The organism is Janibacter sp. GXQ6167 (assembly GCF_041365945.1).
GTDB lineage: Bacteria > Actinomycetota > Actinomycetes > Actinomycetales > Dermatophilaceae > JBGFSK01.
Map to the genome: position 1 here is coordinate 230,098 of NZ_JBGFSK010000002.1, position 56,462 is coordinate 286,559.

General features: G+C 69.3%; 53 protein-coding genes and 1 riboswitch (2 of these 54 only partly in view). Of the genes, 30 read left to right on the forward strand and 23 right to left on the reverse strand.

What is annotated here, in order from left to right:
• The 3 genes from AB8K43_RS03935 to AB8K43_RS03945 form a co-directional block, all read right to left on the reverse strand.
• Nucleotides 1–527, reverse strand: partial view of a DUF2252 domain-containing protein gene (locus AB8K43_RS03935; RefSeq protein ID WP_370891702.1) — the 5' end (the start) only. Its footprint begins 835 nt before the window's first position; the window shows 527 of its 1,362 coding nt (coding positions 1–527); it begins with the start codon at nt 525–527; the stop codon falls past the left edge of the window.
• A gap of 156 nt (nt 528–683) precedes the next feature.
• Entirely contained in the window at nt 684–977 is a 294-nt protein-coding gene (locus AB8K43_RS03940; RefSeq protein WP_370891703.1) for a transcriptional regulator, read from the reverse strand.
• A gap of 3 nt (nt 978–980) precedes the next feature.
• Nucleotides 981–1,649 carry a hypothetical protein gene (locus AB8K43_RS03945; RefSeq protein WP_370891705.1) on the reverse strand — a complete coding sequence of 223 codons (669 nt, stop codon included), beginning with the start codon at nt 1,647–1,649 and terminating at the stop codon, nt 981–983.
• A gap of 262 nt (nt 1,650–1,911) precedes the next feature.
• Between AB8K43_RS03945 and AB8K43_RS03950 the strand changes: the two genes are divergently transcribed.
• Nucleotides 1,912–2,169 (forward strand): hypothetical protein, encoded by a 258-nt coding sequence (locus tag AB8K43_RS03950; protein WP_370891707.1) that lies wholly within the window; start codon nt 1,912–1,914, stop codon nt 2,167–2,169.
• A gap of 49 nt (nt 2,170–2,218) precedes the next feature.
• The gene (gene glmS, locus AB8K43_RS03955) at nt 2,219–4,039 is read left to right on the forward strand and encodes a glutamine--fructose-6-phosphate transaminase (isomerizing) (RefSeq protein ID WP_370891709.1); all 1,821 of its coding nucleotides are present in this window, start codon (nt 2,219–2,221) and stop codon (nt 4,037–4,039) included.
• Here the strand turns inward: glmS and AB8K43_RS03960 are convergent.
• On the reverse strand, nt 4,026–6,263 hold the full coding sequence (locus AB8K43_RS03960; RefSeq protein ID WP_370891711.1) for a DUF4185 domain-containing protein: 2,238 nt from the start codon (nt 6,261–6,263) through the stop codon (nt 4,026–4,028). The genes glmS and AB8K43_RS03960 overlap by 14 nt on opposite strands.
• A 183-nt stretch (nt 6,264–6,446) precedes the next feature.
• Here AB8K43_RS03960 and AB8K43_RS03965 point away from each other — a divergent pair, with 183 nt between their 5' ends.
• On the forward strand, nt 6,447–8,072 hold the full coding sequence (locus tag AB8K43_RS03965) for an inorganic phosphate transporter (RefSeq protein WP_370891713.1): 1,626 nt from the start codon (nt 6,447–6,449) through the stop codon (nt 8,070–8,072).
• A gap of 89 nt (nt 8,073–8,161) precedes the next feature.
• The gene (locus AB8K43_RS03970) at nt 8,162–9,856 is read left to right on the forward strand and encodes an alpha/beta hydrolase (RefSeq protein ID WP_370892091.1); all 1,695 of its coding nucleotides are present in this window, start codon (nt 8,162–8,164) and stop codon (nt 9,854–9,856) included.
• 107 nt (nt 9,857–9,963) lie between these two features.
• On the opposite strand, the gene AB8K43_RS03975 is transcribed toward AB8K43_RS03970, so the two are convergent.
• The 4 genes from AB8K43_RS03975 to AB8K43_RS03990 form a co-directional block, all read right to left on the reverse strand.
• Nucleotides 9,964–10,632 carry a Wadjet anti-phage system protein JetD domain-containing protein gene (locus AB8K43_RS03975; RefSeq protein WP_370891715.1) on the reverse strand — a complete coding sequence of 223 codons (669 nt, stop codon included), beginning with the start codon at nt 10,630–10,632 and terminating at the stop codon, nt 9,964–9,966.
• Between the two features lie 202 nt (nt 10,633–10,834).
• A complete protein-coding gene (locus AB8K43_RS03980; RefSeq protein ID WP_370891717.1) occupies nt 10,835–11,836 on the reverse strand; it encodes a YdcF family protein in 1,002 nt (333 codons plus the stop codon).
• Nucleotides 11,833–12,324, reverse strand: coding sequence for an acyl-CoA thioesterase (locus AB8K43_RS03985; protein WP_370891719.1), 492 nt, complete (start codon nt 12,322–12,324; stop codon nt 11,833–11,835). Before AB8K43_RS03985 ends, AB8K43_RS03980 begins: the two co-directional genes overlap by 4 nt.
• A gap of 76 nt (nt 12,325–12,400) precedes the next feature.
• Entirely contained in the window at nt 12,401–14,056 is a 1,656-nt protein-coding gene (locus AB8K43_RS03990; protein WP_370891721.1) for a cation:proton antiporter, read from the reverse strand.
• 145 nt (nt 14,057–14,201) lie between these two features.
• Here AB8K43_RS03990 and AB8K43_RS03995 point away from each other — a divergent pair, with 145 nt between their 5' ends.
• Genes AB8K43_RS03995 through AB8K43_RS04020 form a run of 6 tightly spaced genes read left to right on the forward strand, consistent with a single transcriptional unit; the run spans nt 14,202 to nt 20,085 of the window.
• Nucleotides 14,202–14,840 carry a helix-turn-helix domain-containing protein gene (locus AB8K43_RS03995; RefSeq protein WP_370891723.1) on the forward strand — a complete coding sequence of 213 codons (639 nt, stop codon included), beginning with the start codon at nt 14,202–14,204 and terminating at the stop codon, nt 14,838–14,840.
• Nucleotides 14,837–15,568 carry an ABC transporter ATP-binding protein gene (locus tag AB8K43_RS04000; RefSeq protein WP_370891725.1) on the forward strand — a complete coding sequence of 244 codons (732 nt, stop codon included), beginning with the start codon at nt 14,837–14,839 and terminating at the stop codon, nt 15,566–15,568. Before AB8K43_RS03995 ends, AB8K43_RS04000 begins: the two co-directional genes overlap by 4 nt.
• A complete protein-coding gene (locus AB8K43_RS04005) occupies nt 15,565–17,205 on the forward strand; it encodes an ABC transporter permease (RefSeq protein WP_370891726.1) in 1,641 nt (546 codons plus the stop codon). The genes AB8K43_RS04000 and AB8K43_RS04005 overlap by 4 nt, the downstream gene beginning before the upstream one ends.
• A 56-nt stretch (nt 17,206–17,261) precedes the next feature.
• A complete protein-coding gene (locus AB8K43_RS04010) occupies nt 17,262–18,200 on the forward strand; it encodes a lysophospholipase (protein ID WP_370891728.1) in 939 nt (312 codons plus the stop codon).
• A 27-nt stretch (nt 18,201–18,227) separates the two neighbouring features.
• Nucleotides 18,228–18,596, forward strand: a complete 369-nt coding sequence (locus AB8K43_RS04015; RefSeq protein WP_370891730.1) for a VOC family protein — start codon at nt 18,228–18,230, stop codon at nt 18,594–18,596.
• A gap of 46 nt (nt 18,597–18,642) precedes the next feature.
• Entirely contained in the window at nt 18,643–20,085 is a 1,443-nt protein-coding gene (locus AB8K43_RS04020; RefSeq protein ID WP_370891732.1) for an aminotransferase class I/II-fold pyridoxal phosphate-dependent enzyme, read from the forward strand.
• Here AB8K43_RS04020 and AB8K43_RS04025 read toward each other — a convergent pair whose 3' ends face one another.
• Genes AB8K43_RS04025 through AB8K43_RS04035 form a run of 3 tightly spaced genes read right to left on the reverse strand, consistent with a single transcriptional unit; the run spans nt 20,086 to nt 22,873 of the window.
• Nucleotides 20,086–21,126 carry an MFS transporter gene (locus AB8K43_RS04025; RefSeq protein WP_370891734.1) on the reverse strand — a complete coding sequence of 347 codons (1,041 nt, stop codon included), beginning with the start codon at nt 21,124–21,126 and terminating at the stop codon, nt 20,086–20,088.
• Entirely contained in the window at nt 21,036–21,536 is a 501-nt protein-coding gene (locus AB8K43_RS04030) for an MFS transporter (RefSeq protein WP_370891735.1), read from the reverse strand. The genes AB8K43_RS04025 and AB8K43_RS04030 overlap by 91 nt, the downstream gene beginning before the upstream one ends.
• Nucleotides 21,533–22,873, reverse strand: a complete 1,341-nt coding sequence (locus AB8K43_RS04035) for a M20/M25/M40 family metallo-hydrolase (RefSeq protein WP_370891737.1) — start codon at nt 22,871–22,873, stop codon at nt 21,533–21,535. Before AB8K43_RS04035 ends, AB8K43_RS04030 begins: the two co-directional genes overlap by 4 nt.
• Nucleotides 22,874–23,109: 236 nt before the next feature.
• On the opposite strand from AB8K43_RS04035, the gene AB8K43_RS04040 reads away from it, so the two are divergent.
• Nucleotides 23,110–23,439 carry a DUF952 domain-containing protein gene (locus tag AB8K43_RS04040; RefSeq protein ID WP_370891740.1) on the forward strand — a complete coding sequence of 110 codons (330 nt, stop codon included), beginning with the start codon at nt 23,110–23,112 and terminating at the stop codon, nt 23,437–23,439.
• On the opposite strand, the gene ybaK is transcribed toward AB8K43_RS04040, so the two are convergent.
• Nucleotides 23,436–23,954, reverse strand: coding sequence for a Cys-tRNA(Pro) deacylase (ybaK, locus tag AB8K43_RS04045; RefSeq protein WP_370891742.1), 519 nt, complete (start codon nt 23,952–23,954; stop codon nt 23,436–23,438). The two genes, AB8K43_RS04040 and ybaK, sit on opposite strands and share 4 nt — an antisense overlap.
• A 110-nt stretch (nt 23,955–24,064) precedes the next feature.
• Here ybaK and AB8K43_RS04050 point away from each other — a divergent pair, with 110 nt between their 5' ends.
• From AB8K43_RS04050 to AB8K43_RS04080, 7 genes are all read left to right on the forward strand, one after another.
• Nucleotides 24,065–24,448, forward strand: coding sequence for an antitoxin (locus AB8K43_RS04050; protein WP_370891744.1), 384 nt, complete (start codon nt 24,065–24,067; stop codon nt 24,446–24,448).
• A gap of 146 nt (nt 24,449–24,594) precedes the next feature.
• On the forward strand, nt 24,595–25,593 hold the full coding sequence (locus tag AB8K43_RS04055) for an NAD(P)H-dependent glycerol-3-phosphate dehydrogenase (protein ID WP_370891746.1): 999 nt from the start codon (nt 24,595–24,597) through the stop codon (nt 25,591–25,593).
• A gap of 243 nt (nt 25,594–25,836) precedes the next feature.
• Nucleotides 25,837–26,646, forward strand: a complete 810-nt coding sequence (locus AB8K43_RS04060; RefSeq protein ID WP_370891748.1) for a crotonase/enoyl-CoA hydratase family protein — start codon at nt 25,837–25,839, stop codon at nt 26,644–26,646.
• Nucleotides 26,643–27,332 carry a histidine phosphatase family protein gene (locus tag AB8K43_RS04065; protein WP_370891751.1) on the forward strand — a complete coding sequence of 230 codons (690 nt, stop codon included), beginning with the start codon at nt 26,643–26,645 and terminating at the stop codon, nt 27,330–27,332. Before AB8K43_RS04060 ends, AB8K43_RS04065 begins: the two co-directional genes overlap by 4 nt.
• 241 nt (nt 27,333–27,573) lie before the next feature.
• Nucleotides 27,574–29,070 carry a hypothetical protein gene (locus AB8K43_RS04070; RefSeq protein WP_370891753.1) on the forward strand — a complete coding sequence of 499 codons (1,497 nt, stop codon included), beginning with the start codon at nt 27,574–27,576 and terminating at the stop codon, nt 29,068–29,070.
• A 77-nt stretch (nt 29,071–29,147) separates the two neighbouring features.
• Nucleotides 29,148–30,434, forward strand: coding sequence for an acyl-CoA dehydrogenase family protein (locus AB8K43_RS04075; protein ID WP_370891755.1), 1,287 nt, complete (start codon nt 29,148–29,150; stop codon nt 30,432–30,434).
• Nucleotides 30,431–31,522, forward strand: a complete 1,092-nt coding sequence (locus AB8K43_RS04080; RefSeq protein WP_370891757.1) for a phosphotransferase family protein — start codon at nt 30,431–30,433, stop codon at nt 31,520–31,522. The genes AB8K43_RS04075 and AB8K43_RS04080 overlap by 4 nt, the downstream gene beginning before the upstream one ends.
• A gap of 33 nt (nt 31,523–31,555) precedes the next feature.
• On the opposite strand, the gene AB8K43_RS04085 is transcribed toward AB8K43_RS04080, so the two are convergent.
• Nucleotides 31,556–32,002, reverse strand: a complete 447-nt coding sequence (locus AB8K43_RS04085) for a hypothetical protein (RefSeq protein WP_370891759.1) — start codon at nt 32,000–32,002, stop codon at nt 31,556–31,558.
• 126 nt (nt 32,003–32,128) lie between these two features.
• On the opposite strand from AB8K43_RS04085, the gene AB8K43_RS04090 reads away from it, so the two are divergent.
• Nucleotides 32,129–33,283, forward strand: a complete 1,155-nt coding sequence (locus tag AB8K43_RS04090; RefSeq protein WP_370891761.1) for a GNAT family N-acetyltransferase — start codon at nt 32,129–32,131, stop codon at nt 33,281–33,283.
• Between the two features lie 106 nt (nt 33,284–33,389).
• Here AB8K43_RS04090 and AB8K43_RS04095 read toward each other — a convergent pair whose 3' ends face one another.
• The gene (locus tag AB8K43_RS04095) at nt 33,390–34,658 is read right to left on the reverse strand and encodes a trans-acting enoyl reductase family protein (RefSeq protein WP_370891763.1); all 1,269 of its coding nucleotides are present in this window, start codon (nt 34,656–34,658) and stop codon (nt 33,390–33,392) included.
• A 229-nt stretch (nt 34,659–34,887) separates the two neighbouring features.
• On the opposite strand from AB8K43_RS04095, the gene AB8K43_RS04100 reads away from it, so the two are divergent.
• The 3 genes from AB8K43_RS04100 (at nt 34,888) to AB8K43_RS04110 (ending at nt 37,332) form a co-directional block, all read left to right on the forward strand.
• Nucleotides 34,888–35,130 (forward strand): hypothetical protein, encoded by a 243-nt coding sequence (locus tag AB8K43_RS04100; protein WP_370891765.1) that lies wholly within the window; start codon nt 34,888–34,890, stop codon nt 35,128–35,130.
• 17 nt (nt 35,131–35,147) lie between these two features.
• Nucleotides 35,148–36,347 (forward strand): cupin domain-containing protein, encoded by a 1,200-nt coding sequence (locus AB8K43_RS04105; RefSeq protein ID WP_370891767.1) that lies wholly within the window; start codon nt 35,148–35,150, stop codon nt 36,345–36,347.
• A gap of 67 nt (nt 36,348–36,414) precedes the next feature.
• A complete protein-coding gene (locus AB8K43_RS04110) occupies nt 36,415–37,332 on the forward strand; it encodes a sucrase ferredoxin (RefSeq protein ID WP_370891769.1) in 918 nt (305 codons plus the stop codon).
• Between the two features lie 178 nt (nt 37,333–37,510).
• Here AB8K43_RS04110 and AB8K43_RS04115 read toward each other — a convergent pair whose 3' ends face one another.
• A complete protein-coding gene (locus AB8K43_RS04115; protein ID WP_370891770.1) occupies nt 37,511–39,040 on the reverse strand; it encodes a metallophosphoesterase in 1,530 nt (509 codons plus the stop codon).
• Between the two features lie 173 nt (nt 39,041–39,213).
• Between AB8K43_RS04115 and AB8K43_RS04120 the strand changes: the two genes are divergently transcribed.
• The gene (locus AB8K43_RS04120) at nt 39,214–40,872 is read left to right on the forward strand and encodes an FAD-binding dehydrogenase (protein WP_370891772.1); all 1,659 of its coding nucleotides are present in this window, start codon (nt 39,214–39,216) and stop codon (nt 40,870–40,872) included.
• Between the two features lie 196 nt (nt 40,873–41,068).
• Here the strand turns inward: AB8K43_RS04120 and AB8K43_RS04125 are convergent, their stop codons facing one another.
• From AB8K43_RS04125 to AB8K43_RS04150, 6 genes are all read right to left on the reverse strand, one after another.
• A complete protein-coding gene (locus AB8K43_RS04125; RefSeq protein ID WP_370891774.1) occupies nt 41,069–41,644 on the reverse strand; it encodes a hypothetical protein in 576 nt (191 codons plus the stop codon).
• A gap of 150 nt (nt 41,645–41,794) precedes the next feature.
• Nucleotides 41,795–44,695 carry an FtsX-like permease family protein gene (locus AB8K43_RS04130; protein WP_370891775.1) on the reverse strand — a complete coding sequence of 967 codons (2,901 nt, stop codon included), beginning with the start codon at nt 44,693–44,695 and terminating at the stop codon, nt 41,795–41,797.
• A complete protein-coding gene (locus AB8K43_RS04135) occupies nt 44,692–45,420 on the reverse strand; it encodes an ABC transporter ATP-binding protein (RefSeq protein ID WP_370891777.1) in 729 nt (242 codons plus the stop codon). The genes AB8K43_RS04130 and AB8K43_RS04135 overlap by 4 nt, the downstream gene beginning before the upstream one ends.
• Entirely contained in the window at nt 45,417–46,025 is a 609-nt protein-coding gene (locus AB8K43_RS04140; protein WP_370891779.1) for a PadR family transcriptional regulator, read from the reverse strand. Before AB8K43_RS04140 ends, AB8K43_RS04135 begins: the two co-directional genes overlap by 4 nt.
• Nucleotides 46,026–46,132: 107 nt before the next feature.
• Nucleotides 46,133–47,101, reverse strand: a complete 969-nt coding sequence (locus tag AB8K43_RS04145; RefSeq protein ID WP_370891781.1) for an NAD(P)H-quinone oxidoreductase — start codon at nt 47,099–47,101, stop codon at nt 46,133–46,135.
• A gap of 138 nt (nt 47,102–47,239) precedes the next feature.
• Nucleotides 47,240–47,521 carry a DUF4235 domain-containing protein gene (locus AB8K43_RS04150; protein ID WP_370891783.1) on the reverse strand — a complete coding sequence of 94 codons (282 nt, stop codon included), beginning with the start codon at nt 47,519–47,521 and terminating at the stop codon, nt 47,240–47,242.
• Nucleotides 47,522–47,679: 158 nt separating this feature from the next.
• A riboswitch (TPP riboswitch) is annotated at nt 47,680–47,784 on the forward strand.
• Nucleotides 47,785–47,864: 80 nt separating this feature from the next.
• Here AB8K43_RS04150 and AB8K43_RS04155 point away from each other — a divergent pair.
• The 6 genes from AB8K43_RS04155 to AB8K43_RS04180 all read left to right on the forward strand — a co-directional run bounded on the left by AB8K43_RS04155 (nt 47,865) and on the right by AB8K43_RS04180 (nt 53,470).
• Nucleotides 47,865–48,962 (forward strand): thiamine ABC transporter substrate binding subunit, encoded by a 1,098-nt coding sequence (locus AB8K43_RS04155; protein ID WP_370891784.1) that lies wholly within the window; start codon nt 47,865–47,867, stop codon nt 48,960–48,962.
• Entirely contained in the window at nt 48,929–50,632 is a 1,704-nt protein-coding gene (locus tag AB8K43_RS04160; RefSeq protein ID WP_370891786.1) for an ABC transporter permease, read from the forward strand. The genes AB8K43_RS04155 and AB8K43_RS04160 overlap by 34 nt, the downstream gene beginning before the upstream one ends.
• A gap of 15 nt (nt 50,633–50,647) precedes the next feature.
• Nucleotides 50,648–51,361: an ABC transporter ATP-binding protein gene (locus AB8K43_RS04165; RefSeq protein ID WP_370891788.1), complete on the forward strand. Its 714-nt coding sequence runs from the start codon at nt 50,648–50,650 to the stop codon at nt 51,359–51,361.
• Between the two features lie 127 nt (nt 51,362–51,488).
• Nucleotides 51,489–51,950: an NAD(P)H-dependent oxidoreductase gene (locus AB8K43_RS04170; protein WP_370891790.1), complete on the forward strand. Its 462-nt coding sequence runs from the start codon at nt 51,489–51,491 to the stop codon at nt 51,948–51,950.
• An 83-nt stretch (nt 51,951–52,033) separates the two neighbouring features.
• Complete coding sequence (locus AB8K43_RS04175; RefSeq protein WP_370892093.1) at nt 52,034–53,275, forward strand: MFS transporter; 1,242 nt, start codon at nt 52,034–52,036, stop codon at nt 53,273–53,275.
• A 45-nt stretch (nt 53,276–53,320) separates the two neighbouring features.
• Nucleotides 53,321–53,470 carry a hypothetical protein gene (locus tag AB8K43_RS04180; RefSeq protein WP_370891792.1) on the forward strand — a complete coding sequence of 50 codons (150 nt, stop codon included), beginning with the start codon at nt 53,321–53,323 and terminating at the stop codon, nt 53,468–53,470.
• Between the two features lie 82 nt (nt 53,471–53,552).
• Here the strand turns inward: AB8K43_RS04180 and AB8K43_RS04185 are convergent, their stop codons facing one another.
• Nucleotides 53,553–55,205 carry a VWA domain-containing protein gene (locus tag AB8K43_RS04185; RefSeq protein WP_370891794.1) on the reverse strand — a complete coding sequence of 551 codons (1,653 nt, stop codon included), beginning with the start codon at nt 55,203–55,205 and terminating at the stop codon, nt 53,553–53,555.
• Nucleotides 55,206–55,321: 116 nt separating this feature from the next.
• Here AB8K43_RS04185 and deoD point away from each other — a divergent pair, with 116 nt between their 5' ends.
• Nucleotides 55,322–56,038: a purine-nucleoside phosphorylase gene (gene deoD / locus AB8K43_RS04190; RefSeq protein ID WP_370891796.1), complete on the forward strand. Its 717-nt coding sequence runs from the start codon at nt 55,322–55,324 to the stop codon at nt 56,036–56,038.
• Nucleotides 56,039–56,165: 127 nt separating this feature from the next.
• Here the strand turns inward: deoD and AB8K43_RS04195 are convergent, their stop codons facing one another.
• Nucleotides 56,166–56,462: the 3' end of an oleate hydratase gene (locus AB8K43_RS04195; protein ID WP_370891798.1), read on the reverse strand. It continues 1,461 nt past the right edge of the window; only the last 297 of its 1,758 coding nucleotides appear in the window; the start codon falls outside the window, past its right edge; the stop codon is at nt 56,166–56,168.

Genomic DNA, 56,462 nt, shown 5'->3' on the forward strand with positions numbered 1-56,462 from the left:
TCGATCATCGTCGCGTCGACCCGGGAGTAGTAGCGCTCGAGCGCGGTCATGCCCTGCATGCGGCCGAGGACCTCGCGGTAGCGCGCCGCGGCCGTGCGAGCCGCCTCGTAGCACGCGTCCTCGCTCATCGAGTTCTCGCGCGCGCCGATGTAGATGCTGGCGACGAGGCGCTTGACGTCCCACTCCCAGGGCGCGATCCCGGCCTCGTCGAAGTCGTTGAGGTCAAACAACAGGGTGCGCTCGGGAGAGGCGAAGAAGCCGAAGTTGGAGATGTGCGCATCCCCGCAGGAGACGACCGGCACGTTGGTCGAACCGCCAGCGGCGAGGTCGGTCGCCATCAGGGCCGCTGCGCCCCGGTAGAAGGCGAAGGGGGATTGCAGCATCCGCCCGAAGCGCACGGGGACGAGCTCTTGGAGGCGGGTGGCGTTTTGGGAGTCGAGGATCGCGACCGGGTCTCGGTCCGTCGGGGGGAGTTCGGCCTGGCGGCTTCTCGGGAAGGCGGTGCGCAGGTCCTTGGCGGTGGCCATATTGGCTCCCTCGGGCGAGACGGTGGGAGACCACCTTAAAGGGTGGGCGTTCATCCCGGGATGCGCCGGGCGTCCCCGGAAACTCCGGATGTCTCGTGGAGTTCCACGGGATTTCGGGAGTTTCCCAAAGACGCCGGGTGCGCGGAGGGAAGGGGGTCAGGCGTCGCCGAGGATCTCGGCGAGCGCTCGGCGATACCTGGTGAGCGCGAGGCGCCCTTCGTCGGTGGCGGCGGCATGCGACCGGGACCCGCGGCCGGCCCCGGTGCGGGTCACCTCGACGTACCCGGCTTCTTCGAGTTTGCGCAGATGGGTCGTGAGGTTGCCCCCGGTGAGGTCGAGGAGCTGTAGCAGTCGCGGGAAACTCAGGCCATCTCCGCGGTCGAGGGCAGTGAGCGCGGCCATGATCTTCAGCCGGACGGTCGCGTGGATCACCGGATCGAGATCGTCCATCGATCAGCGCTCCGAGCGGCCGATGATCGCGCCGACGGCGAACCCGAGACCGCCCAGCACTCCCATGACGAGCGTGAGGGTCCGCACGTCGAACTGCGCGGCGATCGCCACCGTTACCGCGAGCCAGGCGCCGACGACAAACATCGACCGGCCGAGCTGCGCCGCCGAGGCGCAGTAGATCGTCGCGACGAGCAGGGCGGGGATGATCGCCGAGAAGAAGCCCAGCATGGTGTCGGACGCCCCGAGCCGCACAGCACCACTCATGATCGCGAACCACGCGATGAACACAAGTGGCCAGGTCGCTGCGTAGTACTTGCCGGCCGTCGCGCTCATCCCTTCGATGCCGTGGACGGCCTTAGAGATCACCACGATGGTGACCACCAGCGCCGCCGCGAGGGCGAGGCCCATCGTGATGCTCGCCCACGCCGGTGGCCCCGTGTAGACCACCTGGTCCTTGGTCGAGTACCAGATCGTGACGTAGCCAATCGTCCAGGAGATGGCCCAGGCCGCGAAGAGGATGGAGGTGGACGGGTCGGTCGCCCGGCGTACCGAGGTGCTGGTGCGCTCGAGGAGGGCCGCGGCCTCTTCGGGGCTCATCGCGCCCTCGTCGCCTCGGCCCTTGGCGCCCTCCATCGGCACCGCGCCCTTCGGGGTGTGCTTGGCGTCGTTCATGGCTCTCGCTCTCCTTAGTTTTGCGGTGCAAACCATTTAAAGGTTTGCACTCCAAACCAATCTGCGTCAACCCCTTCGACCGGGATCCCGGGAAACTCCCGATATCTCGCGGAGTTCCACGGGAATGTCGGAGGTTCTAGGGATGGTTCCGCCGCGCACGGGCGTCCGGGGTGACGCAGCGCGCAGAGGTGTTGGGGCGGGAATCTGCCCGAAATCGGGCAGATTCTTTGCATTTGGCGCGAAGGGGGCGCACCATGGGGCGGTGGATGACGAGATCGTCGAGCGCGTCGCGGCCACGACCGGGCTGACCCCGGCCGAGGCGGAGCGGGTCGTCGGCGATGTCATCGCCTGGTATCGAGAGCCCGCCGAGACCTATGTCCGGCGTCGGCACCAGACCCTTAAAACCCACGGGGTTCGCAACGACGCGGCCTTCGCCCGGATCGGCGCGGAACTCGCCGAGCGCGTCGTCGCCCCACCGGAGCTGAGCGCACGCCAGTTGCGCCGCATCGTCTACGGCTAGCCGGGGCGTCCCTCAGGCCTTCATTGAACAAGATCGCTAGGAGTTCATCATGTGCGGAATCGTCGGTTATGTCGGGAGCGAAGCGGCTTCCCCCTTCCTCATCGAAGGGCTGAGCCGGCTCGAGTACCGCGGCTACGACTCGGCGGGCATCGCCGTGCTCGGCAAGCGCGGCACCAGCCGGATCCGCACGGTCGGCCGGGTCCGTGATCTCGAGGCCGCTCTGCCGAAGAGGCTCACCGGCTCGGTCGGGATCGGCCACACCCGATGGGCCACCCACGGTCCGGCCGTCGAGCACAACGCGCACCCCCACGCGAGTGAAGACGGCCGGATCTCGGTCGTGCACAACGGGATCATCGACAACGCCCCGGCCCTGCGCGCGCAGCTCGAAGCCGAAGGGGTCACCCTCTCGAGCGACACCGACACCGAGGTGATCGCCCACCTGATTGCTCGCAGCGACGCCCCGACGCTCGAAGACGCCGTGGTGGAGACGACCGAGCGGATCAGTGGGACTTACGCGCTCGCCGTGACCGATGAGGACAACCCGGACCGGATCGTGGTCGCCCGCCTCGGCTCGCCGCTCATCCTGGGCGTCGGCGACGGGGAGATGTTTGTCTCCTCCGATGCCTCGGCGCTGGTGCGGCACACCACCTCCGTGGTCCACCTCGAGGACGGCGAGCTGGCGTCGGTGAGCGCCAAGGGTTTCCGGACGTTTACCAAGGACTCGACCGACACCGGGCGCACCCCCGAGGAGATCGGCGTCGACGTCGAATCCCTCGAGCTCGGTGGGTACGAGCACTACATGCGCAAGGAGATTAGCGAGCAGCCAGATGTCGCGACCGCGGTCCTGCGCGGGCGGCTCGACGAGCGCTTCGGCACGACCCGTCTCGGTGGGCTGAACCTCACCCCGCGCGAGCTGAGGTCCTTCCGCCGGATCAAGATCCTCGGGTGCGGATCGGCCTACTACGCCGGTCAGATGGGTGCCCAGATGATCGAAGACCTCGCCCGGATCCCGGCCGACGCCGAGCCGGCGAGCGAGTTCCGCTACCGCAACGCGATCATCGAGCCCGACACGCTCTACGTCGCGGTGTCGCAGAGCGGAGAGACCGCCGATACCGCCTTCGCCGTCCAAGAGGTCCAGCGCAAGGGCGGGTACGTCCTCGGGGTCGTCAACGTCGTCGGCTCGACGATCGCTCGCGCCGTCGATGGTGGCGTGTACATCCACGCCGGTCCGGAGGTCTCGGTGGCCTCGACCAAGGCCCTCACCAACATGGCCCTCGCCTTCGCCATGCTCGCCGTCCAACTCGGTCGCGTCCACGACCTCTCGGTCGCCGATGGTCAGCGAATCGTCGCGGGCCTGAAGCGGATTCCCGAGCAGATCGAGCAGATCCTGTCGGATGAGTCGGCCGCGAAGGGGGTGGCCGCTGCCCTGATCGAGGGGACCGGCGCCTTCTACATCGGCCGCACCCGCGGCTTCCCGGTGGCCCGTGAGGGGGCGCAGAAGCTGAAGGAGATCTCCTACGTCCACGCCGAGGCGTACCAGACGAGCGAACTCAAGCACGGCCCGCTCGCCCTGATCGACGAGAAGATGCCGACCGTCGCGGTGATCCCCGACGACGAACTCGCCGAGCGCAATCTCGCTGCAGCAGAGCAGATCCTCGCGCGAAGCGGCCCGCTCACCCTGATCACTCACCCCGGCGTCGACACCTCGAGCCTGAAGGTCCCGACGATCGTCGTGCCGAAGAACGAGCCGGAGCTGGACCCGATCCTGCTCACCATCCCGACGCAACTCATCGCCTACCAGGCGGCGGTGCTCCTCGGCCACGACGTCGACAAGCCCCGCAACCTCGCCAAGTCGGTCACGGTCGAGTAGGCCCCTCGGGGAGGGCGATGCGCAGGAACTTCGGGCGATATCGAAGGGGGTCGTCGATCACCCGATCGAGGTCGGCGTCGTTGTTGCTGTAGGAGACGACCACCGTGCCCTTCTTGGGGAAGAGCTCGGGGTGGGCAAGTGGCATGTACCGCAGCTGTCCGGTCTTGGACTCGATCGGCGCGACCGCCGTCCCCGACGACCAGGGGCCGGTCGGGGCGGGCGCGGTCCAGACCGTGACATCCGAGCCGATGAAGTCGTTGCGCTTGCTGACGGCGTACCACCCGCCGTCCTGCTCGAAGACCGACAGGGTTTGCGAGACCCCCTCGCGCGCGGGGATCAGGATCTGCGCGCGGGATTCCCGGGTGACCCAGGCCGAGCCGTCCCAGTACCGCCACCGCTGCTGGTTCGTGATGTCCTTCGGGCGCATCCGAGCGACCTGAAGCGACCACCCGAAGGCCTGGTCCGTGCCCGGATTCGCGGTGCCGAAGAGGTACACCCAGTCGCCGTCGTCGCCGCCCACGCTCGCGGCGGCGGCGCCCCACGTCGGCGCCTCCCGTCCGGGCTGATCGGGTCCGATGTCCTGTTGGTCGATCCGTTGCGGCACACCGCCCTTCGGGACCAGGAAGGTCGCGACGGCCAAGCCGAGGTTGTCGAAATCGAAGGCTCCATCCCCCTTCCCCTGGACCCGCTGCGTCGTCACGTACACGAGGTCGTAGCCGTCGTGCCGGTCGACGACGACCGACATCGGCCAATAGCCGACCGTGCTGCGCGGCCGGCCCGGGATGATCGCCCCGTCGGAAGGGGGGAACACGCCTTGGATGCAATCCGGCGCGAGGATCAACATCGAGTTGCGGACCATCCGAGGGCCGGTCCCCGCGTCCCGCAGGGTGTCCCCGAACATCCACAGGGTCCGCCCATCCTGAAGGGGGGCGCTGGCGCCGACGTCGGCGCCCCGGAAGAGGGGAGCGCCGCGCAACGACGCGAGCCGGTTGAGGTCGGCGACGTCCTTCACCGGTCCGGTCGAGATGCACTCGCTCGTGTAGACGTGGGAGGCGATCTCGGCGGGTTCGGCGAGGCGTTGTTGGGGGACGACGGCGGCCGCGGCGAGCAGAGCCACGGTGAGCGGCGCGACGACCGCGATCACGCGGACGCGCCACCGGTTCGCGCGGGCGTGGGCGCGCGACTGCGAGCGGGTGGCGGGCTCCGCCCCGGTGGCGTGGACCCGCGCCGCGCGCGTGCGGGCCGACCGCGCGTATCCGAGAAGGAGCAGCGCCGCGGCGAGCCAGGCGCCGAGGATCAGGATCGGGCCGCCGTCGAGCGTCCCGCGAAGGCTCGCCTGCGCGATGGTCTGCAAGCCCGCCACCGGGATCCCCGCGCCGGTCACGACATTCCACGGGGGCGGGATGAGGTGCTGATCGGTACGGGTGAGGACCGGCAAGGCGGTCGCGAAGAAGGCGAGGACGGCAAGGCCGAGGCCAGCCCAGCCAGCGACCGATTCCAGTGCAGCAGTGACGGCGCCCGAGCACAGCGCGACGAGCGCGGCGGCGAGGCCGACGGAGAGCTTGGTCGCGAAGGCCCCCGGCGTCAGGGCGATCCCGAGGATCAACCCAGCGACGGCCGAACCAGCGGTCATCCCGCCGAGTCGGGCGAGGCCGCGACGGAAGCTGCGGGCGACCGGCCCCCACTTCAGAGAGGAGCCGACGGTGATGAGGAAGCCGAGGAGGCACGCGAGAAGGGTGACCAGGTGCGCCCGCGCGAGGCGCTTCTCCCCATCCGGCGGCCCGACCCGCTCGAGCGCCGCGCTTCGCCCCCAGGCGTCCTCGGACTCTTGGACCTGGGAGACCACTGCGTCGACCATTTGCGGGTCGAGCGCGGTGCTGACGAGCAGCCGGTCCTTGCGGCTGCGGAGGTCGACGACGAGGGCCGCATAGATCCGCCCCTGTTCGACATCGGAGCGAGCGCCCCCTTCATCCTCGGTCGCGGTGAGATCGAAGGGGGTGCCGGGCAGGCCATTGAGTTCGGCGGCGAGCGGCTCGGACATCACCGAGGGCGCGACGACCGTCGCCGGCACGTTGTGCGGACGCAGATCGGCGCCCGAGCGCAAGACGGCGAAGGCGAGGATGACCTCGGCGAGGACCCCGACGAGGCACGCGATCGCGAGCGGGCGTGGGAAGGCGGCGCGCAGGACTTCGCGCCAGTCGCGAGCGTCCTGTCGTAAGTTCACGGGGACCAGTCTCTAAGACGCGTGGCCGCCGGAGGCCATGAGGGGCTCCCCGAGTTCTCATGGCTCGATCGGACCCCCGGGTGTCTACCTCATTGCCGCCCAGTGTTCACCGGGCGCTGGGACCCTCCCCTTGCTGAGTGCGGTCGCCACCGACCGATCCACCTGCCACAAGGGGGTAGTCGCGTGTCGACCGGAACCACCACACCGAAGAAGTCACCGGCACCGCTCGGCGGGCCGTCGCAGTTCCTCGGTCCCGACCGCAACTGGCACCTGACCTTCGGCATCCTGCTCTTTGTCACCCTGGGGCTTTTCCTCCGCTGGGCGCTGGAGTACACCGGGCACGACTCGAGCACGCCGCTGCTCATCCTCGCGGTCTGCTTCGGCGTCTTCATGGCGTTCACGATCGGCGGCAATGACGTCGCGAACTCCTTCGGGACCAGCGTCGGCGCCGGGACCCTCACGATCAAACAGGCGCTGCTCGTCGCCGCCGTCTTCGAGGTGAGCGGCGCGGTGATCGCCGGCGGCGAGGTCACCGACACGATTCGGGGCGGCATCGTCGATCTGTCGGTCGTTGAGGTCTCCCCGCAGGACTTCATCTTCATCATGATGGCCGCCCTCGCCGCGGCGGCCTTTTGGCTGCTCTTCGCGACCAACCGGGGATACCCAGTCTCGACGACCCACTCGATCATCGGTGGCATCGTGGGGGCATCGCTCACCCTCGGCTTCGTCACCGCCCAGGCGTCGCCCTTCGCGATGGTCCAGTGGGATCAGATCGGTCAGATCGCGATCTCATGGGTGCTCTCGCCGGTCCTCGGTGGCCTCGTGAGTTACCTGCTCTACCGCACGATCAAACAGAACGTCCTCGACTACAACGCGCGGGCCGATGAAGCCCTCAGGGCGATCAAGGCCGAGCGTCGCCAGCACCGTGATCAGCACAAGGCGGCCTTCGAGCGGCTGAGCGAAATCCAGCAGATTTCATACACGAGCGCCCTCGCCCGGGACGCCGCCGTCTTACGGCGCGGCGATCACGAACCGGATGAACTCGAGTCGGACTACTTCCGCGAGTTGGAGCAGATCGAGGCCAAGGCCGACGATGTCGGCGCACACAAGGCGCTCGAATCGTGGGTGCCGATCCTCGCCGCGCTCGGCGCGATGATCATCTCGGCGATGCTCCTCTTCAAAGGCCTGAAGAATATGGACCTGGGCCTGACCACCATGAACAACTACCTGATCATGGGCATGGTCGGCGCCTCGGTGTGGATGGCGACCTTCATCTTCGCCAAGACCCTCAAGAGGGAATCGCTCTCGCGCTCGACCTTCCTGCTCTTTTCGTGGATGCAGGTCTTCACCGCGTCCGGGTTTGCCTTCAGCCATGGCAGCAATGACATCGCGAACGCGATCGGTCCCTTCGCGGCCATCCTCGATGTGCTTCGGACCGGGGCGATCGATAGTGAGGCGGCGATCCCGCCAGCGGCCCTGCTGACCTTCGGCGTCGCGCTCATCTGCGGCCTGTGGTTCATCGGCCGGAAGGTGATCGCGACCGTCGGACACAACCTCACCACCATGCACCCGGCGTCGGGTTTTTCGGCTGAACTCTCAGCCGCCGGTGTGGTGATGGGGGCGTCGGTGCTGGGGCTGCCGGTCTCGAGCACCCACATCCTGATCGGCGCCGTCCTCGGCATTGGCCTTGTCAACCGTCAGACGAACTGGGGCCTGATGCGCCCGATCGCCCTCGCCTGGGTGATCACCCTGCCCGCCGCCGCCACCCTCGGCGCGGTCGGCATGATCGTGCTCCGCTCGATCTTCTAGCCCCGACCCCCGCCCGAGATCGGCCCCCGAGCGCCCTTCTGGTCAGGAGCGGAGCGAAAGGGGCGGGCTCGCCTATCCTGACCGGCGTGATGAGGGTGGACCGAGTGCGCTTCGTGCGGTGGATGAAGGGCGTGCCCCACGCGTGGCTTCAACGGGTCCCTCTCGCGGCGACGATCTTCGGCGCCCTGGGGTTCGTCGGGTCGCTCAGCCCCTCCCTCCTTCCGCGCACCGGGCTCTTCCAAGGCGTCGTAACGGGCATCAGCACCGCTGCCTGGTACGGATTCGGCACGCTCGTCGACCGCGGTGGCCTGCGCCTTGCTCGAGCGCTGGGCGTGCGGGTCGAGGTGAAACCGGCCGTGCGGGTGTGGTCGCTTCGGCTGCTCCTCATCGCCATCGTGGCGATGGTGACGCTCACCCCCTTCATCGCCTTGAACCAGCAGCAGGACCTCGCCCGCGCGTTCGCTCAACCCGAGCCGGGCTTCACCCACGGGCTCATCAGCGGGACCGTCGCGATCGCCACCTTCGCCCTGGTGGTGGGGATCCGCCAGGCGCTCGCGGCGCTGTTCCGGGTGATCTTGCGCCGGCTCCATCGGCTGCCGAACATGCTCGCCGGGTTCCTCGCGAGCGCCACCGTGGTGATCGTCGTGCTCGGGGTCGTCCAGTGGGTGCTCCTCGGCGGGGTCATGCGGGTCGTCGGGGGCCAGCAGGCCGAGGCCAACGCCGGGACGCCGAAGGGGGTCACTCAGCCGACGCTCGCGACCCTCTCCGGGAGCCCAGCCTCGAACGAGTCATGGGAGTCGCTCGGGTACGAAGGGCGCCACTTCGTCGGGATCACGCCGACCGCGGCCCGGATCCGAGAGGTGACGGGCCGGCCCGCGAAGCAGCCGATCCGCGCCTACGCCGGGATCGGCGAGGACGGTGGGATCGATGACGCGGTGGAGCGGGCGCTCGCCGAGCTCGACCGCACGGACGCCTGGTCGCGCGGATCGCTCGTCATCTTCACCACGACCGGGCTCGGCTGGGTCAACCGCTGGAGCGTGCAGTCCGCGGAGTACCTGACCGGCGGGGACGTCGCCTCGGTCGCCGTCCAACACTCCACCCTCCCGTCGGCCCTGGCGCTGCTCGACGCGCCCGCCAAGCCGCGGGAGGCGGGCGAGAAGCTGACCGATGCCGTCTTGAAGCGGGTCGAAGAGCTGCCGGCCAGTCGCCGGCCCGCGGTGTACGTGAGCGGCGAGTCCCTCGGCGCCTTCGGTGGCGAGGCCGCCTTCACCTCGATGAGCGACATGCTCCGGCGGGTCGATGGGGCGGTGTGGACCGGGCCGCCGGCCTTTACCGAGATCCACGCCGAGGTCACCCGCGATCGGCAGGGGGGCTCGACCGAGGTCAATCCCGTCATCGACAACGGGCGTCATGTGCGTTTTGCCGACACCGTCTCCGAGTTGACGGCCGACCAATACGGGCGCGCGCTCGGACCGTGGGATGCCCCGCGCGTGGTCTATCTCCAGCACCGCTCGGACCCGGTGGTGTGGTTCCATCCGGCGTTGATCTTCAGCGAGCCGGATTGGTTGCGCGAGGACCACTCGGGGACGACCACGGCGGGGATGACCTGGTTGCCGGTCATCACCTTCTGGCAGGTGACGGCCGACCTCGCTAAGGCGACGACGGTCCCGACGGGGTACGGCCACAACTATCGAGACGAAGTGGTGCCCGCCTGGGCGGGGGTGCTGGGCGAGGACCCGACGGCCGATTACCAGGCGATCATCGACGCGATCCGGTACGGCTGACCCCCTTCGGGGGGGTGGGCCGGGCGCGAGAGTCTCGGGAAACTCCCGAAATCGCGCGGAACTCCAGGGGATTCACGGCGTTTCCGGGGACGAACGGCCCGGCGGGGTCAGCGCAGGGCTCGAGCGAGCTCGCGCAGGACCGTCGACTCGTCGATGCTCTCCTGGCGCAGGCGGACCGAGGGCGCGAGGGTGTCGCTCACGAGATCGGCGTAGACGACCGATTCGGCCACCGTGAGGTGCGGCAGCACATGGCGGCTCGGCATCAGCTCCCGGGTCCACTGCTCGCGGTGGCTCCACAGGGTCCAGGCGTCCATCAGGACCGAGGCGGTTTGTGGCAGGGAGGCGCGCAGCTGGTCCAACTGGGAGAAGCCGGCGGTGTCGATATCGGCCCAGTAGTGGATGCGCCGACCGGTGAGCCAGGGCAGCTCCCGCAGGGCGGCGAGTTGGCTGCTGGAGCCAAGGAAGGCGATGGCGCGGGGCAACTCGGGAAGGGCGTCGAAGACGGCCTCGTTGCTGAGGATAAGGATGCCGCGGGCACTGACGCCGTGGCGAGCGAGCTCGTCGATGCGCACGGTCGCATCGGAAATCCCTGACGCAGGGAAGAGGTCGCCGCCGTCGAGGCGCCGGACCCGGATCCGCGCCGGTCGGGAGCGTGGGGCCTGGGCCGCGGAGAGATCGGTCCTACCGGCGGTCATCTCGGTGGTCGCCGATTGCGAATCGCCGAAGGCAAGGGCCTGATCATGCGCTGCGGGCGCGCCCCCTCGACTGGAATCCACCGACCGAAATGTACTCCCTTCGCCCAGCCCGTGGGACCCCGGTTACCGGATGGTCACCAGGTGGGTCCAGGGCAGGGCGCATAGCCCGCGGATTCGACCCGGATCGTGGCGTGAGCGAGCCCGAAGTGGCGGCTGAGCAGGGTCGCAGCGTTGGCCCGGGGCTCGTGCGGAACCGGGAAGGGGGAGAACCGGTCGCGCGGGGTTAAGGCAAGCCGAGTGCGACCACTAAGGCCGCGGTCAAGGCGCCGAGCGGGATCAGCAGGAGCGCGTGGAGACGGCGGTTGCTCACGACGACGGCCGCGAACTCGCGCACCATGGCGGCGGGAAGGGCGGGCAGTGCGGTGGGCGCGCCGATCGCGTCGGCGTCCAGGCCGACGCGACGGGAGAGTAGGGCCGCGCGCGGAGCGTGGAAGTTGCTGGTGACGACCAGGACGTGGCCGCGCACCCCTTCGTGCCGAAGGATGTCGGCAGAGCACCGCAGGTTCTCCTCGGTCGTGGTCGAGACCGTCTCCGGTCGGATCGCGCGCGCGGGAACGCCGTGGGCGATGAGGTACTCGGCCATCGCCTCACCTTCGGGGCGCGGTTCGTCGGCGCCCTGACCGCCGGAGGGGATGAGCAGGGCGGTCGGCGCGAGCGTGGTCCACGCGAGGCGCGCGGCATCGAGACGGTTGGCGAGGAGAGGTCCGATCTCCCCGGCGATCAGGCCCGCCCCGAGGACGATCACCGCTGCGGGAGCGGGCCGGGCAGGACGGCGGAGCCACCACCAGCTGTAGGTGCCGAAGACGAGGAACCATCCCCCGAGGGTCGAGCACAGGGCAAGCAGCCCACCGGCCAGCACCATCGCCGCAGGGTGGTGCGTGGTGGTGAGCGCGAGGGCGACGAAAGGCCCCACGCCGAGGCCGACTCCAAGGAGGACGATCGCGGCGGTCGTGAGTGACCCGCGTTTGCGTCGGCGCGGCCCGAGGCCCGCGAGGATGAGCAGCCCGGCGGGGACCACCACGCTGAAGGGGGCGACCGACAGCACGACGAGGAGGGTCGGCCTGACGTGCGCAGGCGCGAGATATCCGATGACCTCGACGACCGCTACGGCCGTCCACCAGATCGCGGCGACGAACCAGGCCGCGATCCCAAAGTCTCGAGGTTCACGACGAGCGAGCACGCGGCCCCGCCAGGCGCAGAGGCCGGCCAGGGCGAGGGAGATCATGACCCGGCGGCGCGCTCCCGGAGCGGGAGAGGGTCCTCGAGATAGGGGCTCAGGATCGAGCGCACCGCGTCGGTGATCGACCAGGGACGTGAGGTGGCCGCATCCATCAACACCGCGCTCGTCTCCCCGACGACCTGCGCCGGTGCGTCATCCGGCACGCCGATCCGCAGTGCGAAATCCATCGCGATCGAGCTGCGGCCGATGTGAGCCAGCCACACCTCGACGCGGAAGGGGGTGCCCGGCTCGACGTACATCTCCTGGCGGTACTCGACCCGCTGCCCGACGACGAGCAAGTTGACGCCAGGGGCGGCGCCCGCGAGCCCCTCGGCAGCGCGCGCCGGGTCGACGGATTCCCCCTTCACCCGCGTCAGCTCGGAGAGGAAGAGGACCCTCGCCTCGTCGAGGATCCGCATGACCGCGATGTTGTCGACATGACCGCTCGTGTTGAGATCGCGGACTCGGGCCTGGACTTCGCACTGGTACCTCACGAGCGTTGACGCTATCGGGCGATGCCCGCGAAGGGCGTCTCGGGCACCCCAGATCGATCGGAAAGCGTGCGGATGATCAAGGGGTGGCGGGCTCGGCTTCGTCGCTCGGGGCGAGTAGGGCGACGCGATCGTCATCTTCGACAGGGGCCGCGAGGTCGAGCCCAGCGGCGAGCGCGGCGCGGTCGGCGAGGGCGGTCCCCGATCCGGAGTAGAGGTGTAGGGCAGCGTCCACCCCGGCGCGCTCGATCTCGCGCATCTCGTCGTCGTAGTAGGCCACGGCCGCGACGACCCCTTCGAAGCCGTTGCGCTTCAGTTGCTCGAGCGCGGCCATGTTGGACCCGTGGAAGGGCATCGCCATCACGACGACCGCCACGCGGCCCACATGGCTCACCCGCTCCCAGAAGTCCTCGTCGGTCGCATCGCCTTCGATGACCTCGTAACCGCGGTCGCGCAGGCCCTCGATCCGCTGGTCGTTGTGCTCGACGCCGACCACCTCAAGACCGTAGGCCGACTCGAGCTGGCGGTAGGCGGCCTTGCCGACCCGGCCCATCCCGAGCACGACGGCCTCGGCGCCGCCCACGTCGATCGGTCGGTCGTGCGCGTTCAACCGGTCGGGGTCCTGGGCGGGGAGGCGCTCGGCGATCCGCTCGATATAGGTGGGGATCCGGCGGTTCAGCAACGACGAGACGACGAAGCTCGCGGCGACGGCGACAGAGAGGACCACGAGCCAGTCGGGGTTGAGCATCCCGCTGGACGCGCCGACCGCGACCACGATCAGGCCAAACTCGGAGTAGTTCGTCAGGGACGCCGCGGCGAGCAGGGAGGTGCGGTGCCGCAGCCGCATCAGGTCTAGGAGGAAGGCCCAGGCGATGCCCTGGATCGGCAGCATCACGAGCAGAAGCAGCCCGAGCCCGACCGTGGCGACGCTCGGGTGTCCTTGCAGGCCGATGCTGACGAAGAAGGCGACGAGGAGGAGTTCCTTGAGGGTGAACAGCGCGCGCGACAGTTCGCCCGAGCGGGCGTGGGAGGCGAGCAGCACGCCCATGATCAGGGCGCCGAGATCCCCCTTCAGGCCGACGGTTTCGAAGAGGGCGTAGCCGGGCACGAGGGCCATGACGACGCCGAAGAGGGCCTGCAACTCACCGTGGCCGATCCGGTCCCAGATCCGTTTCATCGCCGCGGTGAAGGGCAGGAGCAGCACGAGCGCGATGGCCCAGGGGCTCGGCCAGGCCCCCTTGCTCGCCGTGATGAAGACGACCGCGGCGATGTCCTGGATGATCAAGATCCCGACGGCGATCCGGCCGTAGAGCGCCGAGCTGTCGCTGCGTTCGTCGAGCATCTTCACCACGACGACGGTGCTCGAGAAGGACAGCGCGAAGCCGAGGAGCGCGAGCTGGCCCCACCCCTGCCCATCGAGCATCCCGAAGCCGATGACGCCGAGCAGCCCGAGGAATCCTGCGCCGAGGGCGGTCGCGAAGGCCATATGCGCGCCGGCGGTCGCCCACACCTCGCGGCGCAGGAGGAGCCTCGGGTCCAGCTTGAGGCCGACGGCGAAGAGGAGGAGGGTCACCCCGAGATCGGCGAGGACCTCGATGCCTTCGAGATAGGGCACGCCAGCGGCGGCGAGGACAAAACCGGCCGCGAGGAAGCCGACGAGTGGCGGCAAGCGCATCGCCATTGCGAGCAGCCCGAGCCCCAACGTGACGAGCAGGTAGGTCGAGACGGTGTCCACGTCGGCTTCTTCTTCGTCGGCGGGCTGGGGCGGAATGTTTGAAGGGTTCGTGCCCCATCCTCCCACCGGTCGAGAGTGACGACCGAGAGCAGGGGCTATACGATCGGATAGTCGGCTATCTGGTGATATAGCAGGGGATGGTGTGATGCGGATCGAGGACGATCTCACGGCCCGGGCGCGCCTGCGCGAGGCGGCGATCGAACTCTTCGCCGAGCGGGGCTACGCCGCGACCTCGGTCGGGATGATCGCCGAACGGGCGGGTGTCACCGCGGGTCTGATCCGTCACCACTTCGGCTCCAAGGATGGACTGCGGCAGGCCTGCGACCAGCAGGTCCTGACCGAAGCGCTCACCCTCAAGGGCCGGGCGCTCGCCGCGATGGAGCAGCGTCCCGAGATCATCCCGGAGGTCGAGCCGCGGTCGGTGCTCATCCGGCGCTATCTCGGGCGGTCGATGATCGACGGCGGCGAAGGGGGGAGCGCCTCCTTCCACGCGCTGCTCAACCTCACCGAGCGGTTCTTTGCCGACAACCCCGTCGCTGGGATCGATGACCCGCGCGCTACCGCGGCCGCGACGGTCGGAATGCAGGTCGGCCTGATGGTGATGCAGGACCAACTCGCCAACGCCCTCGGCGACGACGGCCCCATCGCCGAACGGCATCGCCGGGTCCTCGCCGGGGCGGCCCACCTCTTCCACCCCGACTTGCTCGATACCGCCGCCTTCGCCGACTTCCGGCGCTGGATCGACCACCACAGCCCTGCGTCACCTCCCAAGGAGTCACGATGAGCACGATCGAGATCAGCGGCCTCGTGAAGACCTTCGGCCGCACCCGCGCGCTGGACGGGCTCGACCTGGTCGTCGAACCGGGACAGGTGCATGGCTTCCTCGGGCCCAACGGCTCGGGCAAGTCGACGACGATCCGGGTGCTGCTCGGGCTGCTGCGCGCCGACGAGGGGACCGCCCGACTGCTCGGCGGGGACCCGTGGCGGGACGCGGTGGACCTCCATCGCAGGCTCGCCTACGTCCCGGGCGATGTCACCTTGTGGCCATCGCTCACCGGCGGCGAGGCCATCGACCTGCTCACTCGGCTGCGCGGCCCGGTCGACCAGGCTCGACGGAGCGAGCTGCTGGACCGGCTCGACCTCGATCCGACGAAGAAGACCCGCACCTACTCCAAGGGGAACCGTCAAAAGGTCGCCCTCGTCGCCGCCTTCGCTGCGGACGTGGAGCTCTACATCCTCGACGAGCCGACCTCGGGGCTCGACCCGCTGATGGAGAAGGTCTTCCAAGAGTTGGTGGCCGACGCGGCTGCGCAGGGCCGTTCCGTGCTGCTGTCGAGCCACATCCTCGCCGAGGTCGAAGCCGTCTGCGACGCGGTCACGATCATCCGAGAAGGTCGCACGGTCCGCGCCGGCACGCTCGATGAGCTCCGCCAGGACGTCGCGGTCGACGACGGTGGCACGCTGCCCACCTTGGAAGAGCTCTTCCTGCGCGAATACGAGGGGTCGCGATGACCGCTCTCGCGGCGAGCCCCGTATCGCCGGCCGAAGGGGGCAGATCCCCCTTCGCCGGGACGTCGACGCTGGTGCGGTTCTACCTGCGCCTGGCACGGGTCCGGATCCTCATCTGGGTGCTCGCCGTGGTGGCGCTCGTGGGCTTCGGAGCGAGCGAACTCGGAGAGATCTATGCGACCCCGGCGGAGCGGGCGTCGCGGGCCGCGCTGATGTCCAACCCGTCCGCGATCCTGCTCGGGGGTCCGGGCTACGGGCTCGACAACTACACGCTGCCAGTCATGCTCGCCAACGAGTACACGCTGCTCACGAGCGTCCTCGTCGCGGTCATGGCGATCCAGCTCGTGACGGCTCGACTGCGCGGCGACGAAGAGGCCGGCCGTTACGAGGTGCTGCGCGCGGGAGTCGTGGGTCGGGCCGCTCCGACGATGGCCGCGCTCTCGACGGCCGCCATCGCCTGCGCGCTCCTGGCCGGGGCTCTCTTCGTCATCCTGCTCGCGACCTCGATCCCGAGGCCGGCCGATGCCCTCGCCTTCTCGGTGGGGATTGGGATCACCGGCCTCGTCTTCGGCGTCCTCGCCGCCACGACGAGCCAACTCGTCGAGCATGCGCGGGCCGCGAGTGGGATCGCGTATGCCGCGCTCGCGGGCGCCTTCGTCCTGCGCGGGGTGGGCGACATCCAAGAACGCCACGGATCGTGGGTCTCGTGGACCTCACCGCTGGCGTGGCCACAGCAGACCCGGGCGTGGGTGGACCTCCGGTGGTGGCCCCTGCTGCTCTCGCTCGCGGTCATCGCGATCGGGACCGCCGTCGCGCTCGCCGGCACCCGCCGCGATGTCGGAGCGGGGGTCTTGCCGACGAGACCCGGTCGGGCCACGGCTCGGGCCTGGCTGGCGTCCCCCTTCGCGCTCGCCTGGCGGCTGCAGCGCACGGGGATCGCCTGGTGGGCGCTAGCGCTCGCCCTGTACTCCGCGCTCTGCGGGTCGCTCGTTCGCTCCGTCCTTGATCAGGTGGCGACCAACCCGGCGATCCAGGTGTACCTGCGCGGCAGTGGGACATCGCTCACCGACACCTTCGTCGCGCTGATGCTCGCGATCACGGTGTGCGCCGTTGGCGGTTGGGCCGTGGCGTCGGTGCTGCGACTGCGCTCCTCAGAGAGGGATGGCCATAGCGAGGTGGTCCTTGCGAGCGCGGTTTCGCGCACCCGCTGGCTCCTGCAGCACCTCGCCGTGACCCTGCTCGGGAGCACCCTTCTGCTCGCCGCCTGCGGGCTCGCCCTCGGAGCGAGCGCGGCAGCCGTGATCGGAGAACCGGCGCTCACCTGGCGGACCCTCGGTGGGGCGCTTGCTTACCTCCCGGCGGTGATGGCGATGGGCGGCCTCGCGGCCCTGCTCTACGGGTTGGCGCCGAGCCTGACCCCCTTCGCCTGGCTGCCAGTGGCGTGGTCGGTCATCGTCCTCTCCTTCGGCGGTCTCCTGCAGCTGCCGGGCTGGGTCATCGACACCTCCCCGATTGGGTGGAGTCCGGCGCTCCCGGGCGACGCGATGGTCTGGACACCGGTCGTGGTCCTCACGGTGGCCGCCCTCGCCCTCGTCGCTACCGCGACGCTCTGCTTCCGGCGGCGGGATCTGCCCGCTTAGCGGGATCACGGAGGGCTAGGCTGCGTGGGTAATCCGGGCCCGGCGAGAGGAATTTGATGAGCACCGCCTACCGCACCTCGATCACCACGGCTCCCGACGGGACCGAGCTCTTTACCTATACGTGGGAGCCGACGGGGCAGCCGCGGGCGATCGTGCAGATCGCGCACGGGATGGCCGAACACGCGGCTCGCTACGACCAGGTCGCGCAACGCCTCACGGGCGAGGGCTATGTCGTCTACGCCCACGACCATCGGGGCCACGGCGGGACCGCAAAAGACCCGGAGGACCACGGCTACTTCGCCGACGAGGACGGCTGGTGGACGGTCGTCGACGACATCCGCGCGGTGGGCGCGCGAGCCGAAGATGAGCACCCCGGCCTCCCACGAGTCCTGCTCGGACACTCGATGGGGTCTTTCCTATCGCGTTCCTACGCGATGAAGTACGGCGATGACATCGACGGGCTGGTCCTCTCCGGGACCGGGGCCGGGCCGGGGATCCTCGGGAAGGTCGGGGCCGTCATCGCGACGATCGAATCCAAGGTGCGGGGCCGTCGGGCCAAGAGCACGCTGATGAACACCCTCTCGTTCGGTGAGTACAACAAGGCCTTCAAGCCCAACCGCACCGACTTCGACTGGCTGACGCGTGACCACGATGAGGTCGACGCCTACATCGCCGACCCGCTCTGCGGCGAGGTCTTCACGACGGGCTTTTACATCGACATGCTCGGCGGGCTCGACCTCGTCAATGACGACAAGAACGTCGCCCGGGTGCGCAGCGACCTGCCGATCTACCTCTTCTCCGGCTCGATGGACCCGGTCGGCGACGCGGGGAAGGGCGTGAAGGCCGTGCGGGCCCAGTACGAGCGCGCCGGCGTGCGGGACGTGACGATGCGCCTCTACCCGGACGGTCGTCACGAGATGTTCAACGAGATTAACCGTGACGAAGTGACCGACGATCTGATCGACTGGCTGGACGCCCACATCCCGTCGGCGTAGACCCTCTCCGTCACCGAAGGAGCAGCCATGGCGCATGGCGACATCACCCACATCGACATCCCGGTCTCGGACACCGGGCGTGCTCGGGAGTTCTATGGCGCGCTCTTCGGGTGGCAATTCGGCGAACCGCCGGGCTTCGAGGGGTACCCGATGTGGCAGGCCCCGAACCAGATCAGCGGGGGTGGGCTCGCCCCACGAAGCGATGGCTTTACCCAGCCGCGCAGCTATGTCGAGGTCGACTCGATCGACGACGTGCTCGCGCAGGTCGAGGCCTCCGGTGGCACGATCGTGGCCCCGAAGAGCGAGATCACCGAGACGAGTTGGTACGCGTTCTTCAACGATCCGGACGGCAACACGATCGGCGTCTATGAGGGCACGACCGACACGAGCGCCTAGCCCGCCCCGGTGACCGGGTCGCTTCGGGTCGGGTGAGGATGGGCCGGTGACTCCTGCGCAGACCACCCCCGATCCGCTCGACCCGGCGGGGCTTCGCGGCGACGCGCCGCTTTTCGACGCCTACCTCCGCGCGATCAGCGAGCGGCGAACCCCCTTCATCATCCCGGGGCATAAGGGCCGCCGGGACCTGATCGGGGACCTTGCCGCGTGGGACAGCCCGCTCTACGGCGGCGTCGTTGATGTGAAGCAACGCGGTGGTTATCTCGATGAGGCGGAGCGAAGGGCGGCGCGCGCCTGGGGCGCGGATCTCGCCCGGTTTTCGGTCGGCGGGTCGACCCACGGCAACCAGGCCGTCGCGCTCGCGGTCTGCGGTCCGGGGGACCGGGTCATTGTGCCCCGGACCCTCCACCGCAGCCTTCTGAGCGCGCTCGTGCTGACCGGTGCCGAACCGGTCTGGGTGCAGCCCCGGATCGATACCGCGACCGGCCTGCCGAAGGGGGTTGCCGCGGATCAGATCGAAGCGGCCTTCGCCGAAGCTCCCGGCGCGGTCGCGGTCTTTACTGCCGACCCCGGGTACATCGGGACGATGGGCGAGACCGCCGCGATCGCCGAGGTCGCGCACGGGCGAGGGGCGCCGCTCATCGTGGACGCGGCGTGGGCCGGGCATTTCGGTTTCAGCAGCGCGTTGCCGCCCCATGCGCTGGCGCTCGGAGCCGACGCGATGGTGACGAGCGTGCATAAGGCGCTGCCGGGCGCCGGGCAGGCCGCCCTGATCCTCGCCCGCACCGAACGCATCGACCCGGCGCGCTTCGCGGCGGCGGTCGAGTCGACGATGACGACGAGCCCCTCCGGCGCGATCATGGCGAGCATCGATGCGGCCCGGGCATTGCTCGAACGCGACGGAGAGCGGCTCGGCCGTGAGTTGGTGGCTCTCGTGGACTCGGCACGTCGCCGGTTGTCCGCGATCGAGGGGCTCGTGGTCCTCGATGGGCCCGATGTCGACCCCGCGAAGCTCGTCCTCGTGCTCGCCGGGACCGGCGCCGACGGGATCGCCATCGAGCGAGACCTGCTCGATCGGGGCATGGCGCTCGAGATGGCCGACCGCGACACGCTCATCGCGATGATCACCCACGCCGATACCGAGGCGGAGGTCGACGCGCTCGTCACGGCAGTCAGCGAGTCGGTCCAGGAGCGAAGGGGGACGAGCCGTCCCGTCGTCGGTGCCGCGTCGTGGACGGTCGACCCGCAGATGGTGGCGCCACCTCGCGAGGCCTTCTTCGCCCCGCACGAGGTCGTCGCCGCGGATCGGGCGATCGGTCGGGTGTCCGCCGAGTTGATCGCGCCATACCCGCCGGGCGTGCCGGTCCTCGCGCCGGGGGAGCGGATCACCGCGGAGGCCCTTGACTCCCTTCGGGCAGCTCGCGCTGCCGGGACGCGGATCGCCTACGCCTCCAACCCGCAGCTTCACTCCCTTCGCGTGCTGCGGTGATCAGGAGCGTCGGGTTCGCAGCAGGAGGAGTAGCGGAGCGATGAGCGCCGTCACGCCGCAGATCGCCCAGACCACCATGTAGCCCGCGAGCGGAGGGTGGACGTCCTCGACTCCGCCGATCGAGCCACCCTGAGCGAGCGCCAGCGCGAAGACGCTGCTCGCGATCGCCCCGCCGATCGTCTTGGTCGTGTTGGTCATCCCGGTGACGAGGCCGGTATGGGTGGGCGGGGCGTTTTCGGCGGCGATGGCGGGCAGCCCCGCGACGAGCATGCCCGAGCCGATGCCCGCGATCCCCATGTTGGTGAGCAGTTGGGCCATCGAGGCGTGGAAGGGGAGGAAGAGGAGGTACCCGATCGCGACGAGTACCGACCCGACGGCGAGCGCGCGGACCGGTCCGACGGCGCGCGCCACGAGGGGGAGGAGCAGGGCGCCGAGCGCGAGGCAGAGGACGTAGACGCCGATCAGGATCGACACTGCCGCGGCACTCACCCCGAGGCCGTACCCGGTGATCGCGGGATCGGTGCGAGCGAAGGTCGATAGCGGCACCTGCGCGCCGAGGACCGAGACACCGAAGAGGAAGGCCGTCACCTGGATCGGCCACTGCGCTCGGGCGCCCATGACCCGCAGGTCGACAAGCGGATCGCGGTGGGCGAGCTCATACCGCGCGAAGAGGAAGAGGGCCACGAGCCCGGCGCCGAGCAGCATCAGGGTCCGGATGCCGAGTGGCCCGTCGAGCCGCATCACCATCAGGCCCGCCATGATCAGTACGAGAGCGGCCGTCACGAGAGCAAACCCCGCCCAGTCCATCCGCCCTTCGGCCGTCACCGGTTGGTGGGGGACGCCGAACCAGATGGCCGGGATGACCGCCGTCACGACGATGGCTGGGAGGCAGAGCAGGACCGTCATGGACAGGGAGGTCGCGAGGGCTCCGGCGGTCAGTGCGCTCACGATCACCGCGAACTCCAGCGCGAAGACGAGGATCCCGGCGGCGAGGCGGGTGCGGGCGGCGTCCCCGTGGGTGCGGCGGTGGATGATCGCCACCTCGAGGGGCAGCCACACGACATAGAACCGGCGAGGGCCCAGGCCACCAGGAAGGTCCAAAACGTCGGGGCGAAGGCGACGCCCCAGGTCGCTGCGGCCGTGAGGACCGTGGACCAGAGCAGCACCGTGCGGTGCCCGACGAGATCGCCGAGCCGGGAGAGCACCGGCACGATGAGAGCGGCCACCATGAGCTGCGCGGCCTCGAACCAGTTCAGGTCCGCGTCGTGGATCTGAAGATGCCGCGCGATATCGCTGAAGATCGGCGTGTAGTAGCCCTGGATGGCGCCGCTCGCGATCTCCACACAGACGAGGAAGCCGACGATCTGGATCAGGCCGACGCGGCTGATCGGCTGACCCGGCAGGCTCGCCGAGGTCGAAGGGGGCGAAGGGGGCGATGTCGGCGTGCTCACAGGTGCTCCAGCAGGTCGCGATACCAACGGATGCCCTCGAGGAAGGAGTCTCGTGCCAGGCGTTCATCGACGCTGTGGATGCTGTCGCGTTGGGCGGAGGTCATCCGGAAGGGAGTGAAGCGGTAGCAGCGAGGCCACGCTCGTTGGAAGTGGCGCGCGTCGGTCGCGGCCATCACGATGTAGGGCGCGGTGAAGGCATCGGGCAGGACGCGCGCAGTGGTGGCCTCGATGAGCGCGAAGGCCTCGTCATCGATCGGTGCGATAGCGCTCGGCTCGTCGCAATGCACCGCTCGGATCTCGATGTCGTCATCGTTGATCGTCTGCCGGACGCGAGCGATGGCCTGCTCGACGCTCTCCCCGACGAGGACTCGCATATTGACGCTCGCGGTGGCGCTCGTCGCGAGGACATTGCGCGCGGGCGCCGCGCGAAGACGGGTGACGGCCACCGTCGTGCGGGTCATCGCCGCCGTTTCGGGACCGATCCGCGCGAGGATCCGCGCGAGAACCGGCTCGGTCTTAAGGGCTTGGGTGAGCGCGAAGCGTGCGGGTTGGGTGAGCCGCGGCGCGATGCGCGCCAGCATGTCGCGGGCGGGTTGCGGCAGGCTCGAAGGGGCTGGATGGTCCTCGAGGCGCGTGATCGCGCGGGCCAGCCGCGCCGTCGCACCGCCCTTCGGTGGCATGGACGCGTGCCCGCCCGCACCGGTCGCGATGAGGTCCAGGTCGACGAGCCCCTTCTCGGTGACACCGACGAGCGCGACCGGTTCACGCAGGCCGGGGATCGCCTCGGTGACGACGGCACCCCCTTCGTCGAACACGAACCACGGCTCGACGCCGCGCTCCTGCAGCACTGCCACGGCTCGCGGCGCGGTATCGCCACTCACCTCCTCGTCGCTGCCGAAGGAGAGCCACACATCCCGGCGCGGCTGCACCCCCTGGCGGATCAGCTCATCGACCGCGGTGCAGATCGCGACCAGTGAGCCCTTGCAATCGAGCGTTCCGCGGCCGTAGAGCATCCCGTCGACATCGGTGAGAGCGAAGGGCGGGTGGGTCCAATCCTGCTGCGCGCCAGGGGGAACGACGTCGATGTGGGCCATCAGCACGAGCGGAGGATCGTCGCTGACACCCGGCCAGCGGATCAGGAAGGCATCGTCGATCCGGGTCGTCTTGCAGGTCGCAAAGAGCGCGGGGAAGAGGTCCGTCAGGTCCTTCGCGAAGGCGGCGAAGGGGGCCGGGTCATGCCCCTCGCCGGCGATCGTCGGGTGGGAGACCAGTGTGCGCAGGGCCTCTACGGCCCGGTCGCGGTGGGACGCCTCGGCCCCGGCATCGTCGCTCGGCATGAGCGCACCGTATCGAGGGAGCGCCCGCGGGGGGTGCGGTTCGGCCAGGTCACCCCTTCGGTTCGCTGGGGTGCTGGGGGTGCGGTGCTAGGCACCCTTGGCACCCCGGGCCATTTGGGTGGGGTGCTGGAGGCGCGGCGGTGAGCACCCTTGGCACCCCGGGCCATTTGGGTGGGGTGCTGGGGGTGCGGTGGTAAGCACCCTTCGCACCCCAGCGACTCGATTACGGTGAGCGCATGCTGATGCATCTCGCGCGCCGCGCCGATTGGGAAGAGGCGCAAGCCGCAGGTGTGTACCCCTGGTCGACCTTGGGGCTCACGGCCGACGAGGTCGGGTATGTCCACGCGAGCGATGGACCCGAGCAGACGGCCGGGGTGTATGAGCGCTTTTACGCTCACCTCGGCGAACCCGTGATCCTGCTTCGGATCGACGAGGCCGCGCTCGCGGAGCACGGCATCGAGGTGATCCGCGAGCCCGCGACCGATGCCGGCGGTGACCTCTTCCCGCACCTTTACGGCGGCACGATCCCCCTTCGGGCCGTGACCGAGGTGACGGCCTACCCCTAAGGGCGCCCGATGGGCGCCGTGATCGCGCCGGTGACAGCGATGAGGTCGGCCGGGGCGAGCTCCAGATCGAGCCCGCGTCGTCCCCCGCTCACCAAGACGGTGTCGTGGTCCAAGGCGGAGTGGTCGAGCACGGTCGAGAGGGCGCGCTTTTGGCCGATGGGGCTGATCCCACCGACGACGTACCCGGTCGTGCGTTCGGCGAGGGCCGGGTCGGCCATCGCGGCCTTCTTGGTCCCGATCGCCGCCGCGAGGGCCTTCAGATCGAGGTGCCCGCTCACCGGGACGATCGCGACGATCAGGCCGTGCTGCTCGGTCCGGTCGGTCTGCGCCAGGAGGGTCTTAAAGACCCGCGCAGGATCAACGCCGAGGACCTCGGCGGCTTCACCCCCGTAGGACTCGGCGGCCGGATCGTGCTCGTACGGGTGCTCGGTGTACGCGACGCCCGCGCGCTTCAAGGCAACGATCGCCGGGGTTCCGGCGCCCTTCGCCCCCTTCGATCGTGTGCGCGAGGCCACACCTACTCCCTTCGCCCTGGTGGGAACACCGTAACCACCTCGGTCGGTTGAAGAGGAGTAGCACCTGGTGGCAACCGCCGCCCGGGCCGATCACGAAGGGATCATGAGCGATGACCCAGCCGACCGGTAACAAGTCCTTCAGCGAGCGGATCGACGACCTCGATCTGCCGCGACGCTTCAACGAACTCGCCGACGTGGCGACCAAGACCTTCCACTCGGCGCGCGGGGTCGCGGGCGACCTCGCCCACGAAAACCGCGACAAGGTCGACGGCCTGCTCGCCAAGGCCGAGAGCGCCATCGACCAGCGTACCGACGGCAAGTACCACGACACCGTGGCGAAGGTGCGTTCGGGCCTCGCGACCGGGGTCGACAAGCTCGCCGCCCAGCGCCCGGGCGCCCCGGGCACCGAGCACGCCGCGGGTGACCCGGCCGACTCGCCCCGCCCCGCCGACCCGAGCGGGCCAAGCGCGGGAGGCTTCCCGACCACGCCGTAACGGGCGCGCCGCGTCACCTCACACAGAGTCTGGATCCGATGGTGGGGTCCAGACTCTGTGTCGTCTCCCCGCGAGCGTGACGCACCGGTAGCATCGGGCCACCCTGCGCGCGGCCGCGACGGGGATCGGGCGCGAAGGGAGTCGGCATGCGAGCTACGGTGATTGGCGCGGGATCGTGGGGGACGGCCCTCGGGAGCGTCCTCGCGAGCAAGGGCGATGAGGTCACGATGTGGGACATCGACGCCGAGACCCTCGCGACGATCAACGACCAGCACGAGAACTCTCGCTACCTGCCCGACATCCCCCTTCCAGAAACCCTGCGCGCTGACGCCGACCTCGGCTCGGCGATCGAGGGCAGCGAACTCGTCGTCCTCGCCGTGCCGTCGCAGGCGATGCGTCAGGTCGCCGAGCAGGCCCGTGACTTCGTCGAACCCGGCACGTACATCTGCTCGGTCACCAAGGGCGTCGAGATCGACACGCTGATGATGATGAGCGAGGTACTCGAGGACGTCTTCCCGGTCTCGCACCACCCGTACCTCGCTTTCCTCTCGGGCCCCTCCTTCGCGGTCGAAGTGGCGCAGGGTCACCCGACCGCCGTCACCATTGCCGCGCAATGGAATCGGGTCGCCAAGGCGGTCCAGCAGGCCTTCCACACCTCCTTCTTCCGCCCATACACGAGCAATGACGTCGTCGGCGTCGAGATCGGTGGCTGCACCAAAAACGTCGTCGCGATCGCGACCGGCCTCGCCGACGGGATCGGCTTCGACGCCAACGCCCGCGCGGCCCTCGTCACGCGTGGGCTCGCCGAGATCACCCGGCTCGGGATCGCGAAGGGGGCCAATCCGCTCACCCTCTCCGGGCTCGCCGGCATCGGGGACCTGATGCTCACCTGCACCTCGGTGAAGTCGCGCAACTACCGGGTCGGGTACGGGCTCGGTCAGGGCAAGGAGCTCGATGAGATCCAAGCCGAGCTCGGGCAGGTCGCCGAGGGCGTCCTCAACGCCAAGAGCGTGCGCGGGCTCGCGGCGCAGGTAGGCGTCGAGATGCCGATCAGTGACGCCGTGCACGCCCTTCTCTACGAAGGGATGTCCGCCCCCGATGTGTTGCAGGCCCTGATGGGCCGCGACCTGAAGTCCGAGATCTAGAGCCGTCCCCGGAAGTTCCGGGATTCTCGTGGAACTCCACGGGAATCTCGGAGTTTCCCGAGACTCGGCCGGGCACGCTCCCAAACCGGGCGGCCACCCCTTCGTCGAGCCGTCCCCGGAAGTTCCGGGATTCTCGCGGAACTCCACGGGATTCTCGGAGTTTCCGGGGGTCCGGGCTCGACCGGCCCAACGTGCGCGGGGACACGGTGACCGGTGAGTATGCGGGCGCTTACCCTTGGACCCATGTCCGCTCACATCACCTGCACCGTCGCCGACGGCGTCGCCCATGTCCGCCTGAATCGCCCGGAGAAGCTGAACGGGCTCACCTTGGACATGCTCGATGATCTCGTTGGGACGGCGCGGGCGCTGCGCTCGGATCGCTCCCTGCGCGCCGTGCTGATCTCGGGGGAGGGCGAGTCCTTCACGGCGGGTCTCGACTTCGCGACGGTGACCAAGGACCAGTGGGGGATCGTCAAGGCCTTCACCCCCCGGCCGTGGCGCGGGACCAATACCTTCCAGGAGGCGTGCTGGGCCTTCCGCCGCCTCCCGGTACCCGTGATCGCCGTCGTGCAGGGCCACTGCTTCGGCGGTGGGGTCCAGATCGCGCTCGGCGCCGACTACCGGATCACCACGCCCGACGCCCAGTGGTCGGTCCTCGAGGGCAAGTGGGGGCTGATCCCCGACATGAGCGGGATCCAGAGCCTCTCCCAGCAGGTCGGGATGGACGTCGCGAAGCGCCTCACCATGACCGGCGAGGTGATCAGCGGTGAGAAGGCGGTCGAGCTCGGCTTGGCCAGCGAGGTCGCCGATGACCCGATGGCGGCCGCCGAAGCGCTGGTGGACATCCTGAAGACCCGCTCGCCCGATGCCCTCGGGGCGGCCAAGCGCCTCTTCGAGAACACCTGGAACTCCTCGGCGCGCTACACCTTCTTCCGTGAGCGGATCGAGCAGGCCAACCTCCTCGTCGCGGCGAACACCGCCAAGGCGCGCACGGCGGCCTTCAAGCGGCAGGTGGCGAGCTACGGCCAACGCGGCCGACGGTGGTTGCCGTGAGCACGATCCTGCTCGTGCGCCACGGCCAGGCGTCCTGGGGCAAGCGGGACTACGACAAGCTCTCCCCGCTCGGTAAGCGCCAGTCGACGGCGCTCGGCGAGGCGCTCGCGGCCCGGGGCTATCACCCCGACGTGATCGTGACCGGTGGGATGAATCGCCACGCGCAGACGGCCGAAGGGGTAGCGCGCGCGGCTGGATGGGAGACCGAGGCCGTCGTCGATGAGGGCTGGGCCGAGTACGACCACATGGCGATCATCGCGGCCCACAAGCCGGCGTACCGCTCGATGACGATCATGCAGGCCGACCTGATGCGCACCTTGCAGCCGCGCAAGGCCTTCCAGACGATGTTTGAGGCGGCCCTCGACCGATGGACCTCCGGCGAGTTCGACGAGGAGTACCCGGAGACCTTCACCGACTTCCAATCGCGGGTCGAAGCGGCGCTCGAGCGGCTGGTCGCGCGCTTAGAGGCCGGTCAGACCGCGGCGGTCTTCACGAGCGGAGGCTCGATGTCGTGGGCGACCACCTTCCTTCTGCGCGCCGACGCCCCGACGTGGTCGGTGCTCAACCACGTCACGGTCAACACCGGCATCACCAAGATCGTCCACGGAGCCCACGGGACGTCCGTCGTGACGATCAATGGTCACGCTCACGTCGATCACGAGCGCGACCTGCTTTCGGTCCGGTGAGTCGCTGACGCGCCGTGCGGCGTCATCGGGCGATGATGGACGCCGTGACGTACCAACGGTTTTCGGGAGCAAACAGGTGGTGATCGACCTACCGTCCAAGGATCGCGCCGACGCTCCGGCGGACGATATGGCCGAGGGCACGAAAGGCCCGGCCCGTCCTCCGGCCAGAGCCATCGCTTCCTGGTGGCGGGGCCTTGCGGCACTTCTTCTTAGTGGCACGCTCATCCTGGCTCTGAAGCCGGTGCTGCTCGCCCCCGTCATGACCGATGCGCGCTACCACTACATGAACGCCATTGGCGATCGCTGGAACATCTTCCAGATCCTCAACTGGGCGTTCGTCGACGACGTCCCGTGGCGCCTGCGGTCCGGTCGGTTTGCGCCTGTGGGCAGCCTTGTCCAGCGGATCTTCTATGACGCGGGCGCCCGTCTGTCGATGGCAACGGGACTCGAGACCTACCAGGCCGAAGCGGTCATCAAGGTCCTGCTCATCGCGAGCCTGATCGGCTTCTTCGCCTGGCTCATGCGCCTCATCCGCACGCGGTCCGGACACCCGCTGAGCAGCCTGACGCGTTGGCGCGCGGTCGTCCTCTTCGCCGTCATCCTCTGCCTCGGGGTCCAGGCGACCGACCCGGTCCGTAACGGGTGGACCGCCTTCGTCGTGCTGTGCATCGGTGGGGTGTCGCTGCTGCTCTTAAGCGGGGTGGCGGGTGTGACCGCGCTGACGGCGTGGCCGCGCGCGAGTCGAGGGCGCCGGATCCTGATCGGCTTCCTCCTCGCTCTGCTCGGCGCTGCCACGGTCCTCTCGTACGAGGCGCACTGGGCGGCCGCCCCCTTCTTCGTGATCCTCGTGCTCTTCGTTGGTCGCCCCGCGGACCTGATCGACGCCGGATGGCGCGATCGGACCCGCTGGGCGGTCGTGGCGAGCTACGTGGCGGGCTTCGTCCCGGCGTTGATCGCGACACGCATCCTGATCGCGGTCTACGCGGTCCCCGATGCTTACGCCGGCCTGACCAGCAATCCCGGTGGCCCGGTGATCGGCACCAGTGGCTGGCAAGTCGCTTCGGCCCTGCCGGGTGCAGGCATCGAAGGGGTTCAGGCAGCCGCAGCACAAGCGCAGGTCCAAGCGTTCTCGCCGGGATCGAGTTGGTGGGTTGCTGCTCTGGTCATCGTCGCGTTGGCGGCCTGCTGGTGGGCTCCCGTCCCCGGATCAACGCCGACCACGTCACGCGAGGCTCGGGCGCTCGTCCCACTTGCGCTTGCGGCCCTCGCCAGCCTGGTGGCGGTCGCGTTCGTGCTGTCGGTATCGGTCCAGGCGCAACAGATGATCACCGGGCCCGATCGGCCCTACCGCGGAACCCCGTGGATTTGGACCTGCCTCGCGATCATCATCACGGTGGTCGGGGTCTACGTCTTGCGCAGGCGCGCTGGCGCGGCGATCGTCTTCGCTGCCGTGGCGGTGGCGATCGTGGCTCAGGTGTGGTGGGTGCGCCCGGCGAACCTGACCGCGACCGAGGTCGTCCGCGCCGACCCCGCGTACGCACTCTACGAAGAGGTCGGCCGCGCGGTGGTCCTCGGGCCGGAAGGGGTCGACGAAGCCACCCGGTGCGATCTTGCTCGTCGTGCCGACACGCCCCTCGGCAACTATGGGCGCGTGCTGCGGGCCCGGTTCTTCGGCGCCTACACGATTGAGTGGGGCGCGCCGATGTGCCCCGACCGGCCGGTGTGGCGCAACCCGTAACCCTCCCGTTCGACTGTGGCGTACCACCCAGGGACGCGCTATTGAGCAATGCTCGATAAGTGAGTAGCGTGACGGCCATGGACTTCAACCCATCGCCTCGCGCCGCCGACCTCACCGCTCGGGTGCGGTCCTTCATCGACTCCGAGATCGCTCCGATCGAGATGGACTTCCATCACGACATCGAGCGGCGCCGGTTCGCCGGCGAGGACTCCTGGGCACCGAGCTCCGTCCTTGGTGAGTTGCAGACGAAGGCGCGTGAGCAGGGCCTGTGGAATCTCTTCCTCCCGGCGGGCCACGAGATGGACTACGCCGAGCGCTTCGGGACCGACGGCGGGACGGGCCTGACGAATGTCGACTACGCGCCGATCGCCGAGCAGATGGGCCGGTCCTTCATCGCGCCGCTCGTCTTCAACTGCAACGCACCCGACACCGGCAACATGGAGGTGTTGCTCAAGTACGGCAGCGCCGAGCAACGCGACCAGTGGCTCGAACCCCTTCTCGACGGCCGGATCCGCAGCGCCTTCCTGATGACCGAACCGGGGGTGGCCTCATCGGACGCCACCAACATGGAGGCGCGGGCCGAGGTCGTCGGCGACGAAATCGTGCTGAACGGCCGCAAGTGGTGGTCATCGGGAGCCGGCCACCCCGACTGTGAGGTCGCGATCTACATGGCCCTCACCGACCCGACGGCGCATAAGTACCAGCAGCACTCGATGGTCCTTGTGCCGATGAAGGCCGACGGCGTGAAGGTCGAGCGCAATCTCACCGCCTTCGGGGAGTTTGACGAGCCGCTCGGGCACTCCGAGGTCTCGCTCACCGACGTGCGTCTGCCGCTCTCGGCCGTGATCGGCGGACCCGGACGCGCCTTCGAGATCGCCCAGGGCCGTCTCGGCCCGGGCCGGGTCCACCACTGCATGCGGCTCATCGGCCTCGCCGAGCGCTGCCTCGAACTCGCCTGCGAGCGGGCCACCACCCGGGTCGCCTTCGGCAAGCCGCTCGCCAACCTCGGCGGTAACCGGGAGCGTCTCGCCGAGGCCCGGATCAAGATCAACCAGGCCCGCTTGCATGTCCTCCACGCCGCGTGGAAGCTCGACGAAGGGGGGCCGCTCGCGGCCCGCTCCGAGGTCGCCGAGATCAAGGCGGCCGTGCCCAAGATGGCCTGCGAGGTCGTCGATATGGCCCTGCAGCTTCACGGCGGCGCGGGCGTGAGCTCGGACCTGCCCTTCGTTGGAGCGTGGGCCAACGCGCGCTCCCTTCGCCTCGCGGACGGTCCCGATGAGGTGCATCTCGGCACCGTCGCCCGCCAGTTGCTGAAGCCCTATGTCGCGGCAGCCGCCGAGGCGCGCGCGGGGGCCGAGCAGTGAGTGAAGTCGCCGGAGCGCGTGATGTCCGCTCCGAGGACTCCTTTGACGTGACCGCAGCGGCCGCTTGGCTGCGCGAGCACGCCTGCGCCCCCTTCGCCAATGATGTCGAAGGGGTGCCGGAGGTTCGGCAGTTCTCCGGTGGGGCCTCGAACCTCACCTACCTGCTGCGGTACCCGACGCGCGACCTGATCCTGCGGCGCCCGCCCGCCGGGACCAAGGCCAAGGGCGCGCATGACATGCGGCGCGAGCACGATCTGCAGGCCGCGCTACACCCGGTCTTCCCGCTCGTCCCGGCGATGGTCGCGTACTGCGGCGACGAGTCGGTGATCGGGAGCGAGTTCTATGTGATGGAGCGGATCCCGGGGACGATCCTGCGCAAGAACCTCCCATCGGACCTCACCCTGACCCCCGAGCAGGTGCGCACGCTCTGCGCCCGCGCCATCGACACCCTCGTCGACCTGCACCAAGTCGACGTTCAGGCGAGCGGGCTCACCGCCTTCGGGAAGGGGGAGGGCTACGTCGCCCGCCAGGTCGCCGGGTGGTCCAAGCGGTACCGGGCCGCGCGGACGAAGGGGTGGCGCCATGGCGTCGGGTCGTTCGAGAAGGTCATGGCCTGGCTCGAGGCCAACCAACCCGCCGATGTCGGAACCTGCCTGATCCACAACGACTTTCGCTTCGACAACCTCGTGCTCGCTCCCGACGACCCGACGCAGATTGTCGGCGTCCTCGACTGGGAGCTCGCGACCCTTGGCGACCCGCTCATGGACCTCGGATCGGCGCTCGCGTACTGGGTCCAGGCCGACGACAACCGGTGGTTTAAGAGCTTCCGGCGCCAGCCGACCCATCTGCCGGGGATGATGACCCGCGCTGAGGTCGTCGCGTACTACACCTCGCGTCGCGGGATCGACCTCACGCCGAAGGAGTGGACCTTCTACGAGGTCTTCGGGCTCTTCCGGCTCGCGGTGATCGCCCAGCAGATCTACTACCGCTACGCCAACGGGCAAACGACCAACCCGGACTTCAAGCAGTTCCGGATGGCGGTCATCTTGCTCGAGCTGCGCTGCCGGTCGCTGATCCGCCGCGGTTGACCCCCTTCGCGCGGGTCGCTGAGCGGCGCGTCGCTAGGCCGCCAGTGACGGACCGAGCCGGTCGGCGAGGAGCGCGTCGAAGTCCGGGTACGTTTCGCGCACCGAGCCATCGCCCCGGTCGACCGCGAGCCAGGTGTCGGCGGCGGGGTCGTGAGCGAGGAGCACGCCCTCGTCTTCGCCGATGACGAAGAGGGTCTGGCCGTCCGGGCCGTGCTGGGGGCCAAGCTGCTCCCAGGCGTCCGTGAGGCTAAGGAGTTCGCGCCCCTCGGGCGATTGGCGGGTCTGGGTGCCGTAGATGATCAGGTCATTGACGAGCAGTCCGTCGGCGACGGCCAGGAGCTTGGAGAGCAGCAGCGGCGGCTGGGCGCCGACGGCCTTGAAGTAGGTGGCCTGGTGGGTGATGACCTCGCTCGGGCTCGCCGGGTGAGGTTGCGGCTTGCCCTGCGCCTCGGCGCGGGCGATGACCTCGACGATGTCCATGGTGATGTCCTCTAAAACAGATGGTGTGGCTAAACCGTGACCTCCATGGTTCCACGTCCACCTGCGAGGTGTCTGGATCCCTGCTGGATCACCCTTCGCCGCCGGCGGCTGCAAGAATTAGCGGCGATGGCTACCCCCTTCGCCCCGCCCCTGCCCGACGACCTGCCGGACGGGTGGTCCGCGCATGTCCCCCAACTCGACGATGTCCCGGCGCTGGTCGGGCTCTCGAAGCAGGTCGCCCGAGACGTGACGGGGGCGAGTTCGTCCTCGGCTCCGCAGGTGGCGAGCGAGGTCGCTGGGACGGCGTCATGGACCCGGCGCCAGGTGGTGGTCTCCGATGCCGAAGGAGCGGAGGTCGCCTGGGCTCGTGTGCACGATCGAGCGGCCGGTCGGACCGGGGTCGAACTCAGCGTGAGCCCGGAATTGTCGAGCGAAGTGGCTGCTCGGGTTGCCTCTTCATTGCTCGCCTGGAGCGCGACGGTCGCGCTACGGATCGCGCAGGGCCGAGGGCTCGGCGGCACCAAGCTGGACGTCACGGTCTACGAGGACGAGGAACGCAAGCAGCAGTGGCTCGCCGCCGATGGCTATGAGTGCACGCGAACCTGGCTGCACATGTCCCGGCCGGTCACGCCGGAGGAGGGGCTCGAAGGGGGTGTGCCCGCGCCGCGAGAAGGCCTGCGGGTCCGCCGGGTCGCGACGCACGACAACGGGCTGCCGGTGGCGCACGATCTGCAGGTCGTCCACCGGATGCTCGAAGAGTCCTTCGCCGATCACTTCAACAGCTATCGGGAGTCCTTCCCCGAGTTCGTGCAGCGCCTGCGCGAGGATCCCGGTCACCGGTGGGATCACTGGTGGATCGCCGAGCTCGATGTGGCGCGCGAGGACTTAGAGCGCCTCGTCGAAGGGGGCGCCGCTCCGGATGATCTTGCGGCCGACGCCCTCGCGCCGGGCGAGGTGGAGGTCGTCCCCGGTGGCGCGGTGGTGAGCACGGTGAGCGGTCCGGATGCCGAAGGGATCCCCGGCAGCTACATCGAATACATCGGCGTGCACCGCCTGGCGCGCGGGCGCGGTGTCGCCAAGGCGCTGCTGTGGACGGTCGTCGCCGACGCTGCCGAGCGGGGCCGTAATCGGGTCGGCCTAGAGGTCGATGCGGACAGTCCGACGGGGGCAGATGGCCTCTACACCTCGATGGGCTGGCGCACGACGTACCGAACCCAGTCCTGGCATCGGACGCTGATGGTTCCGGGTTCCGACGGCCCGGTCCCGCAGCCGGCGGTCTGAGGCGGGCGGCACCCCCTTCCGCGGCGTCGGTCGCCGGAAACTCCGAGAATCCCGTGGAGTTCCACGGGATATCGGGAAGTTCTAGCGAATGTCAGGCGAGCGCGGTCTAGTCGAGGGAGGACGTGATCGTGAAGTCCTGGGCGCGCAGGCGCTCGATCAACGGCTCGGCCATCGCAACTGCGGGGGTGAGCACGCCCCCTTCGCTTGTCAGGTCATCGAGCGCGAGGCACAGGCCCGACTGGCCGAGCATGATCGCGGTGCCGCTATACCCAGGGTCCGCCTTGGCCGCCACCGTGGAGCGGACGGTGCGCCCCATCGTGGTCTCGGCGACGACCTCCATCCGGAAGCGTCCCTTGGCCTGCGACTCCGCGCTCGGGCCTTCGCCCGGCTCGGGTAGGACCTTGCCGAGCAGGGTCCGGGTGGGGGCGAAGGTCATCCCGGCCACGAGCCCGCCGAGCGCGGCGGCCATGCCGGTCGCCATCAGTGGCGAGGCGGCCTTGGTCCCGAAGTCCATCACCTCGCGATAGCGAAACCCTCTGCCGTAACGCCACGCGAGCAGGGCATTGGTGCGCCGGACGATGCGGGTGTTGTAGGACGCCATGACGAAGGGGCCGGTCCAGTGACCTTGGTCGTCTCGGCTCACGGGGAGGTGGTCAACGAGGCGCTTGGCGGTGCCGACAACCCCGCCAGCCTTCGCGGTCGCGGTGTCGGAGCTGCGGGGTTCGGCGGCCCGATCGGGGCTCAGCCCGTAGGGGTCGATCACGATCTTGCGGGCGGCCTGATCGTGCGCCGCGGCGATCGCCTGCTGGCGCATGGAGTCGATCGTGCCCCCGGAGACGCCACCGCGAAGGGAGCGCACGTACAGGGTCGTCTCGCCGAGTTCTCCGGCTCCGGCCTCGCGCGCGGTGCGAGCGGCCTCCCAGACGGCGAGGTCGGACGGGATCGAGTCGAACCCACACGACGTCACGAGTCGCGCGCCGGTTTGGCGAGCGAGTTCGTGGAGGCCATCGGCGACGTCCCGGACGAAGAGGACCTCGCCCGTGAGGTCGCAGTAATGCGTCCCGGCCTCGGCGCACGCGCGGATCAACTCGTGCCCGTAGCGGGCGTATGGGCCGACGGTCGTGATCACCGTGGTGGTGCGGGCGGCGAGTTCATCGCAGGACGTCCGGTCCGTCGTGTCGACGACGATCTGCGGCCAGGTCTCGGCGACCCCACCGAGGTCCGCGCCGAGGCGGGCGAGCCGATCGGGCGATCGCCCCGCGAGCGCGATCCGCGTCCCCGTCGGCGCATGGTCGCGCAGGTGCTCCGCGGTCAGGCGCCCGACGAACCCGGTCGCCCCAACGAGGATGATGTCGAACTCACGTTCTTCGGCCATGTCTCCGACGATACGGTGCCGCGCCGCCGTGACCGACGGGTACCACCATGTGGCCCACGCCACTCGCGTGGCGTGTCGGCCCTGGTGACGCATTGGGGGTGCCGCCGGTCGACATCCCCCCTTCGGGGGTCTAGTGCTGAGGCGAGGATCACGGTAGGAAAGGTGCACCAGGCCGCGAACAAGCACGAACAGGCGGCGCCAAGGGAACGAAAGAAGGAGTGATCACGCCATGTCGCTGAACCCCGAAGAGACTCCCGACGAGCACATGCCTGGCGATGGCGGTGCCGACGGTGGCGCCGACGGTGGTGCTGACCACGGCGCTGACGGTGGCGCCGACGGCGGTGCGGACGGCGGTGCTGACCACGGTGCCGATGGCGGTGCTGACGGTGGCGCCGACGGTGGCGCCGATGGCGGTGCCGACGGTGGCGCGGACGGCGGTGCTGATGGTGGCGCCGATGGGTCGGCCCACTGAGCACGGTTGAACACCGCGTGACAGACCGTGAGACCGGCGCTCGACAGAGCGCCGGTCTTCGGCGTCTGGTGGCGCTCACCCCGGACGCTTTCGCAGCGACCCACTGGGGTCGCGACCCCCTTCTCTCTCGCGCGAGTGAACTCCCCACGCCCTTCGACGACCTGCTGGATCACGCTGGCGTGGATGCATTGCTCAGCACGCGGGGACTGCGGACCCCCTTCCTGCGCGTCGCTAGGGATGGGGTCACTCGCCCGGATCGCGACTTCACCGGCGGCGGCGGGATCGGCGCTGGCGTGCGCGATCAGGTGAGCGATGACGCGCTGCTGCGCCACTTCGCCGAAGGGTCGACGATCGTCCTGCAGGGGCTGCATCGCACGTGGGAACCACTGCTCCGCTTCAGCCAGGATCTCGCCGCCGATCTGGGGCACCCGGTGCAGGTCAACGCTTACGTGACGCCGACCCAGAGCACCGGCTTCGCGGCGCACTACGACGTCCACGACGTCTTCGTGATGCAGATTGCTGGGGAGAAGAGGTGGCGCCTCTACCCGCCCGTGCGGCACAACCCGCCCCGCGACGAGCCCTGGACCGATCATCGGGTGGCCGTCGAGCACGCCGCGACGCAGGAGCCCAGCCATGAGTTCGTCCTGGCGCCTGGGGATTGTCTCTACCTCCCGCGCGGCTGGCTGCATGCCGCCACCGCGCTCGAGGGAGTGAGCACCCACATCACCGTCGGCGTGCACACATGGGACGGCGGGCACGTCGCCGATGCTCTGCTCTCCTTCGCGCGGGGCACCTTGGGCGATAATCTGCGGGCGAGCCTGCCGCTCGCCGTCGATGTCACCGATCCGGCGACCTACGACGCCACGATCGAAGGGGTTCGCGCGGCGTTGATCGAGGCGCTCCGCGAGGCTCCCGCGTCGGCCGTCGCCGATGCCCTTCTCGCTCACCATCGTGCAGCTCAGCGTGCGGCGCCGATCGCGCCGGTGGGCACCGTCGAAGCCGCCGCCACGATCACGGATGGCCGCACGCTCTCCCTTCGCCCGCACCTCGCGGCACGGTACGAAGCTGGGGTCCTCAGGGGCCGCCATGGCCGAAGTGCGATCGACCCGGCCGATGACGATCTCGTGCGTCGCCTCCTCGACGGCGAGACCGTCACTGCGCCCGCGGCCAGCGCACGTCGCCTGCTACTGGCGGGGGTCGCGATCCTCGCCGACTGACGCGCCGGTGCCCGTAGCCCCCTTCGGGCGATGGTTGACGGGGAGGAAGGGCCGTAGGGTGCCCTATGTGAGCGAGGAACCCTGGCTGGACCCGCCGCTTCCCGAGCCGAAGGGGGAGCGTCGCACCTCGGGCGCGTGGCGATGTTCGCTCGCTGCCCGCGCTCGCGGAGACCAACTGATCGGGACGGCCGTACCGGCGCGGCGGTGGTTCCTGGTCGGGCATCGGGGCCCCTGGGCTCGCTCGGCGATCGCGACCCCGCCCTTGAGCGATATCGCTCGTGACCTCGACCGAGCGCTCGGCCGCGCCAGCGCGCGGCTACAACTGATCCGGCGTCACGGCCGGGTGAGCGGGGATGCCCCCGATGAGGAGCAACCCGTCGCGCTCGTCGATTCGGTGAGTGGACGCGTGCGATGGGACACCTGGCGTGAGCCAGAAGATCTCCTGCGCCTCGCCGCCACCTTCGAGGATCTGCCGGAGGAAGACCCCGAGCCGATCGTCGTCGTCTGCGCGCACGGGAAGAAGGACGTCTGCTGCGCGATCGAAGGGCGGCTCGTCACCGGGGTGCTCAATGACGTCATGCCCGACGCCGTGTGGGAGACGACGCACCTCGGGGGCGACCGGTTCGCTGGCAACCTCGCGCTCCTGCCCGAAGGGTCGATGTACGGCGAGGTCCTCGGATCGAACGCAACCGATCTCGTGATGGGCCATGTGGACGGGACGGTTGATCTCGCGCATTGGCGCGGGCGCTCGATCTGGACCTCGCCCGCGCAGGTTGTCGTCGCGGAGGTCGTTCGGGCCGGAGTGCCGCTCGCGGCGGTGCGCTCAGCGGTCGCGACGCCGGACGGGGCGGACCGGTGGGTCGTCGAGGTCGTCGCCGATGGCGCGACGACGACCCGGGTCGTGACGCGGACCCTGAGTCCGCCGCGACGGCTCACCTGCAGCACGGAAACCAAGCAGGCCGCGATCTACCACCTCGACGACTGACGCGGTTGCTGTCGCCGGGCGCGGTAATTGCCGAGTCCGGGGGCGTTTTCCGGGCCGGGCGCGCCGCGCGTCCAGGTGTGGGCGGGGAAAGTGTTGTGGGGCGCGGTTATTGCCGAGTCCGGTGGTGTTTTTCGCGCCGGGCGCGGCGCGCGTCTGACGAAGGGGGAGCGAGCCCCCTTCACGGCGCGGCCGGAACCACCGTCACCTCGTGGTCGTCACCGCCGCACACCCGGTCGTCCGGCGGTTCGACGATTCCGGCGCCGTTGACGATCGAGACCGAGTCGTAGGTCGGACGCCCTTCGAGGATCTGGCGGTACTGATAGCGCGTGAGGCTCACCAGTTGGCACCCCGAGCCATAGGAGAGCACATCGAAGGAGTTGGGCTGGCTGGTGAGCTCGGCATCCGGCCCGCTCGTGACGAAGTGGGAGAGGAGGCCGCCGCCGGTAAAGGTGCCGACCTCGATCCGGTTCCCAGCGAGGCGCGGCACGTGTCCGTGCCCGTGGATGCGTACTCCGGCCTCGATCCCATCGACCGCGGGCTCCTCGTGGGAGACGAGCAGATCGGGCGCTGGCCGCCCCTCGAAGGCGGCCAGGTAGGCCTCGCGCGCCGCGCTCTGGTCGCGAGCCACCTCATCGTCGGCGTCGCCGTAGTACCGCGGGTCGTTAAAACCGGAGATCCGCAGGCCACCGTGCGTCAGTTCCTGGTACTGGCGGTCCTCGGGCTGGAGCAGCACGACATTGTCGAGGGCTCGCAAGCGAGTGACGAGCGGCCCGACGCCCGGGACGTTGGCATCGTGGTTGCCCCGGACGAAGACGTAGGGCACCCGAAGCGATTCGATGCCCGCGAAGAGGCCGCTCAGGTCCGCCTCTTCGACCGCACCGAGGTTGATCAGGTCGCCACTGTCGATCACCAGGTCGATGTCTTGGTCCTCGACGACGGCACGCATGAGGGGGTACTGGTTCGCCGCGTGGATATCCGACACGAGCAGGATCCGAAGGGCGGGCGCCTGGTCGAGGTCCGTCGGCGAGTACTGCTGGCGCAGCGCGGCCGAGAGCGCGAGGAGGTTCTTCAGGTAGGGCGTCGCCTGCTCGGCCCGGTGCTCGACGTCTTGGAGGAGAGCGCGGTTCGCCACGAGGACATCGAGCAGTCCGGTGCTCGTGAACGAGGTGACGCGCTCCGGTGAGTAGGTGCGCTGGATCGACAGCGCCGTGCCACCGAAGGCGATCACCCAGGCCGCGACCGCGACGACCACATCCCGTCGCCGCGGCCACCCGTGCCGCCAGAGGGCCGGGCCGAGCAAGACGATGGCGCAGCCGGCTGCCGCCCCGAGAGCCATCCGCAGGGCGACCCCCTTCGCCGCGTCGGCGACGGCCCGTTCGCGCTCGGCGTCGGTCGGGGTGAGCGCCGCGACATCAAGGCCGGTGCGACCGAGCACATCGGTGATCTCGGGTTTGACCCGCGGCGCGACGACGATTCCGGGCGCAAGGCCGCGGAAGCGGACGCCGATCTCCCCGACGATCGTCTCGGACCGAATGGAGCCCCGCTCGGAGACGTCTGGGGAGAGGTGGACCGACGCGGCGTAGTAGGGCGTCTCGACCTCCGCCGGCCACGCGATGGTCGTGAGCACGCCCGTGACGAGCGCGACCACGGTGATCAGGACCGTGCGGAGGAGGACGCGCACCACGGTGGCGGGGGACGGTCGTCGCACGCGTCGCACTGTACGGCGTCGGCCACGTCGGCGATACGTCCCGAAAGGGTCCCTAGAAACTCCGAGAGTCTCGGCGACTTCCACGAGATTTTGGGAAGTTCCGGGGACGAAGGGAGTGCGCCTCGCCCGCCGCCAGTTGCTACCGACAGGTAACCCGTGTCAAGGTGTCGGCCATGGACGCTGATGTCATTGTCGTCGGGCATGGTCTTGCGGGGCTGGTCGCGACGGCGGAACTCGCCGACGCTGGACGACGGGTGATCCTCGTCGACCAGGAGAGCGAAGCAAATCTTGGCGGGCAGGCCTTCTGGTCCTTCGGCGGACTCTTTTTCGTCGACAGTCCGGAGCAGCGCCGGATGGGGATCAAAGACTCCATCGAACTCGCCACGCGCGATTGGCTCGGCACCGCGGGCTTTGATCGCGAAGAGGACCACTGGCCGCGGCAATGGGCCCGCGCCTATCTCGACTTCGCCTCCGGCGAGAAGCGCTCCTGGCTGCATCAGCAGGGGATGCGATGGTTCCCGATTGTCGGGTGGGCCGAGCGCGGCGATGGTCGGGCCGAGGGCCACGGCAACTCCGTCCCGCGCTTCCACGTCACCTGGGGGACCGGCCCCGGGGTCGTCGCCCCCTTCGTCGAACGGGTCAAGAAGGCCCATGACGAGGGGCTGGTCACCTTCGCGCATCGCCATCAGGTGGATGAACTGATCACCGAAGGGGGAGCCGTCGTCGGCGTCCGCGGCTCGCGGCTCGCCCCGGACGCGAGTGCTCGCGGACGGCAGAGCAACCGGGACACGGTCGGTGACTTCGAGCTCCGCGCGCAGGCGGTCCTGGTCTCCTCCGGGGGCATCGGCGGCAATCACGACCTCGTCCGCGCGAACTGGCCGGAGCGTCTCGGTGAGCCCCCGAAGAAGATGATCACCGGCGTCCCCGCCTATGTCGACGGTCGGATGATCGGGATCACCGAAGCTGCCGGGGGACGCCTGATCAACCGCGACCGTATGTGGCACTACGTCGAGGGCCTGCGCAATTGGGACCCGATCTGGCCCGACCATGCGATCCGGATCCTCCCGGGCCCGTCGTCGCTATGGTTCGACGCTCGGGGTGATCGCCTCCCGGCTCCCCTCTTCCCCGGCTACGACACCCTCGGCACGCTGGATCACTTGCGGCACACCGGCTTTGACCACTCCTGGTTCATCACGAACCGGACGATCGCGGGCAAGGAGTTCGTCCTCTCGGGCTCGGAGCAAAATCTCGATCTCACCGACAAGTCGATCACCTCGGTCCTGAAGCGCCCGATCACCGCGGTGCCGCAGGCCGTGCAGGACTTCTTGGACTATGGCAAGGATTTCGTCACGGCCGACACCCTGCCCGAGCTCGTCGAGAAGATGAATGGCCTGGTCGAAGAGGACGAGCCCCGCCTGGACCTGGAGCACATCACTCGGCAAATCGCCGCCCGCGATCTGCAGCTCGCCAACGGCTACTCCAAGGACGCTCAACTCGCCGCCATGGAGGTGGCCGGGCGCTATCTCGGGGACAAGATCAGCAAGCGCGCCTATCCACCGCACCCGATCACCGACCCCAAGAAGGGGCCGCTCGTTGGGGTCAAGCTGCACGTCCTCACGCGCAAGACGCTCGGCGGCTTCGAAACCGACCTGTCCTCGCGAGTCCTCGGCCACGACGGCGAGCCGATCCCGGGCCTCTACGCCGCAGGCGAAACGGCCGGGTTCGGAGGCGGCGGCGTCCACGGGTACCGGGCCTTGGAGGGCACCTTCCTCGGTGGCTGCATCTTCTCTGGGCGCGTCGCGGGGCGAGCCATGGCGCAGGCGGTGGGCTGACCCCCTTCCCGCTGGCACCACCTACGACCTTGGGGGGGGGGGCGGGAAGGGGGGAAGGAGNTCTCTGGGCGCGTCGCGGGGCGAGCCATGGCGCAGGCGGTGGGCTGACCCCCTTCCCGCTGGCACCACCTACGACCTTGGCGCTCGTCCCAGATCGGGACGAGCGCCAAGGTGGTGAATCAGGGGCGAAGGGGGATCAGAGCCGCTTGCACTGGTCTTCCTTGTTGCCCTTGACGACGTTCTTGTAGCCGGTCGGCTTCGGGCTGTTGCTCTTGCACTGGAGGTTGCCGTCGACCCGGTTGCTTCGGATCGTGGTGGTCCCGCGGTTGGAGAAGTACTGGATGTCGCCGTCCACCCGGTTGGAGTGGGCGCGCTTGGTGCCAGTGTTGCTCTTGGCCTGGATATTGCCGTCGATCCGGTTGCTCACCACGTAGTGGTACTTGCTCGAGTTGATCTGGACGTTGCCATCGACGGTCGTCTTCAACACGACGACGCTGCGAGCGCCGCTCGCCTTGATGTTGCCGTCGACCTTGGAACTCTCGACCCGCAGGCGGCCGTTCTTGCTGACCGTCACATTGCCGTCGATGGACGAGCGCTTGATCGTGCAAGTGGCGCCGGCGGGCACCCGCACATCGGCGTCGATGCTCTTACTCGTGATCGTGCCGCGACAGGTGCGGGTGTCGGCGCTCGCGGGCGCCGCCGTGGCGATCATGGCCCCGGTCGCCAAGGTAGCGACGAAACCGGCGGAGACGAGGGTCTTGGTCGTGCGCATGGTCGTACGTCCTCTCGGGTCTGACCGGCATCTCCGGTCGGTGTGATCACCACTGTGGGCGCGCGAGATGACGCCGGGATGAGCCGTCGATGAGGGGCTTCTCATCGAAGAGCCTCGGCCGAAGGGAGAAGGGGGGCTCCCCCCTTCACCTCATTGACGGCGCCGGGTCGCGTCGGGACTGCGCCGCACCAAGCCAGCGGCGAGCAGGCCCGCGATCGCGGGGATGACGAGGGCGATGATCAGCAGGGCCACCCAGGGGATCACGATGACCGGTCCGCCGACGGTCGAGGCTTGGGTGAGGGGATCGACGGTGTCGATCGTTAGCGGGATCGCGATCGCAATCCCCGGGACAAACCCGATGACGACACCAAGGACGACTCCGAGGGCCGCGAGCACCCAGGTCTGCGTGCCCGCCATGAGCCGGCGGGTTCGGCGATCGGCGCCCACTGCGGCGAGGGTCGCCTGATCCTGCTCTTGCTCGGCGAGGCTGAGCGCGGTCGAGGTCAAGGTGACCACGAGGAGCAGAGCGGCGAAGATGCCCAGCAGGATCGCGGTGAGGAGCAGCGTCGGGTCGCGGTAGCCCTGCTCCAGTTCCACCCAGCCTCGGTCGGCGAGCGTCGCCTGGAGGGTGGCGGTGGTGTCGTCGGTGATCGGTGTGGCGCTGTGACCGACGAAGGAGGTGGCGGTCGTCGGCCACTTCTGCTCCGCCGCGACCTCCGACGGGACGATCACGCTCGACCCCAGCGAGGGACCCATGAGCTCTCTCGTGAGCGGACGGACGACAGCAGGCAGCGCGATCTGACTCGCGACCTTCACCGTGTCCGGGTCGAGGGGTGGCGGGGCACCGTCCGGGCCGAGCGCCTCCGGATCGCTGTCGACGATGGCCGTCGCGGCCGCGAGGGTCAGCTCACCGTCGGCGGTCAGATCGGCTTCCCCGGGACGGCTGAGGACCACCGCGCCGCCCGAGCGCACCGTCTCCGCGTCGCGGCCGGAGAGCGAAAAACGACGCACGATCTCGTCGGCCGGGAGGAAGGCGATCAGCCCTTCGGAGGTGTAACCGGTCCCGACCCGCGTGCAGGCCTCGTCCGCCACTTGACCGGTGCCAGAAGGGTCGAGCAGCAGGACGGCGGTCTCGCGCGCAGAGCATCCGGGTGGGAGGGCGAAGACAGCGAGGGCGCTCTGCGCGCTGGGGGTTGGCTCGCTGAGGGGGTCGGTGACCGAGGAGACCTGCACCCAGGTGATGGTCGGCGCGTTCCGGGCGAGCGATGCCGCGAGGTCGTTGGCCTGAGACGGATCGCTCGGGACGGCGATGGCCTCGCCGATCGTCGTTCGCGGGGTGTACTCCTGCCGTTGCTGCTGGTTATCGCTCGCGGATCCGATCAGGCCGACGGTGAGGGCCGCGGTGCCCGCGAGCACGGCGGCGATGGTCGGGGCGCTGCGGGAGCGGTGCCGGGCCATGTCGCGCGTCGCGAGCCGCAGGGGGAGCGGGAGCAACCGGCCGATCCGACCGAGGATCTCCAGCAAGGTCGGGATCACCAGCATCGACCCGAGGACCAAGGTGATGACGGGAAGGGCGACCAGGAAGGAGTAGGCCATCGGGTGATAGGCGGCCCAGAGGACATAGGCGCCGCTCGCCCCGGCGACGACGAGCCCGAGGAGGGCCAGAATCCGCCGCGGCGCAGGGGCGGCGCTCTGCCCCTTCATCACCCCCATGATGTCGAGTCGGCCGAGGCGCTGCGCAGGGGCGATGGCGGCGATGAGCGAGGCGAGGACCGCGATCGCGAGGACCGCAAGGACGCCCCAGACGGGGATCTCGAAGGGGCCGAAGGGGGTGCTCGTGTCCCGCACCACCCACCTCGCGATCCACGCCCCGATGACCCCCGCAACCGTCCCCGCGACGGCGCTGATCCCGCCGAGGACGATCGCTTGGGCCAGCACATGGCGGCGCAGTTGTGCCGTCGTCGCCCCCTGGCTGGCGGCGAGGGCGAGGGTGCGTCGTTGCCGGGCGGCCGAAATCGCGAACGCCGGACCCACGAGCAGTGCGGTCATGACGAGCAGGAGCGTCCCTCCAACCACGGCCATCTGGGCGTCGGTGCTCTGCGTCGAATCACTCGGGTAGTTCGGGTCGGCCGGGTCAAGGGCGGGTGGGTTCTCGAGCACGCTGCGGGACCAGACCGTGATGCCGTAGGTGTTGAGGTGCTGCACCTCGGCCCAGTCGACGGGCCGGTCACCGAAGAGGACGAATCCGGTCAGGCCCGGTTCAATCCCCGCCGCACCGGTCGTGACGAGCTCCGGCGGGCTCCCCGGATTGAGGGCGCGGGCCGTCCCGACGATGCTGACCTCGGCGGCGTCGGTGCTGGGCGAGTCGTTCCTCGGCCGAAGGGTCAGGGTTCCGCTCGTCGGCAGGCCGTTTTTCGCGCCGAAGGGGGTCACCAGCGCCTCGCGGGTCGAGCGCGGCCAGCGACCGGAGACCAACTCGACGCGCTCGCCGAGGCGCTCGGGTTCGGGCGTCGCGAGGATCAGGGGTTGCACCGCTCGGTCCCCGATTGTCGTGTACCCACCTGCCTCCATCACCCAGGTGGCGGGGCGGCCCGTGAGGTCCCCGATCGCCTTGGCTTTCGCGTCCAGGTCGCCCGTGGTGACCGCGGAGCCGGCTGCCGCCCCGCGCCCGAAGCCCGGCACCGGCGTCGGGGCCGTGGTGCCTTCGCCGAAGTACAGGCTCGGGTCGGGCGACTGAAGGGGACGGACCGTGTCGGGCCGGCTGAGGTAGGCGACGCCGGAGCCCATGGTGTAGGGGATCTGCTCGGCCCCCTTCACCTGACTCGTCGCGCCGATGGTGAGGCCAGCGGTGAGCAGCGCGGTGGGCACCCCCACCATGATCAGCACGACGAGGCTGCGCCCCACATGGCGGCGGAGATCGCGCCGCGCCAGCCGCAGGGCAACCTGCCAGGAGCTGCGCCACGCATCGAAGCGGGTCCCCCCGCGGTGCGAAGGGGGTGCGACGGCCGGCGAGCCCCCTGCACTCGCCGGCCGCCGGGTCATGGTGGTCATCGCGGGATGCTCGGCGTGAGGAGATCCTCGACCCGATCGGCGATACCGGTGGAATCCACGATGCGGCCATCGCGCAAGAAGACGACCCGGTCGGCCCACGCCGCGTGTCGTGCCTCGTGGGTGACGAGGAGTCCGGCGACGCCCCCGTCGCAGCGTTCGCGCAAGACCCGCAGCACCTCTTCGCCGGTGGTCGAGTCCAAAGCCCCGGTCGGTTCATCGGCGAGGACCAGGCGGCGTCCGCCGATCAGCGCGCGGGCGATCGCGATCCGCTGCTGTTGGCCGCCCGACATCTGGTCCGGGTATCGGTCGGAGAGGGGCTGGAGGTCCATCAGCGCGAGGATCTGACGGGCCGCCCGGCGGGTGGATCGAGCGCTCACGCCATCGAGTTCGAGCGGGAGCCCGACGTTCTCGGCGGCGGTGAGGCTCGGGATCAGGTTGTAGTCCTGGAAGACGACACCTATCCGGCGGCGGCGGAGCTCGGAGATCTCCCGGGGGGCCATGGTGGTGAGGTCCTGGCCCGAGACGATCACCCGCCCGGAGCTCGCGCGATCAAGCCCCCCAGCGAGGTTGAGCAGCGTGGACTTGCCCGATCCGCTCGGCCCCATGACCGCGACGAGTTCACCCGGCATCACGGTGAGGTCGACGCCATCGAGGGCGCGCACCGCGGTTGGGCCGGAGCCATGGACTCGGCTGACGCGCTCGAGGACGAGGACCGGCTCGCTCATCGCGGGGTCACCTGGACGTCGTCGACCTCGCTCGCCGAGGCCGCGGCTCGCGCCCTCGGCGGGCGGTGATGCCGAGCGAGGCGAGCCTCGACGTGATCGAGCCAGCGGACCTCCCCTTCGGCGGCGAAGATGAGGTTTTCGACGACGAGGAGCCAGGCGAGTTCGCTCTGATCGAGGGTGCGACCATCGCGCTCGGCGCTTTGGGCCTGCTGCTTGAGCCGGGTGAGGTCCCGCAGGTGCTTCAAGCTGGCGGTGCGCTGGGTCTGGACGACAGCGGGGACGTCGACCCCCGGGGCGGTGACGGCGAGCGCCAGTTTGATGACGAGTTCGTCGCGCGGGGTGTCACTGCGATCAACCGGGCGCGACCACCACTGCGTGACGGCGCTGCGCCCAGCGTCGGTCAGGGTGTAGGCGATCCGCCCTTCGTCATCGGCCGCTCCGGCGGTGACAAAACCATCGCGCTCGAGGCGGCCAAGGGTGGTGTAAACCTGCCCGATATTCAGCGGCCACGTGCCGCCGGTCCGCGACTCGAACTCCGCGCGCAACTGGGCGCCGTACATGGGTTCTTCGGAGAGCAGGGCCAGCAGCCCGAGCCTGACCGACATGACGACTCCCTACCGAGTATGTGAGCACCTGCCGCGACTGTATACCCGGTATTGATCGGGTGTCGAGGGATCGGGGCGAACGGATCGTTCGGACGCCGGGTGTCCCCTTAAGGCACCAGCAGGATCTTGCCGATGTGGGTGCTGGATTCCATCTCCTCGTGGGCCGCAGCGGCCTCGGCCAGCGGGTGCGTGGAGTGGATGATCGGGCGCACGGCACCCTGCTCGATGAGCGGCCAGACGTGCTCGCGCACCGCGGCCACGATCGTCGCCTTCTCCTCGGCCGGACGAGCGCGAAGAGAGGTCGCAATCACTGCCGCGCGCTTGGTGAGGAGCGCCCCGAGGTCGAGCTCCCCCTTCCGGCCGCCCATCAGGCCGATCACGACGAGGCGCCCATTGATGGCGAGAGCGGCGACATTGCGGGGGAGGTATTTGGCCCCCATGTTGTCGAGGATGACATCGGCGCCCGCCCCGTCCGTGGCCGCCTGAACCTCCTCGACGAAGTCCTGCTCGCGGTAGTTGATCGCGACATCCGCGCCGAGGTCTCGGCAGAACTGCAGCTTCTCCTCGGTCCCTGCTGTCACGATGACGCGCGCGCCCGCCGCCTTCGCCAACTGGATCGCCATCGTGCCGATCCCGGATGAGCCGCCGTGGACGAGCAGGGTCTGGCCGGGCCGCAGGTTGGCGGTCAAGAAGACGTTGGACCACACCGTGCACGCCACCTCGGGCAGGCCGGCGGCGTCGCGGAGGGAAACGCCCGTGGGTACCGGAAGCACTTGGGCAGCCGGTGCGAGCACCTGCTCGGCGTACCCACCGCCGTCGATCAGGGCGCAGACGTCGTCGCCGACGGCCCAGTCGCTCACGCCCTCGCCGAGGGCGCTGATGGTCCCGGAGACTTCGAGACCGGGAAGGGGGGAGGCCCCCTTCGGCGGCGGGTAGAAGCCCTTGCGCTGCATGACATCGGCGCGGTTGACCCCGGCCGCCGCGACGTCGATCACGACCTGGCCGGGGCCCGCGACCGGTGCCTCGACATCGGCGAGGGCGAGGACATCGTCTTCGGGGATGGTGATCGCACGCATGTATCCCACGCTACTCACCCGCGAACGTTCGGGGGCGCTGCCGCCACGTGCCGGTTGATCCCGCGAAACTCCGAGATTCCCGTGGAGTTCCCCGAGATAACGGGAAGTTCCCGCGACCCCGGCGGAAGGGGGTGGAGGTTACGCGTCGACCTTGGGCTGGAGCTCGGCGGGCAGGTGGCCGGACGAGCGCTGGTAGAACTGCGCCGCCTGCCGGGTCGCGAAGGTGCGCGCGAGGCCCATCGCGACACCGACGAGCGCGGCGTAGGCGAGCGCCTCGCCGAGCGGCACCTGCGGGTTCCGGGGGTCGATCTCGATGTCGCGACCCGACTTCTCCCACACCGTCGTGATCACCTTGTTGGCCACGATGCCGGCGATCACGGCCGAGCCCGCGCCCAGCACCTTCCACACAAGCTTGTCCATGGTGTCCCTCTCGGCTCACCGACATCGATGGGAGGCGCGCCGCCAGGTGACCACGCGGAGCCCGTCGGGCTCGAAGAACATTTCGTCGGTGCCTTCTGCTGAAGAACTCTAGCCACCCCGCGCGGCGCGGACGGGCCCAGGGCGTCGGCTATCCTGGCCGCGCACGACAGGGGAGCGCGCTAGCGCTGAGAGTGCGGAGAGATCCGCAGACCCTCGGACCTGATCCGGTTCGCACCGGCGGAGGGAGTCGAGACTCGCCCGGACGTGCCGCAGGACGAGCAGTTGCCGTCCGGCGGCCACGGACGGCCTCTTCGCAATTGACGCCGTTTTGAGGAGGCGAACCATGGCGATCACCGCCACCCGTACCCACCGCCGCACCGCCATCGGGGCCGTTGCCGCCGCACTGCTTCTCGCCGGCTGCTCCCTCGGGGGCGGGTCGAGCGAGCCGGCCGCGACCACCGGTGCCGACGGCAAGGCCTGCGCCGAAGGGGGCAGCGTCACCGTCATCAGCCACGAGTCCTTCGTGCTCTCCGACGACCTCAAGAAGCAGTTCCAGGACACGACCGGCTGCGAGCTCAAGCTCACTACCGCCGGCGACACCGGCGCCCTCACCAACCGCCTCGTGCTCACCAAGTCCAGCCCGGTCGCTGACGCCGTCTACGGGATCGATAACACCTTCTCCGGGCGCGCCGTCGCTGAGGGCATCCTCGAGCCCTACGAGCCGACGCTCCCCGAGGGCGCAGCCGACCACCGCCTGGAGGGCGAGGGCGCGAAGGTCCTCGCCCCGATCGACTTCGGCGACGTCTGCGTCAACATCGACAAGGTCTGGTTCGACAAGAAGGGGCTCACCCCTCCGGAGACCCTCGATGACCTCACGAAGTCCGAGTACAAGGACCTCTTCGTCACTCCGGGTGCACCGACCTCGAGCCCGGGCCTCGCCTTCATGCTCGCGACGATCGCCGAGAAGGGTGACGACTGGGAGCAGTACTGGCGTGACCTCAAGGCGAACGGGGTGAAGATCACCTCCGGTTGGTCCGATGCGTACAACGTCGACTTCTCGGCCGGCGAGGGTAAGGGCGATCGGCCGATCGTCCTCTCCTACGCGAGCTCGCCCCCCTTCACCATCCCGGAGGGCAAGGAGGAGCCGACCACCGAGGCACTCCTTGACACCTGCTTCCGTCAGGTCGAGTACGCGGGCGTGATCAAGGGCGCGAGGAACGAGGCCGGCGCGAAGGCCTTCGTCGACTTCATGCTGAGCGACGACGTGCAGGCCACGATCCCGGACGCGATGTACATGTTCCCCGTTTCGCGCAATGTGGAGCTGCCGAAGATCTGGGCGAAGTGGGCGCGAACCCCCTTCAGCCCGTACGGCATTGACCCCGAGCGGGTGGCGTCCGAGCGCGACACGTGGCTGAAGGAATGGTCGGCGATCACGTCCTGACCGCGGGGCGCATCATGAGCGTGAAGGGGGAGCGCGCCCGCCTGGCCGGGTGGGTGGCCCTCGCGCTGGTGCCGCTGGCCTTCCTCGCGATCTTCTTCCTCCTGCCGCTCCTCGGCATGCTCGGGCGCGGCCTGGCCCCGGACGGTGCGCTGGATTTCTCCGGCGTCACCGAGGTCCTCGGACGGTCGCGAACCCAGCGGGTGATCGCCTTCACCGTCGGGATCGCGGCGCTCGCGACGGCGGTCACGGTGGTGTTGGGGGTGCCGGTTTCGTATGCGCTGCACCGGCTTTCGATCCCGGGGGCGGCGGTGCTGCGGGCGATCGTCGTCATGCCCTTCGTCCTGCCGACCGTCGTCGTCGGGGTGATGTGGCGCTCCCTTCTCGCGCCGTCGGGTCTGCTCGGTGGGTTGGGGTTGGACGGGTCGTGGGTGGCGATCCTGCTCGCGATGGTCTTTTTCAATGTCGCCGTCGTCGTGCGCACGGTGGGCCCGGCGTGGGAGGGGCTCGACCCGCGGACCGCCGAGGCGGCGGCGGCGCTCGGGGCCCCGCCGCGGGTCGTGGCCCGCACCGTGCTGCTCCCGGCGCTCATGCCGTCGGTGCTGTCGGCGGCGAGCGTCGTCTTCCTCTTCTGCTCCACGGCTTTTGGCATTGTGCTGACGCTCGGCGGGCTGCGCTACGCGACGGTCGAGACCGAGATCTACCTGCTCACGACATCGATGCTCGACCTGCGAGGGGCCGCGGTGCTCTCGCTCGTGCAGCTCGTCGCGGTCGCCGCGATGCTGTGGGTGACCGAGAGGATTCGCGCGCGGACGAGCGGGGTGACGCGGAGGGGCCGGGTGGCGGCCCCCCTTCGTCCGGTGGGCTGGACTCACCTGCCTGTCCTCGCCGCCACCGGCATCGTGCTCGTGCTGGTGATCTTGCCGATCGCAGGCGGCGTGATCCGCTCCCTTCGTCGGGGCGATGAGTGGACGCTCGCGAACTACGCCGGGCTCGCCGACACCTTCCCCACCGTCGGGGTCAGCCCCCTGACGGCGCTCGGGTCGTCCTGGCGGATCGCGGTCGATGCGGCGCTGCTGGCTGTTGTGCTTGGGCTCATCGTCTCGCTCGTCGTATCGCGGCGGCCGAGATCACCCGGCTGTCGGCGCGTGCTGTCGGTCCTCGACGCGACCTTCATGCTGCCGCTTGGGGTCTCCGCGGTCACGATCGGGTTCGGCTTCTTAATTACCCTGGATCGCCCGCCGCTGGACTTGCGGTCATCGCCGGTGCTCATCCCGATCGCTCAGGCGATGGTGGCGCTCCCGCTGGTGGTGCGGACCATCGCCCCGGTCTTGCGCGCCGTCGACCCGCGCCAAGGCCAGGCGGCCGCAACCCTCGGTGCCTCGCCGTGGCGATCGTGGCTCACCGTCGAACTCCCATTGCTCTGGCGGCCCCTCCTTGCCGCCGTGGGTTTCGCGCTCGCGGTCTCGCTGGGAGAGTTCGGGGCGACGAGCTTCTTGGTGCGGCCGGACAAGCCGACCCTGCCCGTCGTGATCTATCAACTGATCGGGCGCCCTGGGGCCGAGACGCAGGGGGTGGCGATGGCCGCCGCGGTCCTGCTGACGGTCGTGACGGTCGCCGTGATGGGGCTCGTCGAGCGCCTGCGGGTCGGCAGTGTCGGGAGTTTTGCGTGAGGAGGTGGTGAGGCGATGACAAGTGCAGAGGCACCCCCTTCGACGGGGCATGTCTCCGGACTAGGGCTCGATGACGTGCGCGTGCGCTTCGGGGAGTTGGCCGCGGTGGATGGGGTCTCGCTGAGGTTGCCGCCCGGTGACGTGCTCGCGGTCCTTGGGCCGAGCGGGTGCGGGAAGTCGACGCTGCTCCGCGCCGTCGCCGGACTCGAACCGCTCGCGGGCGGTCGGATCACCTGGGAGGGCGCGGATCTCGCGCGGGTGCCGACGTATCAGCGGGGTTTCGCGATGATGTTTCAAGATGGGCAGCTCTTCGGGCACATGTCGGTGGCACGCAACGTCGCTTATGGCCTGAAGCTGAAGGGGGTGCGCGGCGCCGAACTCTCCGCCGAGGTCGACCGGCTGCTCACCCTCGTCGGGCTGGAAGGGCGCGGCGACGATGTCCCGGCAACCCTGTCCGGTGGGCAGCAGCAGCGCGTTGCCCTCGCGCGGGCGCTTGGGGCTCGTCCCCGGTTGCTCCTGCTCGATGAGCCGCTCTCCGCGCTCGACCGAGACCTGCGCGAACGCCTCGCGCTCGACCTTCGGACGGTGCTCCACGACACCTCGACCACGGCGGTGATGGTCACCCACGATCGGGACGAGGCCCGAGTCGTCGCGGACGTCGTCGCCTTGATGGACCACGGCAAGCTCACCGCCTTCGGCGCCCCGGAGGACGTGCTCGGGCCGCGCTAGTTCCTAGTGGGGTGCTGGGGGTGCCCGGCGCCGCACCCTCCGCAGGCCGCCGTTGGAAGTGGGGTGCTGGGGGTGCGTGGCGCCGCACCTTCCGCAGGCCAGCGGCGACGTGAGGGAGGATCGGAGCATGACCGCGCGCGTGCTCGTCGTCCACCACACCGTCTCCCCGGCCGGGGACCTGCTCCTCGAAGCCGCGCGCGAGGGGCTGGCCGTCGAAGACCTCGGCGATGTGACGGCCGATGTCCGGCCGGCGTTGTCCGCGACCGCCGCGGACCTCCTCGCGGCCGATGGCGTCGTCCTGATCACGCCCGCCAACATCGGCTACATGTCGGGGGCGCTCAAGCACTTCTTCGACACCGTCTACTACCCCTGCAAGGACGCGACCGACGGGCTGCCTTACGCCGCAGTGGTGCACGGCAATCAGGACCTCTCGGGCGCGGTGCGTTCGATCACTTCCATCGCGCGTGGGATGGGCTGGGTGCCGGTCGCGAATCCCGTCGAGGTCTTCGGCGCTGTGGAGAAGGGGGACCGCGAAGCCGTCTGGGAGGTCGCGGCCACGGTGGGCGCCACCGCCTCGGCCGACGACTAATCGCGGCTGGCTGAACCCCCTTCCTCAGCGCTGGCCCAATCGGGCGAAGGGGGAGCGGCATGCGAGAGTGAGCCGTGCCCTCGATCGATCCCGAACCCACTGGCCTGCCGGCGCAGACCTCACCGGGCGCCGTGGCGAACGCCCGGCCGAAGGTGCCTCGGGAGGTCTGGGTCCTCGTGGCGGCGGCCTTCGTCATCGCCGTCGGGTACGGCCTGATCTCCCCGGTGCTCCCGCAGTACGCCCGCTCCTTCGACGTCGGCGTCGCGGCCGCCTCGGTCATCGTCTCAGCGTTCGCCTTCTTCCGACTCGTGTTCGCTCCGGCGGGTGGGGCGCTCGTCGCCCGACTCGGTGAGCGCCCGGTCTACCTGGTGGGCCTCATCATCGTCGCGCTCTCGACCGGCGCTGCCGCCTTCGCGCAGACCTATTGGCAGCTGCTGATCTTCCGCGGCCTCGGCGGCATCGGGTCGACGATGTTCACCGTCTCGGCGATGGCGCTGCTCGTGCGGCTCGCGCCGCCGACGATCCGGGGGCGGGTGTCCTCGCTCTACGGGAGCGCGTTCTTGATCGGTGGGATGTTGGGGCCGGTCTTCGGTGGCGCGCTGGGGGGCTTCGGGATGCGCCTGCCCTTCATCGTCTACGCGATCGCGCTCTTCATCGCGGCGGCCGTCGTCGCGGTCTTCCTCACGGGAGCCTCGCTGCGTCCCGAACCGGGTGCCCCGGTGCTGCCGCGGATGGCCGTTCGCGAGGCGTGGAACCATCGCACCTACCAAGCAGCGATGGTCTCCGGCTTCGCCAACGGGTGGTCGAACTTCGGTGTGCGCGTAGCGATCCTGCCCCAGCTAGCGTTCGCCGTCATCGGCACCACCTGGGCCGCGGGTGTCACTCTCGCGGTCGGCGCGGTGGGGACGGCCCTCGCGCTGCAGGTCTCCGGGCGCCTCGCCGACACCGTCGGTCGTCGCCCGCTCGTCATCGCCGGCCTCGCCGTCAGTGCCCTCTCGGTCGGGGTGATCGGGTTCGCGGGCTCGCTGATCGTCTTGCTGATCCTCGCCGCGATCAGCGGCGCGGGCGCAGGCCTCATGGGCCCCGGGCAGCAAGCCGCGGTCGCCGACATCGTCGGCTCGGATCGCTCGGGTGGCCCAGTGCTCGCGGCCTTCCAGATGTCCTCCGATGCTGGCGCGATCATCGGGCCGGTCTTGATCGGTGTCGTCGCCGACCGCTTCGGGTTCGAACCAGCCTTCGTCGTGGCCGGCGTGATCTCTCTGCTCGCGATCACGCCGTGGTTGCGCGCCCCCGAGACCGCACCCTCCCTTCGCTCAGCGGGCTGACGCGGGTATGTCCTCGAGTGGGGTGTCAGGCAGGGGTGGAGCGATGTGCCGGATTGGTATCTCCCCGTACCCGTCGCCGTGATTGGCGTCGCCACCGTCGGGCTGGTGATCACCATGGTCATGGCGCTCGCCGAGAGGCGGCTGCGATGGACCCGACGTCATGCCCTCGCCGACGCCGAAGGGAGCATGAGGTGATCGTGTCGCTCGATCCGCAATCGGCGACTCCGGCGTATGAACAAATCCGGGACCAAGTAATCAGCGCTTGCACGGCGAGGGGCTACTCGCAGCCGAACGACTCGCCCGCCGACGCTCGGGTCGGTCCCGTGCTGGCTCCGTCATCACTCAGCGTGATGCCGTTCAGCTCGGCCTGCGTGAACGGCTCACCGCCGCCGGCGGCGTCGATTTCGTTTGAGACCTCAGCGCCACGGGCTCGCAGTTCATCCCAGGTGGTGTCCGTGGTGATGTCGCCTTCGATGACGACCTCACCACTGCCGAGTTGGGGATCCCCATCCCTCGTTCCGAGGATCCAGGTCGTCAGCCGGAAGGGCCCGCCGTCGAACGAGTCGCCCAAGGACGTCGTGATCGCGGCGGTGAAGGACCCCCAGCTCAGCAGCTTGATCTGGCCAACGCCGGTACCTTCGCAGTTCGCTCCTTCATAGACGTCGTCCGGTGTGCCTAGAAGGGCGATGAGCTGCTGTTCGGCGTCGGCGGCGGGGGTGTCGAACGGGACGCTGCCCACACCTTGAGCGTTCAGCACGATGGCGTCGGGGGCTAGGGAACAGCGGCAGAGCACAATCACCGTGATCTTCGCAGCGTCAGCCGAGGCCGCAGGGTCAGCGCTCACGACCATCTGGTAAGCCGACTCGGTGGCGTTGTCGGCGGGGAAGATCACCGTGTAGGTGCCATCATCGTTGGCGACCGTTGAGACAGGGTCGCCGTACAGCTTCGTCGCCTGGGCGTACGAGTCCCCGGGCTTCACCTCATCGATCGTCCCGGCCTTCTCCGGGTCGATCGCCACCAGCGTCTTGTCCTCGCTGAAGACATACGAGCAGTCCTGCCAGACGATGACGAAGAGGGTCTTGCCGTCTTCGCTCAGGCCCCTCAAATCCCCCTTGAAGGGCTGAGCGGCATCCCAGCCGGGGAAGTCCGCTTCGGCCCCCTTCACCTCGTCGTAGGACTGGCCGAGTTGCGCGCGCCCGAGACCGGTTGAGGTGAGTTGGGTATCGGCGGTGCCCTCCTGGATGGCCTTCAGGCGCTTGATGAGTTGCTCGGGGTTGGCGGCGGTGACGAAGAGGCCATTGCCGGCCTCGGCGACCTGGTGGAGTTGTTTGCTGGCCTTGGCATCGGTATGGAAGCCGACCGTGGAAATGGTGGCCTTCGGATGCGTCGCGATCACGTCCTTGGCGGCCTGGTCCGGGTTGGGCGGCGCGCAGGTCTCGATCCCGTCGGAGATCAGGACGATGTTGGCCGGCTGGTCAGCGGGGACCTCTTTACCGGCCTTCGACAAGGCCAAGGCGATCGGTGTGAAGCCGCGTGGTTTCAGTCCGGCGACAGCGTCCTTGAGGGTGTTCTTGGCGTCGGTCGTCGCCGGGGCCATGGGAGCCAGGGTTTTCACGTCCTGGCAGCCCTCGGACTTCTCGGCTGACTTCGTGCCAGTCGACGTTCCGTACGCGATCAGGCTGACCGGCGTTCCGTCGGGCACGGAGGAGATCAACTCGGTGGCAGCCTGGCGCGCCGCGTCCATCCGGGTGGTGCCCCCATCCCGCGTGCGCATCGACCCCGAACTGTCCATGACCAGCACGAGCGGCGGGAGGTCAACCGTGCTCGAGGGCGAAGACTCCGCGGCCCGGGGCGCACTTCCAGCACACCCTGCAAGCGCAATCGACGCCACGGTAGTGATCACGAGCCAGCGGAGACGACGAGATCCCATGTCTCCTAGTCAAGCTCCGTGGGATGGGCGTCAACAGTCGACAGATCCGGGGATCGGCAGCGAGGCCACGAGGTGTGCTCGCTCGGTCATCGTGGCGTGCGACACAATGACGTGGCATGAGCACCCACATCGGCGCCGAACCCGACGAGATCGCCCCGCGGATCATGCTGCCGGGGGACCCCCTTCGAGCACGATGGATCGCCCAGACCTTCTTCGAGGGGGCCCAGCTCTACAACGAAGTGCGCGGGATGCTCGGCTACACCGGCACGTATAAGGGCGAGCGGGTCTCGGTCCAAGGCACCGGGATGGGGATGCCGTCGATATCGATCTACGCCACCGAACTCATGGCCGACTACGAGGTGCAGCAGTTGGTGCGGGTCGGTTCCTGTGGCGCGCTCGACCCCGACCTGGCCTTGCGCGATGTGGTGATCGCCCCGGCGGCGGCGACCGACTCGTCGATGAACCAGTTGCGCTTCCAGGGCATCGACTACCCCGCGACCGCCGACTACGAACTGCTGAGCAACACCGTGCGGGCCGCACGCAAGGCCGGGCGCGATCCGGTCGTGAGGTCGATCGTCTCATCGGATTCGTTCTACTCAGATCGCCCCGAACTCGTCTCGCAACTCGTCGAGTACGGCGTCGTCGCGGTCGAGATGGAGGCGCACGCGCTCTACACGCTCGCCGCGAAATACGACTGCCGGGCGCTCGCGATCTGCACGGTCTCGGATCACATCGTGAGCGGGGCTGCGGTGAGCGCCCATGACCGCGAGCAGAGCTTCACCGAGATGGTCGAGATCGCCCTCGATGGGATGCTGCGGACCCCCCTTCCCTGACCCCCCTTCCAACGTTGCTTAAGCACGTCCTCGTTGCTCACCCTGGAGGGTCGGCAACGAGGACGTGCTTAAGCAAGACAGGGAGGGTGGGGGAAGGGGGTGAGCGGTCCCCCTTCCCCCACGCCGGTTAGATCAGGCCGGAGGAGTGCAGCAGGCCGCCGACCTCGCTCGCGTCGAGCTTGTTGACGATCCGCTTGCGGATGAAGGCCGGGCCCGGCACCTTGACCTCTTCGCCATCACGCAGGCGGCTGGAGGCATTGAGCAACGCCCGCACGTCGTACGTCGAACCCCACACCTCGGGGACGCCGCGCTCGATGTCGAGCAGTTGGTAGGCGGCCTCCATGCCGGTGCGCACCGAGTACTCGGTGGTGAAGATGCAGTCGCGCGTGGTCTCGGCGAACTGGCCGATGAAGGCGAAGTTCAC

Excerpts from the sequence above, each read along its gene's own strand:
- AB8K43_RS04035 (WP_370891737.1), bottom strand. The coding sequence starts at position 22,873 with ATGCCGAGCGACGATGCCGGGGCCGAGGCGTCCCACCGCGACCGGGCC.
- AB8K43_RS04090 (WP_370891761.1), top strand. The coding sequence starts at position 32,129 with ATGGCTACCCCCTTCGCCCCGCCCCTGCCCGACGACCTGCCGGACGGG.
- AB8K43_RS04000 (WP_370891725.1), top strand. The coding sequence starts at position 14,837 with ATGAGCACGATCGAGATCAGCGGCCTCGTGAAGACCTTCGGCCGCACC.
- AB8K43_RS04005 (WP_370891726.1), top strand. The coding sequence starts at position 15,565 with ATGACCGCTCTCGCGGCGAGCCCCGTATCGCCGGCCGAAGGGGGCAGA.
- AB8K43_RS04050 (WP_370891744.1), top strand. The coding sequence starts at position 24,065 with ATGACCCAGCCGACCGGTAACAAGTCCTTCAGCGAGCGGATCGACGAC.
- AB8K43_RS04135 (WP_370891777.1), bottom strand. The coding sequence starts at position 45,420 with ATGAGCGAGCCGGTCCTCGTCCTCGAGCGCGTCAGCCGAGTCCATGGC.
- AB8K43_RS04155 (WP_370891784.1), top strand. The coding sequence starts at position 47,865 with ATGGCGATCACCGCCACCCGTACCCACCGCCGCACCGCCATCGGGGCC.
- AB8K43_RS04130 (WP_370891775.1), bottom strand. The coding sequence starts at position 44,695 with ATGACCACCATGACCCGGCGGCCGGCGAGTGCAGGGGGCTCGCCGGCC.
- AB8K43_RS03940 (WP_370891703.1), bottom strand. The coding sequence starts at position 977 with ATGGACGATCTCGATCCGGTGATCCACGCGACCGTCCGGCTGAAGATC.
- AB8K43_RS04150 (WP_370891783.1), bottom strand. The coding sequence starts at position 47,521 with ATGGACAAGCTTGTGTGGAAGGTGCTGGGCGCGGGCTCGGCCGTGATC.
- AB8K43_RS04060 (WP_370891748.1), top strand. The coding sequence starts at position 25,837 with ATGTCCGCTCACATCACCTGCACCGTCGCCGACGGCGTCGCCCATGTC.
- AB8K43_RS03970 (WP_370892091.1), top strand. The coding sequence starts at position 8,162 with ATGAGGGTGGACCGAGTGCGCTTCGTGCGGTGGATGAAGGGCGTGCCC.
- AB8K43_RS04185 (WP_370891794.1), bottom strand. The coding sequence starts at position 55,205 with ATGGGATCTCGTCGTCTCCGCTGGCTCGTGATCACTACCGTGGCGTCG.
- AB8K43_RS04095 (WP_370891763.1), bottom strand. The coding sequence starts at position 34,658 with ATGGCCGAAGAACGTGAGTTCGACATCATCCTCGTTGGGGCGACCGGG.
- AB8K43_RS03945 (WP_370891705.1), bottom strand. The coding sequence starts at position 1,649 with ATGAACGACGCCAAGCACACCCCGAAGGGCGCGGTGCCGATGGAGGGC.
- AB8K43_RS04040 (WP_370891740.1), top strand. The coding sequence starts at position 23,110 with ATGCTGATGCATCTCGCGCGCCGCGCCGATTGGGAAGAGGCGCAAGCC.
- AB8K43_RS03980 (WP_370891717.1), bottom strand. The coding sequence starts at position 11,836 with ATGATCTCCCTCGCCCTGGCCGGCCTCTGCGCCTGGCGGGGCCGCGTG.
- AB8K43_RS04010 (WP_370891728.1), top strand. The coding sequence starts at position 17,262 with ATGAGCACCGCCTACCGCACCTCGATCACCACGGCTCCCGACGGGACC.
- AB8K43_RS04165 (WP_370891788.1), top strand. The coding sequence starts at position 50,648 with ATGACAAGTGCAGAGGCACCCCCTTCGACGGGGCATGTCTCCGGACTA.
- deoD (WP_370891796.1), top strand. The coding sequence starts at position 55,322 with ATGAGCACCCACATCGGCGCCGAACCCGACGAGATCGCCCCGCGGATC.
- glmS (WP_370891709.1), top strand. The coding sequence starts at position 2,219 with ATGTGCGGAATCGTCGGTTATGTCGGGAGCGAAGCGGCTTCCCCCTTC.
- AB8K43_RS04125 (WP_370891774.1), bottom strand. The coding sequence starts at position 41,644 with ATGCGCACGACCAAGACCCTCGTCTCCGCCGGTTTCGTCGCTACCTTG.
- AB8K43_RS04170 (WP_370891790.1), top strand. The coding sequence starts at position 51,489 with ATGACCGCGCGCGTGCTCGTCGTCCACCACACCGTCTCCCCGGCCGGG.
- AB8K43_RS04075 (WP_370891755.1), top strand. The coding sequence starts at position 29,148 with ATGGACTTCAACCCATCGCCTCGCGCCGCCGACCTCACCGCTCGGGTG.
- AB8K43_RS04055 (WP_370891746.1), top strand. The coding sequence starts at position 24,595 with ATGCGAGCTACGGTGATTGGCGCGGGATCGTGGGGGACGGCCCTCGGG.
- AB8K43_RS04120 (WP_370891772.1), top strand. The coding sequence starts at position 39,214 with ATGGACGCTGATGTCATTGTCGTCGGGCATGGTCTTGCGGGGCTGGTC.
- AB8K43_RS04140 (WP_370891779.1), bottom strand. The coding sequence starts at position 46,025 with ATGTCGGTCAGGCTCGGGCTGCTGGCCCTGCTCTCCGAAGAACCCATG.
- AB8K43_RS04085 (WP_370891759.1), bottom strand. The coding sequence starts at position 32,002 with ATGGACATCGTCGAGGTCATCGCCCGCGCCGAGGCGCAGGGCAAGCCG.
- AB8K43_RS04015 (WP_370891730.1), top strand. The coding sequence starts at position 18,228 with ATGGCGCATGGCGACATCACCCACATCGACATCCCGGTCTCGGACACC.
- AB8K43_RS04145 (WP_370891781.1), bottom strand. The coding sequence starts at position 47,101 with ATGCGTGCGATCACCATCCCCGAAGACGATGTCCTCGCCCTCGCCGAT.
- AB8K43_RS04100 (WP_370891765.1), top strand. The coding sequence starts at position 34,888 with ATGTCGCTGAACCCCGAAGAGACTCCCGACGAGCACATGCCTGGCGAT.
- AB8K43_RS03995 (WP_370891723.1), top strand. The coding sequence starts at position 14,202 with ATGCGGATCGAGGACGATCTCACGGCCCGGGCGCGCCTGCGCGAGGCG.